The sequence below is a fragment of the uncultured Piscinibacter sp. genome (assembly GCF_937952055.1).
In the GTDB taxonomy this organism is placed as follows: Bacteria; Pseudomonadota; Gammaproteobacteria; order Burkholderiales; family Burkholderiaceae_C; genus Piscinibacter.
Genome location: NZ_CALFYO010000008.1, coordinates 1 through 57671, shown reverse-complemented (window position 1 = coordinate 57671; position 57671 = coordinate 1). Strand labels below are relative to the sequence as shown.

45 protein-coding genes, 2 tRNA genes and 1 pseudogene (1 of these 48 running past the window's edge) are annotated in these 57671 nt (G+C 68.9%); 29 read left to right on the top strand and 19 right to left on the bottom strand.

Going from position 1 to position 57671, the window contains the following annotated elements; translation table 11 throughout:
- The 3 genes in view from glgB to malQ are tightly spaced (at most 15 nt apart) and all read left to right on the top strand, a layout consistent with a single transcriptional unit that may run on beyond the window.
- Positions 1–363 carry the 3' portion of a 1,4-alpha-glucan branching protein GlgB gene (glgB, locus tag Q0599_RS01995; protein ID WP_298824903.1) on the top strand. The gene continues 1821 nt to the left of window position 1, outside the view, so only the last 363 of its 2184 coding nucleotides appear in the window; its start codon lies off the left edge, out of view; the stop codon is at positions 361–363.
- A gap of 1 nt (position 364) precedes the next feature.
- On the top strand, positions 365–2431 hold the full coding sequence (glgX, locus tag Q0599_RS01990; RefSeq protein WP_298824900.1) for a glycogen debranching protein GlgX: 2067 nt from the start codon (positions 365–367) through the stop codon (positions 2429–2431).
- Between the two features lie 15 nt (positions 2432–2446).
- Positions 2447–3955, top strand: a complete 1509-nt coding sequence (gene malQ, locus Q0599_RS01985) for a 4-alpha-glucanotransferase (protein WP_298824898.1) — start codon at positions 2447–2449, stop codon at positions 3953–3955.
- A gap of 63 nt (positions 3956–4018) precedes the next feature.
- Here malQ and Q0599_RS01980 read toward each other — a convergent pair whose 3' ends face one another.
- The 4 genes from Q0599_RS01980 to Q0599_RS01965 form a co-directional block, all read right to left on the bottom strand.
- Entirely contained in the window at positions 4019–5158 is a 1140-nt protein-coding gene (locus Q0599_RS01980) for a branched-chain amino acid ABC transporter substrate-binding protein (RefSeq protein WP_298824895.1), read from the bottom strand.
- 152 nt (positions 5159–5310) lie between these two features.
- Positions 5311–5688, bottom strand: a complete 378-nt coding sequence (locus Q0599_RS01975) for a hypothetical protein (RefSeq protein ID WP_298824892.1) — start codon at positions 5686–5688, stop codon at positions 5311–5313.
- Entirely contained in the window at positions 5685–6116 is a 432-nt protein-coding gene (locus tag Q0599_RS01970) for a DNA polymerase III subunit chi (RefSeq protein WP_298824889.1), read from the bottom strand. The genes Q0599_RS01975 and Q0599_RS01970 overlap by 4 nt, the downstream gene beginning before the upstream one ends.
- Before the next feature lie 22 nt (positions 6117–6138).
- Complete coding sequence (locus Q0599_RS01965) at positions 6139–7599, bottom strand: leucyl aminopeptidase (protein WP_298824887.1); 1461 nt, start codon at positions 7597–7599, stop codon at positions 6139–6141.
- 28 nt (positions 7600–7627) lie between these two features.
- Here Q0599_RS01965 and lptF point away from each other — a divergent pair, with 28 nt between their 5' ends.
- From lptF to Q0599_RS01940, 5 genes are read left to right on the top strand one after another with little or no spacing between them, the layout of a single operon-like run.
- Complete coding sequence (lptF, locus tag Q0599_RS01960; RefSeq protein ID WP_298824884.1) at positions 7628–8713, top strand: LPS export ABC transporter permease LptF; 1086 nt, start codon at positions 7628–7630, stop codon at positions 8711–8713.
- The gene (gene lptG / locus Q0599_RS01955) at positions 8710–9819 is read left to right on the top strand and encodes an LPS export ABC transporter permease LptG (protein WP_298824880.1); all 1110 of its coding nucleotides are present in this window, start codon (positions 8710–8712) and stop codon (positions 9817–9819) included. Before lptF ends, lptG begins: the two co-directional genes overlap by 4 nt.
- A complete protein-coding gene (locus Q0599_RS01950; protein ID WP_298824878.1) occupies positions 9816–10190 on the top strand; it encodes a CbiX/SirB N-terminal domain-containing protein in 375 nt (124 codons plus the stop codon). The genes lptG and Q0599_RS01950 overlap by 4 nt, the downstream gene beginning before the upstream one ends.
- A gap of 48 nt (positions 10191–10238) precedes the next feature.
- Positions 10239–11192 (top strand): CysB family HTH-type transcriptional regulator, encoded by a 954-nt coding sequence (locus tag Q0599_RS01945; RefSeq protein ID WP_298824876.1) that lies wholly within the window; start codon positions 10239–10241, stop codon positions 11190–11192.
- Between the two features lie 9 nt (positions 11193–11201).
- A complete protein-coding gene (locus Q0599_RS01940) occupies positions 11202–12368 on the top strand; it encodes a pyridoxal phosphate-dependent aminotransferase (RefSeq protein WP_298824874.1) in 1167 nt (388 codons plus the stop codon).
- A gap of 8 nt (positions 12369–12376) precedes the next feature.
- Here the strand turns inward: Q0599_RS01940 and Q0599_RS01935 are convergent, their stop codons facing one another.
- Entirely contained in the window at positions 12377–14326 is a 1950-nt protein-coding gene (locus Q0599_RS01935; RefSeq protein ID WP_298824872.1) for a hypothetical protein, read from the bottom strand.
- 125 nt (positions 14327–14451) lie between these two features.
- Here Q0599_RS01935 and Q0599_RS01930 point away from each other — a divergent pair, with 125 nt between their 5' ends.
- Complete coding sequence (locus tag Q0599_RS01930) at positions 14452–15231, top strand: oxepin-CoA hydrolase, alternative type (RefSeq protein ID WP_298824870.1); 780 nt, start codon at positions 14452–14454, stop codon at positions 15229–15231.
- A 7-nt stretch (positions 15232–15238) separates the two neighbouring features.
- On the opposite strand, the gene Q0599_RS01925 is transcribed toward Q0599_RS01930, so the two are convergent.
- A complete protein-coding gene (locus Q0599_RS01925; protein WP_298824868.1) occupies positions 15239–16015 on the bottom strand; it encodes a class II aldolase/adducin family protein in 777 nt (258 codons plus the stop codon).
- A gap of 80 nt (positions 16016–16095) precedes the next feature.
- On the opposite strand from Q0599_RS01925, the gene Q0599_RS01920 reads away from it, so the two are divergent.
- Genes Q0599_RS01920 through Q0599_RS01910 form a run of 3 tightly spaced genes read left to right on the top strand, consistent with a single transcriptional unit; the run spans position 16096 to position 19202 of the window.
- Entirely contained in the window at positions 16096–16800 is a 705-nt protein-coding gene (locus Q0599_RS01920) for a Crp/Fnr family transcriptional regulator (RefSeq protein WP_298824866.1), read from the top strand.
- 60 nt (positions 16801–16860) lie between these two features.
- A complete protein-coding gene (locus tag Q0599_RS01915; protein ID WP_298824864.1) occupies positions 16861–17937 on the top strand; it encodes a phosphotransferase family protein in 1077 nt (358 codons plus the stop codon).
- Positions 17938–17960: 23 nt separating this feature from the next.
- Positions 17961–19202 (top strand): acyl-CoA dehydrogenase family protein, encoded by a 1242-nt coding sequence (locus Q0599_RS01910; protein WP_298824862.1) that lies wholly within the window; start codon positions 17961–17963, stop codon positions 19200–19202.
- Between the two features lie 40 nt (positions 19203–19242).
- On the opposite strand, the gene Q0599_RS01905 is transcribed toward Q0599_RS01910, so the two are convergent.
- Entirely contained in the window at positions 19243–19977 is a 735-nt protein-coding gene (locus Q0599_RS01905; RefSeq protein WP_298824860.1) for a hypothetical protein, read from the bottom strand.
- A 66-nt stretch (positions 19978–20043) separates the two neighbouring features.
- Here Q0599_RS01905 and Q0599_RS01900 point away from each other — a divergent pair, with 66 nt between their 5' ends.
- The 3 genes from Q0599_RS01900 to Q0599_RS01890 all read left to right on the top strand — a co-directional run bounded on the left by Q0599_RS01900 (position 20044) and on the right by Q0599_RS01890 (position 23460).
- Positions 20044–20736, top strand: a complete 693-nt coding sequence (locus tag Q0599_RS01900; RefSeq protein WP_298824858.1) for a glutathione S-transferase C-terminal domain-containing protein — start codon at positions 20044–20046, stop codon at positions 20734–20736.
- A gap of 124 nt (positions 20737–20860) precedes the next feature.
- A complete protein-coding gene (locus tag Q0599_RS01895; protein ID WP_298824856.1) occupies positions 20861–21838 on the top strand; it encodes a DUF2157 domain-containing protein in 978 nt (325 codons plus the stop codon).
- On the top strand, positions 21835–23460 hold the full coding sequence (locus Q0599_RS01890) for a GDYXXLXY domain-containing protein (RefSeq protein WP_298824854.1): 1626 nt from the start codon (positions 21835–21837) through the stop codon (positions 23458–23460). Before Q0599_RS01895 ends, Q0599_RS01890 begins: the two co-directional genes overlap by 4 nt.
- 1097 nt (positions 23461–24557) lie before the next feature.
- Here the strand turns inward: Q0599_RS01890 and Q0599_RS01885 are convergent.
- Positions 24558–26018: a GntP family permease gene (locus tag Q0599_RS01885; RefSeq protein ID WP_298824852.1), complete on the bottom strand. Its 1461-nt coding sequence runs from the start codon at positions 26016–26018 to the stop codon at positions 24558–24560.
- Positions 26019–26058: 40 nt separating this feature from the next.
- Positions 26059–27105 carry a patatin-like phospholipase family protein gene (locus Q0599_RS01880; RefSeq protein ID WP_298824850.1) on the bottom strand — a complete coding sequence of 349 codons (1047 nt, stop codon included), beginning with the start codon at positions 27103–27105 and terminating at the stop codon, positions 26059–26061.
- 363 nt (positions 27106–27468) lie between these two features.
- Here Q0599_RS01880 and Q0599_RS01875 point away from each other — a divergent pair, with 363 nt between their 5' ends.
- Entirely contained in the window at positions 27469–28083 is a 615-nt protein-coding gene (locus tag Q0599_RS01875; RefSeq protein WP_298824848.1) for a hemolysin III family protein, read from the top strand.
- A 470-nt stretch (positions 28084–28553) separates the two neighbouring features.
- On the opposite strand, the gene Q0599_RS01870 is transcribed toward Q0599_RS01875, so the two are convergent.
- Both Q0599_RS01870 and Q0599_RS01865 read right to left on the bottom strand, forming a co-directional pair.
- A complete protein-coding gene (locus Q0599_RS01870; protein ID WP_298824846.1) occupies positions 28554–28913 on the bottom strand; it encodes a group 1 truncated hemoglobin in 360 nt (119 codons plus the stop codon).
- A gap of 15 nt (positions 28914–28928) precedes the next feature.
- Entirely contained in the window at positions 28929–29135 is a 207-nt protein-coding gene (locus tag Q0599_RS01865) for a hypothetical protein (protein ID WP_298824844.1), read from the bottom strand.
- Positions 29136–29249: 114 nt separating this feature from the next.
- Here Q0599_RS01865 and Q0599_RS01860 point away from each other — a divergent pair, with 114 nt between their 5' ends.
- Positions 29250–32480, top strand: a complete 3231-nt coding sequence (locus tag Q0599_RS01860) for an AAA family ATPase (RefSeq protein ID WP_298824841.1) — start codon at positions 29250–29252, stop codon at positions 32478–32480.
- Between the two features lie 414 nt (positions 32481–32894).
- Here the strand turns inward: Q0599_RS01860 and Q0599_RS01855 are convergent, their stop codons facing one another.
- Together Q0599_RS01855 and Q0599_RS01850 are read right to left on the bottom strand one after the other, a co-directional pair.
- Positions 32895–33665, bottom strand: a complete 771-nt coding sequence (locus Q0599_RS01855; RefSeq protein ID WP_298824838.1) for a tetratricopeptide repeat protein — start codon at positions 33663–33665, stop codon at positions 32895–32897.
- Between the two features lie 60 nt (positions 33666–33725).
- Complete coding sequence (locus Q0599_RS01850; protein ID WP_298824836.1) at positions 33726–34652, bottom strand: winged helix-turn-helix domain-containing protein; 927 nt, start codon at positions 34650–34652, stop codon at positions 33726–33728.
- 156 nt (positions 34653–34808) lie between these two features.
- Here Q0599_RS01850 and Q0599_RS01845 point away from each other — a divergent pair, with 156 nt between their 5' ends.
- Together Q0599_RS01845 and Q0599_RS01840 are read left to right on the top strand one after the other, a co-directional pair.
- The gene (locus Q0599_RS01845) at positions 34809–35861 is read left to right on the top strand and encodes an alpha/beta fold hydrolase (protein ID WP_298824834.1); all 1053 of its coding nucleotides are present in this window, start codon (positions 34809–34811) and stop codon (positions 35859–35861) included.
- 355 nt (positions 35862–36216) lie between these two features.
- Positions 36217–36569, top strand: a pseudogene (locus tag Q0599_RS01840) (MerR family transcriptional regulator).
- Here Q0599_RS01840 and Q0599_RS01835 read toward each other — a convergent pair.
- A complete protein-coding gene (locus tag Q0599_RS01835; RefSeq protein ID WP_298824832.1) occupies positions 36545–38110 on the bottom strand; it encodes a sigma 54-interacting transcriptional regulator in 1566 nt (521 codons plus the stop codon). The pseudogene Q0599_RS01840 and the gene Q0599_RS01835 sit on opposite strands and share 25 nt — an antisense overlap.
- Before the next feature lie 195 nt (positions 38111–38305).
- On the opposite strand from Q0599_RS01835, the gene Q0599_RS01830 reads away from it, so the two are divergent.
- The 3 genes from Q0599_RS01830 to alr all read left to right on the top strand — a co-directional run bounded on the left by Q0599_RS01830 (position 38306) and on the right by alr (position 42246).
- Positions 38306–39613, top strand: coding sequence for a D-amino acid dehydrogenase (locus Q0599_RS01830; RefSeq protein ID WP_298824830.1), 1308 nt, complete (start codon positions 38306–38308; stop codon positions 39611–39613).
- A 126-nt stretch (positions 39614–39739) separates the two neighbouring features.
- Positions 39740–41140 (top strand): alanine/glycine:cation symporter family protein, encoded by a 1401-nt coding sequence (locus Q0599_RS01825; protein WP_367180886.1) that lies wholly within the window; start codon positions 39740–39742, stop codon positions 41138–41140.
- A complete protein-coding gene (gene alr / locus Q0599_RS01820; protein ID WP_298824828.1) occupies positions 41137–42246 on the top strand; it encodes an alanine racemase in 1110 nt (369 codons plus the stop codon). The genes Q0599_RS01825 and alr overlap by 4 nt, the downstream gene beginning before the upstream one ends.
- Positions 42247–42458: 212 nt before the next feature.
- On the opposite strand, the gene Q0599_RS01815 is transcribed toward alr, so the two are convergent.
- From Q0599_RS01815 to Q0599_RS01795, 5 genes are all read right to left on the bottom strand, one after another.
- Positions 42459–42535 (bottom strand) — tRNA-Arg (locus tag Q0599_RS01815).
- 12 nt (positions 42536–42547) lie between these two features.
- Positions 42548–42624, bottom strand: a tRNA-Pro gene (locus Q0599_RS01810).
- A gap of 25 nt (positions 42625–42649) precedes the next feature.
- The gene (locus tag Q0599_RS01805) at positions 42650–43162 is read right to left on the bottom strand and encodes a hypothetical protein (protein WP_298824825.1); all 513 of its coding nucleotides are present in this window, start codon (positions 43160–43162) and stop codon (positions 42650–42652) included.
- Positions 43163–43183: 21 nt separating this feature from the next.
- Positions 43184–46999 carry an ATP-dependent RNA helicase HrpA gene (gene hrpA, locus Q0599_RS01800; protein WP_298824822.1) on the bottom strand — a complete coding sequence of 1272 codons (3816 nt, stop codon included), beginning with the start codon at positions 46997–46999 and terminating at the stop codon, positions 43184–43186.
- Positions 47000–47036: 37 nt separating this feature from the next.
- Entirely contained in the window at positions 47037–47426 is a 390-nt protein-coding gene (locus tag Q0599_RS01795) for a VOC family protein (protein WP_298824819.1), read from the bottom strand.
- A gap of 127 nt (positions 47427–47553) precedes the next feature.
- Here Q0599_RS01795 and argA point away from each other — a divergent pair, with 127 nt between their 5' ends.
- The 7 genes from argA to Q0599_RS01760 form a co-directional block, all read left to right on the top strand.
- Complete coding sequence (argA, locus tag Q0599_RS01790) at positions 47554–48891, top strand: amino-acid N-acetyltransferase (RefSeq protein WP_298824816.1); 1338 nt, start codon at positions 47554–47556, stop codon at positions 48889–48891.
- 14 nt (positions 48892–48905) lie between these two features.
- Positions 48906–49178, top strand: a complete 273-nt coding sequence (locus Q0599_RS01785) for an oxidative damage protection protein (protein WP_298824813.1) — start codon at positions 48906–48908, stop codon at positions 49176–49178.
- A gap of 102 nt (positions 49179–49280) precedes the next feature.
- Positions 49281–50324 (top strand): extracellular solute-binding protein, encoded by a 1044-nt coding sequence (locus tag Q0599_RS01780; RefSeq protein ID WP_298824811.1) that lies wholly within the window; start codon positions 49281–49283, stop codon positions 50322–50324.
- 95 nt (positions 50325–50419) lie between these two features.
- Positions 50420–50725: an H-NS histone family protein gene (locus Q0599_RS01775; RefSeq protein ID WP_298824809.1), complete on the top strand. Its 306-nt coding sequence runs from the start codon at positions 50420–50422 to the stop codon at positions 50723–50725.
- A 27-nt stretch (positions 50726–50752) separates the two neighbouring features.
- Positions 50753–53743 (top strand): GGDEF domain-containing phosphodiesterase, encoded by a 2991-nt coding sequence (locus Q0599_RS01770; RefSeq protein WP_298824806.1) that lies wholly within the window; start codon positions 50753–50755, stop codon positions 53741–53743.
- A gap of 10 nt (positions 53744–53753) precedes the next feature.
- A complete protein-coding gene (gene dnaG / locus Q0599_RS01765) occupies positions 53754–55643 on the top strand; it encodes a DNA primase (protein WP_298824803.1) in 1890 nt (629 codons plus the stop codon).
- 307 nt (positions 55644–55950) lie between these two features.
- On the top strand, positions 55951–57671 hold a 1721-nt coding region (locus Q0599_RS01760), incomplete at its 3' end, for a sigma-70 family RNA polymerase sigma factor (RefSeq protein ID WP_298824801.1).

Here is a 57671-nt window from a genome sequence, read left to right as displayed (position 1 = left end):
TACCGCGCCACGCCGGCCTTGTACGACTGCGACTTCGATGGCGCCGGCTTCGAGTGGATCACCCACGACGATGCGCAGCGCTCGGTGCTCGGCTTCGTGCGCCGCAGCCGCGACGGCCGCTCCGAGGTGGTCGTGGTGTGCAACTTCACGCCGACGGTGCAGCGGGGCTATCGCCTCGGCGTGCCGGCCGCCGGCACCTGGCGCGAGCGCTTGAACACCGACTCGGAGCATTACGGTGGCAGCAACGTCGGCAGTCCGTACGGCGCCGCCGATGCGGAGGCCGTGCCCTGCCACGGGCGCGCGCAATCGCTCATGCTCGACCTGCCACCCCTGGCCACCGTCTTCCTCGCGCGCGACGCCTGAGATGGAAAACGGTCACCCCTGGCCGCTCGGCGCCCATTGGGACGGCCACGGCGTCAACGTCGCCGTCTTCTCGGCGCATGCGCAGCGCGTCGACCTGTGCGTCTTCGACGACGGCGGGCGGCAGGAGCTCAAGCGTCTGCCCCTGCCCGCGCGTACCCAGGACGTCTGGCACGGCTACCTGCGCGGCGCCGGCCCCGGCCTGGTCTACGGGCTGCGCGCCCACGGCCCGTGGCGCCCGGAGCGCGGCCACCGATTCAATCCGCACAAGCTGCTGCTCGATCCCTACGCGCGCGAGATCGTGGGCCGCTTCGAATGGCGTGCCGAGCATTACGGCGCCGACGCGCGGCATGGCACGCACATGGACATGCGCGACAACGCCACGTGCGCGCTGAAGGCACGCGTCGTCGACCCCCGCCACGACTGGCGCGGCGATCGCCACCCGCACACGCCGTTGGAGCGCACCGTGCTCTACGAACTGCACGTCAAGGGCTTCACCCAGCGCCACCCGGGCGTGCCCGAGGCGCTGCGCGGCAGCTACGCCGGTCTGGCATCGGATGCGGCGATCGCGCACTTCAAGCGCCTCGGCGTCACCGCGCTGTGCCTGCTGCCGGTGCATCAGCGCATCGACGAGCGCCGCCTCGTCGGACTCGGCCTGTCCAATTACTGGGGCTACAACAGCATCGGCTTCTTCTGCCCCGACGCGCGGCTGGCCAGCGGGGCGGACGGCTTGTCGGTGCGCGACGAATTCCGTGCCATGGTCGCGAAGCTGCACGCCCATGGACTCGAGGTCATTCTCGACGTGGTCTACAACCACACTGCCGAGGCCGACGAGCACGGCCCGACGATCAGCTTCCGCGGCCTCGACAACGCGAGCTACTATCGGCTGCCGCACGACCAGAGGGAGCGGTACGAGAACCACAGCGGCTGCGGCAACACGCTGGACCTCCGCCAGCCGCGCGTGCTGCAGATGGTGCTCGACAGCCTGCGCTTCTGGGCCGGCGAGATGCACGTCGACGGCTTCCGCTTTGACCTGGCGCCGGTGCTCGGCCGCGGCGATCACGGCTTCGACCGCCATGCACCGTTCTTCACCGCGCTGGCGCAGGACCCGCTGCTGTCGCGCCTGAAGATGATCGCCGAGCCCTGGGACATCGGCCCCGGCGGCTACCAGCTCGGCGGCTTTCCCGGCGGCTGGCTGGAGTGGAACGATCGCTTCCGCGACACCATGCGTGCCTTCTGGATCGAGGGCAGCCACACGCGAGGCGACTTCGCGCAGCGGCTCGCCGCCTCGTCGGACATCTTCCAGCCTCGTCACCGGGCACCGGCCGAGTCGGTCAACTACGTCGTCTCGCACGACGGCTTCACGCTGGCCGACCTGGTCAGCTTTGCGCACAAGCACAACGAGGCCAACGGCGAGCACAACCGCGACGGCCACGGCCACAACCACAGCGCCCACTTCGGGGTCGAGGGTCCGACCGACGATGCCGCCATCCGGTCCGTGCGTGGCCGCGTGGCGCGGGCGCTGCTGGCCAGCACGCTGCTGTCGCAGGGCACGCCCATGCTGTGCGCCGGCGACGAATTCGGCCGCAGCCAGGGCGGCAACAACAACGCCTATTGCCAGGACAACGTGACCTCCTGGCTGGACTGGTCGCGCGCCGACGAGGACCTGATCGCCTTCACCGCCCGGCTGCTGTCGCTGCGCCGGCAGGCCCTGCCCTTCGCCAACCGTTGGTACGACGGCCTCCCCGACCGCCTCGGCCTGCAGGACGTGACTTGGCTTCGCGTCGATGGCAGCGAGTTGCACGGCGAGGAGTGGCGGCGCCCCGACGGCCGCGTGTTCGGCTGCCTGATCGGCCGCCCCGGCCTTGGCCGCACGCCGCTGCTGTTGCTCGTCAACGGCGATGCCGGCGACATCGACTTCATGCTGCCGGGCGGTGCCTGGCAGGCGGTGTTCGACAGCGCGCAGGCACGCGGCGAGACACACTGGCAGGGCCCGGGCGAGGTGCTCTACCCGCTTGCCGGCCGAGCCATGGTGGTGTTCGCGGGCCTGGGGCACGAACTCGATCTGTAGTCAGAGGATCTTCCGATGCGATTCCCCCGCGCCAGCGGCGTGCTGCTGCACCCCACCTCCCTGCCCGGGCCGCACGGCTCGGGCGACTTTGGCGCCGCCGCCCATCACTTCGTGGATTGGCTGGGCACGGCGGGACAGAAGCTGTGGCAGATCCTGCCGCTGGGCGGCATCGGTCCGGGCAACTCGCCCTACATGAGCACCTCGGCCTTCGCCGGCAACGTGCTGCTGATCGACCTTGCCGAACTGCACCGCCGCGGTTGGCTCAGCGCGGGCGAGGTGGAGCCGCCGGCAGGCATGCAGGAACATCGGCTGGACTTCTCCGCCGTGGTGCCCTTCCGCATGGACCGGCTCGAGCGGGCCTCGCGGCGCTTCGCCGCGATCGCGTCGGCCGAGGAGCACGCCGATCTGCAGGCCTTTTGCGAGCGCCACGCCGACTGGCTGCCCGACTACGCGCTGTTCATGACGCTGGCCGAGCTTCATGGCTGGCGAGACTGGAGCGACTGGGATGCGCCGCTGGCGGCGCGCGAGCCGGCCGCGCTGGCCGCCGCGCGCCAGACGCATGCCGAGCGCGTCGCGTTCTGGACCTTCTGCCAGTGGTGCTTCTTCCGGCAATGGCTGGCGCTGAAGGCCTACGCCAACGGCAAGGGTATCGAGATCATCGGCGACGCACCGATCTTCATCGCCTACCAGAGCGCCGAGGTGTGGGCGCGGCGCGAGCTGTTCGAGCTCGACGCCCGGGGCAAGCCCACGGCCGTGGCCGGCGTGCCCCCCGACGCCTTCAGCGAGACTGGCCAGCGCTGGGGCAACCCGCTGTACCGCTGGAAGGCGCATGCCAAGGAAGGCTACGCCTGGTGGGTGCAGCGCATCCGACGCAGCTTCGAGCTGGTCGACATCGTGCGCATCGACCACTTCCGCGGCTTTGCCGGCTACTGGGAGATCCCCGCCCACGAGGCCACCGCGATTCACGGCCGCTGGCAGCCCGGTCCGGGCGAGGCGCTGTTCAAGGCCATCGCGCGGGAATTGGGGCCGCTGCCCATCGTTGCCGAGGACCTCGGCGTGATCACGCCGGACGTGGTGGCGCTGCGCAAGAAATTCGCCTTCCCCGGCATGCGCATCCTGCAGTTCGCCTTCGACGGCGGCAGCGGCAACGCCTATCTGCCGCACAACCACGACGTCGACTCGGTGGTCTACGTCGGCACGCACGACAACGACACCGCGCTCGGCTGGTGGGCCTGCTTGACGGAGCCGCAGCGCCGACACGTGCTCGACTACCTGGGCAGCAGCGGTGTCGAGATCCACTGGGACCTGATCCGCGCCGCCTGCGCCAGCGTGGCCGACACCGTCGTGCACCCGATGCAGGACGTGCTGGGCCTGCCTGGCGAGCACCGCATGAACCTGCCCGGCCGCGGCGAAGGCTACTGGCAGTGGCGCTTCACGTGGGAGCAGGTGCGCCCCGAACATGCGCAGCGGCTCGCGCACCTCGTGCGGCTGTTCCGCCGCGACGGCACGCCCTTGCAGGGCTGAGGCGGGCCGCCATGAAGAACGGGGCGCGAAAGCGCCCCGTTGCGATCGGACCGAGGTCGCGTATCAGCGCACCACGGCGATCTGCTCGCGCTTGCCGCCCTTGTAGGTGAACAGGGTCAGCGCGCCATTCTTGATGTCGCCCTTCTCGTCGAAGGCGATCGTGCCGGTCACGCCCTTGTAGTTGGCCTTGGCCAGCACCGGCAGGTACTTGGCCGGCTCGGCCGAACCGGCCTTGACCATCGAGTCGGCCATCACCATCACCGCGTCATAGACGTACGGCGCATAGATCTGCACGTCGGCGTTGAACTTCTTCTTGAAGTCGGCCTTGAACTTCTCCATGCCGGCCTTCTGCTCACCCTCGACGCCGCCGGCCTCCGCGCAGATCACCTGGCTGTCGGCCATCGAGCCGGCGGCCAGCTTGGGCAGCTCGCCCGAGCAGATGCCGTCGCCACCCATGAACTTGGCGTTGATGCCGAGCTGCTTCATCTGGCGGATCATCGGGCCGGCCACAGCGTCCATGCCGCCGTAGAAGACCACATCGGGATTCTTCGCCTTGATGGCGGTCAGGATGGCGGTGAAGTCGGTCGCCTTGTCGGTGGTGAACTGCTGCTCGGCGATGGCACCGCCCGACGCCTTCACGGCCTTGGCGAACTCCTCGGCCACGCCCTGGCCGTAGGCGGTGCGGTCGTCGATCACGGCGATCGACTTGCCCTTCAGCGTGTTCACCGCATAGCGGCCCAGCGTGCCACCGAGGTGCACGTCATCGGCCACGAGGCGAAACGCTGTCTTGTAGCCGTTGCGGGTGTACTTGGGGTTGGTCGCCGACGGCGAGATCTGCACGATGCCGGCGTCGTAGTAGATCTTGGAGGCCGGGATGGTCGTGCCCGAGTTCAGGTGGCCGACGACACCGTTGACCTTGGAGTCGACCAGCTTCTGGGCGACGGCGGTGCCCTGCTTCGGGTCGGCTGCATCGTCTTCGGCGAGCAGCTCGAACTTGGCCTTCTTGCCGCCGATCGTCACGCCCTTGGCGTTCAGTTCGTCGATGGCCATGCGCGCGCCCATCTCGTTGTCCTTGCCAAGGTGGGCGATGCCACCGCTGGTGGGGCCGACGTGGCCGATCTTGACGACCAAGTCCTGAGCCGACGCAGCACCTGCGGTGAGCAGAGCAGCCGCAGCCACCACGGCATTGAATTTGACTTGCATGCAATAACCTCCGGTTGGAATGTTGAGAGCGTTCGGAAGAGAGGGTTTTTCTCAACGGCCGAGACGATACTCCAAAAAAAACGCCGTCTCTATACGGCAGCCTCAGGGGAAACCTGCGATCCGCCCCCGCGGCTGACTCCACAACGCGCGGGTCAGCGTCCGCGATGACGGGCCAGTTCCTGAGCGACGATGCGAGACACCACGTCACGCAAGGTCGATGCCAGCTCGTTGCGCGCCTCGCGCATCAGCGCATCGGTGGCGCGCGTGAGCGCCGGGGTGAGCACCTCGCGCAGTTTCACCTCGAGCATCAGGTCGATCTGCCGCTGCAGATCGGCCAGCACGCGCTCGGTCAGTTCCTCTTCGTCGGGGCTGCCCGCCGGCTTTCGGGGCAGGTTCTGCAGCGGCGCCGGCTCGGGGCGCGCGATGGCCGTCGATGACGCAGGCGTGCCCGCTGCCGCGCCCGTTTCGGGAATGCGCACCACCTCGGTCAAGGTGGGCACGCGTCCCGGCGGCGCGGGGCGCGTGCTCATTCGTCGACCTCGTGCTTCTCGATCTGATAACCCCTCGACGCGTAGTGCTTCCAGCGTGCACGGGCCGCCGCACGGTCGGCCTCGTCCACGGAGACGATCTCGACCAGCCGCTGGAAGCTCTCGAAGCCCGCCGGCGGCTCGGCGCCCAGATTGAGCAGCACGTCGTGGTGCGGCGCACCGCCAAGGGAAGGCAGCAGGCACACCGGCGTGTCGCGCAGCCGCTCGGGCAAGGTCTCCCCCTCGCGCAGCAGCACGTGCGGCACGAACTCGGTGGCCTCGAAGCTCCACAGCGTGCGATCGAGCTCGGCCAGCACGGCGGGAGCTGCGGCGACCGCCACGCGCGCGTTCTGTCGGGTCGCCTTGCGCAACAGCCGGCACGCATAGCCCATCCGGTGCGGCACGTTGAAGTGGAAGCTGACCCGGGTCATCGCTGGCCTCGCGTGCCGCGTCTCAGGCAGCCTGCGCGAGCACGAAGTGCGTCAGCAGCGGCACGGGACGGCCGGTGGCGCCCTTGGCAGCACCGGACTTCCAGGCCGTGCCGGCGATGTCCAGGTGCGCCCAGCGGAACTTGCCGGTGAACTTGCGCAGGAACATGGCCGCGGTGATCGCACCGCCGGCGCGACCACCGACGTTGCCCATGTCGGCGAAGTTGCTCTTCAGCGCCTCGTCGTACTCCTCGTCCAGCGGCATGCGCCAGCAAGGGTCCAGCGCAGCCCGGCTGGCGGCGAGCAACTGCTCGGCGAGGCTGTCGTCGGCGGTGAAGAGTCCCGAGTGGTGGTGGCCCAGCGCCACCACGCAGGCACCGGTCAGGGTCGCCACGTCGATCACGCAAGCGGGCTTGAAGCGCTCCGCGTAGGTCAGTGCGTCGCACAGGATCAGCCGGCCCTCGGCGTCGGTGTTGAGGATCTCGATCGTCTGGCCGGACATGCTGGTGACGACGTCGCCGGGCTTGATCGCCTGGTCGCCGGGCATGTTCTCGCAGGTCGGCACGACGACGACGAGGTTGAGCTTCGGCTTGAGTTCGGCCACGGCACGCAGCGTGCCGATCACGCTGGCGGCGCCGCCCATGTCGAACTTCATCTCGTCCATCTCGGCGGCCGGCTTGATCGAGATGCCGCCGGTGTCGAAGGTGATGCCCTTGCCCACGAGAACGACGGGGGCCTGCGCCTTCGGCGCGCCCTGGTACTGCGCGACGACGAAGCGCGGATGCTCGGCCGAACCCTGCGCCACGGCGAGGAAGGCGCCCATGCCGAGCTTCTCGATCGCCTTGCGGTCGAGCACGTCGACCTTCAGGCCGAACTCCTTGCCGAGCTTCTTCACCTGATCGCCGAGGAAGGTCGGCGTGCAGTGGTTGCCCGGTCGGTTGGCGAACTCTCGCGCCAGCGTCACGCCGGCGGCGATCGCCTGGCCGCGCGCCAGACCCTGTGCCACCGGCTTCGCCGAGGACTTCTCGCACAGCAGGGTGATACGCGCCAGCGCACTGGCCGCCGGGGCGCTGGGCTTGGTGTGACGGTACACGTAGGTGGCATCGCCTGCGGCGGCAACCAGCGCCTCGGCGTGTTCGGCACCCAGTTCTCCGGCGCCAGAGAGCGCCACCGCCAGGTGCTTGGCGCCGCCGCCCTTCAGCGCGGCAACGCCTGCGGCGAAGGCCGCCTTGATCGACTTGAGCGTGGCCGCGCCGCAGGCGGCGAACACGACGCGCGTCGCCTTCACGCCCGGCGGCCGATGCAGGTAGATCGTCTTGCCACGCTTGAGCTCGAAGTCGCCGTGGGCGACGGCGTCGTCGAGCGCGCGCTTGAGCGATCCGTCCAGGGACGCATCCGCCTTCTCTCCGGCCACGACCACCAGCAGCGCGTCGCAAGCCACCGAACCCACTGCGTCCAGAGACGCATTCTGCTGACGAAAGTCCATAATCCCCGCCTGATTCACGAAGCGCACGATGTTATTCGATTCCACCCTGCGAGCCGACCTGGCGCGCAGCTTCGGAGCCACGCTGGTCGTCATCCTGACCATCGTGTTGACGATGTTCCTCATCCGCACGCTCGGCCAGGCTGCGGTGGGCCGCGTCTCGCCGCAGGACGTGGTGCTGCTGCTGGGCTACACCGCGCTCGGCCACCTCTCGACCATGCTCGCGCTGTCGCTGTTCATCTCGGTGGTGGCCACGCTGGGTCGCATGTACCGCGACAGCGAGATGACCATCTGGTTCGCCAGCGGTGTCGGCCTGACGCGCTTCGTGCGGCCGGTGCTGCGCACGAGCTGGCCGGTGCTGCTGGTGATCGGCGCGCTCGCGCTGTTCGTCTGGCCCTGGGTGAACCAGCGCGCCACTGAGCTGAAGGATCGCTTCGAGCGCCGCTCCGACCTCTCTCGCGTGGCGCCGGGGCAGTTCCAGACCTCGAGCGACGGCCAGCGGGTGTTCTTCATCGACCGCGACTCGGAAGACGGGCGCACCGGCCGCAACGTCTTCATCCTTTCCAATGCCCCTCGCGCGGAGTCGGTCACCTCTGCCAAGACCGGGCGGATCGAACTCGACGGCGACGATCGATTCCTCGTCCTCGACCGGGGTCAGCGCAACGAGGAGGATCGTGCCTCGGGCGAGAAGACGCTGTCGCGCTTCGAGTCCTACCGCATCCTGGTCGGCGAGCGCGTGCTGTCGCGCGTCGACGAGATGCCGCCGCGGGCGATCCGCAGCGTCGACCTGTTGCGCGAACCGACGCCGCGCAACCAGGGCGAGTTGACCTGGCGGCTCGGACTGCTGTTCGGCGCCACCAATCTGCTGCTGCTGGCGATCCCGCTGTCGACCGCCAATCCGCGCCGGGCGAGCAACTGGAACCTGCTGTTCGCGCTTCTCACCTTCGTCGTCTACTACAACGTCATCAACCTGTCGCAGGCCTGGGTGGCGGGCGGCCGGATGGGCATGGGCGTCGCGCTGCTGCTGTTCCACGGCGGCGCTCTGGCACTGGCGCTGCTGCTGCTGTGGTGGCGCGAGCACGGCAACCGGCGCTTCTCGCTAAGGCGGGCCGCATGAGAACCGTGCGACGCCTGTTCAACCGCGACATCGTCACCTCGGTGACCTTCGTCGGGATGGCCTTCCTGTCGCTGTTCTTCTTCATCGACTTCGTCGAAGAACTCGGCGACGTCGGCAAGGGCTACACGCTGCTGCACGCGGTGGCCTATTCGCTGCTGCAGGTCCCGGGCCATCTCTACGAGCTGATGCCCATCGCCGTGCTCATCGGCACCATCTATGCGCTGGCGCGGCTGGCGCAATCCTCCGAGTACACCATCCTGCGCACCGGCGGCCTCGGGCCGGGCCGGGCCCTGTCGCTGCTGGCGGTTCTGGGGCTGATGTTCGCTCTGGTCACCTACGTGGTCGGCGACTGGGTCGCCCCCTTCAGCGAGCGGCATGCGACTGAGTTGCAGGCGCGCGCCACGGGCAAGCTGCGCATCGGCGGCGCCGGCGCTTGGCTGAAGGACCGCGCCGTCACCCCCGATGGCGAGCGCAGCTACTCGGTCAACGTCGGCTCGGCCGGTGCCGACTCGACGCTGCGCGACGTACGCATCTTCGAGTTCGACGCCGATGGGCGGCTGGTGCGTCGCATCGGTGCCGCCAGCGCCCACGTGGACGACGACGACACCTGGCAGCTCGGCGACGTGAAGGTCACGCGCTGGAGCGTCGCCGCGGGCGATGCGCAGGCCACGGTCAGCGAGGAGAAGCTGGCGTCGCTGGCCTGGCCGAGTTCTCTTTCGTCCGGGGTGGTCGCCGCCGCCGTGCTGCCGCTGTCGACCATGTCGACGATCGAGTTGTTCCGCTACATCGGCCACCTCGCCGACAACGAGCAGGCGGCGCAGCGCCACGAGATCCAGTTCTGGAAGAGAGCCCTCTACCCATTCGCCTGCCTGGTGATGATGGCGCTCGCCCTGCCCTTCGCCTACATGCACGCCCGCGCCGGCGGCGTGAGCTTCAAAGTGTTCGCCGGCATCATGCTCGGCATCAGTTTCGTGCTGCTCAACAACATGTCCAGCCATCTGGGGCTGCTGCGCGACTGGACGCCCTGGATCACCGCTGCAGCGCCGAGCGCGCTGTTCCTCCTGCTGTCTCTCGCCGCCTTCAGCTGGCTGGTGCGCTACCGATGAAACGAGGCTTGCTCCTGTTCGCCCATGGCGCGCGCGACCCGCGCTGGGCTGTGCCATTCGAGGACGTCGCACAGCGCATCCGCGTGGCCGACGCCTCGGTGCCGGTGGCATTGAGCTACCTGGAGTTCATGTCGCCCGGGCTCGTCGAGGCCGGCGCGCAACTGGCGGCGCAAGGTTGCGATCGCGTCGAGGTGGTGCCGCTGTTCCTCGGCGCCGGCGGCCATGTGCGCAAGGACCTGCCGGCGCTGCTCGAGCAGCTGCGGCAGTCGCACCCGCGGGTGGCCTGGCTGCTGAGGCCGGCCGTCGGCGAGGACGACGCGGTGATCGAGGCCATGGCCCGCACGGCCCTTCACCCCTGCGACGGCCGCTGACCGGAGCGGGATGGAATAATCCCGCCGATCCACAGATCGCGCGGAAATATGAACCTCCACCAGTTCCGCTTCGTTCAGGAGGCGGTGCGTCAGAACCTGAACCTGACCGAGACCGCCAAGGCGCTCTTCACCTCGCAGCCAGGCATCTCCAAGGCCATCCTGGAATTGGAGGACGAACTCGGCCTCGACATCTTCGCGCGCCACGGCAAGCGCCTGCGCCGCGTCACCGAACCTGGGCAGCAGGTGCTCAGATCGATCGAGGTGATCATGCGCGAGGTGGGCAACCTCAAGCGCATCGGCGAGGAGTTCTCCAAGCAGGACGCAGGCACCCTGTCGATCGCCACCACGCACAGCCAGGCGCGCTACTTCCTGCCCGAGCCGATCGCGCAGTTGCGCAGGCGCTTTCCCAAGGTGAACGTCAGCCTGCACCAGGGCTCGCCCGATCAGGTGGCGCGCATGGTCATCGAGGAGGTTGCCGACGTCGGCATCGCCACCGAGGCACTGGATGCGCACGAGGATCTGATCTCCCTGCCCTGCTACGAGTGGCAGCACGTGCTGGTCATGCCGCCCGGCCACCCGCTGGCGCAGAACGAGCGCATCGAACTGGAAGACCTGGCGATCCAGCCACTGGTGTCCTATCACCCCTCGTTCAGCGGCCGCACACGAGTCGACCAGGCCTTCGCCGCGCGCCGCCTCAAGCCGAATGTCGTGCTCGAGGCGATCGACGCCGACGTCATCAAGACCTACGTGAGGCTCGGCCTGGGCGTGGGAATCGTCGCCGAGATCGCCGTGCGCGACGATCCACCAGGCGGCGACCTGCTGTCACGCCCGCTCGGCCACCTGTTCGGCAGCAACGTCACGCGCGTCGCCTTCAAGCGCGGCGCCTACCTTCGCAGCTTCGTCTATGCGTTCACCGAGATGCTGTCCGAGCGTCTCGGTCGACAACTCGTCCTGCAGGCGCTGTCCGGCCGTCATCCCGGCTCGCCCGACTACCAGCTCTGAAACATCGCCATGACCATCCCGCCCGCCCGCATCCCCGAAATCAGCAGCCGCCTGCCGAGCGTCGGCACGACCATCTTCACCGTCATGTCGGCGCTTGCGCAGCAGCATGGTGCCGTCAACCTCGGCCAGGGCTTCCCGGACTTCGACTGCGATCCAGCGCTGCTCGAGGCGGTGACCAAGGCCATGCACGCCGGACTGAACCAGTACCCGCCGATGGCCGGCGTGCCGGCGCTGCGCGAGGCGGTGGCCGCGAAGATCGAGTCGATGTACGGCCGGCGCTACGACCCCGGCAGCGAGATCACCATCACCGCCGGCGCGACGCAGGCCATCATCACCGCCATCCTCGCCATCGTGCATCCCGGCGACGAGGTGATCGTGCTCGACCCGTGCTACGACAGCTACGAGCCCAGCATCGAACTGGCCGGCGGACGCGCGGTGCATGTGCCGCTGACGCCGGGCAGCTTCCGCCCGGACTTCGCGCGCATCTCCGCAGCGCTGTCGCCGCGCACGCGCGCCCTCATCGTCAACACGCCGCACAACCCGAGCGCGACCGTCTGGACGCGCGAGGACATGCAACGCCTGGCCGACTTGCTGCGGCCGACCGACGTGTTGGTGATCTCCGACGAGGTGTACGAGCACATGGTCTACGACGGCGCGCGCCATGAGAGCGCGGCGCGCCATCCCGAACTGGCACAGCGCGCCTTCATCGTGTCGAGCTTCGGCAAGACCTACCACGTGACCGGCTGGAAGGTCGGCTACGTGGCCGCGCCCGCGCCGCTGACGGCAGAATTCCGGAAGGTGCACCAGTTCAACGTGTTCACTGTCAACACACCGATGCAGCACGGACTGGCGGCCTTCATGGCCGACCCCACGCACCATCTCGGGCTGGCCGCCTTCTACCAGCGCAAGCGCGACCTCTTCCGTGCCGGCCTTGCGGGCAGCCGCTTCAAGCTGCTGCCCTGCGAAGGCACCTATTTCCAGTGCGTGGACTACTCGGCCATCGGCGACGAGCCGGAAGAGGCATTCTGCCGCCGCCTGACCACCGAAGTCGGCGTGGCGGCGATCCCGCTGTCCGCCTTCTACCAGGGAGGCTTCGAGCAGCGCATCGTGCGCTTCTGCTTCGCCAAGAAGGACGAGACCCTGGCCCTGGCCCTGGAGCGCCTGGCAGCGCTCTGACCCACCCCTCAGTAGCGGTCGGCTTCGCCGCGATTGAACTTCGGGTCGACGAGGCCCAGGAAATCGGACATCGTGGCGTCCTGCCCCGAACCCTTCGGCCCGCTCACGTCGAGATCGACCTGCACCGTCAGCTGTTTGGTCGGCGCGAACCCCATCAGGCGGCTGGCGGTGAGTTCCTCGATGGGCTTCTCCGCCGCCTCGCCGTCCATCGGCAGCAGCAGGTCCACGGATCGCGCATTGCTCGGATGCTCCGCCAGGTCGCGGGCGATCGAATAAAGGAACAGCAGCTCGCGGTAGGCGGGCAGATCGAAGGTCTCGGCGTCCGTGTCCTGCCGCATCAGCGCGGCGTCCAGCATGTGGGTCACGCGCAGCGGCTCGTCCCACAGGCGCTGCAGCTGGCGCAGGACTTGGGGGTAGTCGTCCAGCGTTCGGCCCTGCGCGAGGTCGCTGTCCCAGTCCGGGGCATAGGCGCTGAAACGCCGGTTGAACCGCTCGCGCACGCGCTCGTAGGCGTCGTGCTCACCGCGCCGGCGGTAGATCTCGAGCAGCTTCAGGTACGGCAGCGGGCTGGCGCCGCCGCTGCTGCGCACGTGTCCCATCAACAGGTCGATGGCTGCTTCTTCCTGGCCGAGCACGACGAAGAAGTCGGCCTGCTGCTCGAGGTCGATGAGCTCCTCGACCGACAGTTCGCGCCGCGGAGGCGCAGGCTCGAGCGGCGGCGGCAGCACCGACACCGGCGCGTCCATCTCCGCAGCGGTCTCCAGCCTGTGCTGACCTTCCGCGGAGTGCTGGATGCCTCGATCCGCCATCACCGCGGGTTGCGTCTCGTGGCGTGCCGAGCCGGTGTCCGTCGCTGCAGCGTGTGTAGGCACGGGCTTGAGCGGCGCCGGCTGGCCGGCCGCGCCGGTCGGCGCCAGCCACCACTGCGGCGAATGCCGGGACTGTGACTGCCGCCACCACAGCGCGGCCACGGCCAACGCCAGCAGCGCCGACAGCCAAGCCAAGCTGTAGACGAGCGGATTCGAGTATCGCGAGGAGCGCGCTTCCTCCAGGCTGGCCTGTATCGTGGCCAGCGCGCGCTGGGTCTTCTGAGAGTCCTCGCGCAGCACACGCAGTTGCTCTTCCAACTGCACGATGCGCCGCTGCGCGGCCGAAGCCGCCTCCGCCGCAGAGGCGGCGGCCATGGTCGAGGCCGCAACCTCCGACGCAGCCGCCGCGACGGCCAGCGCCGCGGCGGCCTGCGAACTCGCGGCGGCCGATGCGGCAGCGGCCACGGTTGCTGCCACCCCCGGCTCGAGCTGCAGGCGCGGGCCGCTCGGGCGCGCCTTGGCCACGGCAACCGCCGACGACTTGCGTTCGCGCGGCCGCGGCTTGTCGATCGCGGCCGGCCGCGGCTTCGGCACGGGCGCCGCCACGGCAGCAACCCGTGCGCGTGCAGGCTGCTCGACGCCGGGCGGCGGCGCCGAGGCCCCCTGAACGGCCTGTGCAACGGCGACCACCGGCGCCACCTCGGACTCGAGGCGTTGCGGGGGCAGGCTCACCTCGCCCGCAGTACTGCCCGCGAGATTCAACCCCGGTGGGTCGACCAGCGTCACGAAACTGCGCGTCAGACGCGGCTGACAGCCGGCCGTCACGGTGACGGTCACCACCGGCTCGTCGATCGGCACGACCGTGCTGACACGGACGAGGCGCTCATTGGCGTTCGGCGCCGCCTCGACGCTGATGCGCAGCGCAGCCGGTGCAACACGGAAGTCGCCGGAGAGCACCTCTGCGGAGACGCACTCGCGCACCAGCGTCTCGTCGCCCTCGAGGCGAACGGTGGCCGCGAAGTTCAGCGGCATGCCGAGGTAGGAGGCGTTGACCGAGCGTCCGAAGCCGAGCGCCTGTGCCGGTCCGGTGCTGCACAGCAGGGCACCGCCGACGACGGCGAGTGAGAGTGAGAACGAGGCTCGACGCATTCCGCAGGAGGTTCTTATGCGCGAAGACTCTAGCATGAAGGCTTTGCCCGCCGCCCCTGCGACAGGGGGTGGCGCGACAGTCCGCCGTGACACAATCGACTGAACCCACGGCGCCCCCAAGAGCCATGCCCTCCGAACTGCTGTCCGAGCGCCAAGGCGCCGTGCTGATTCTCACGATCAGCGATCCGGAAACACGCAATACCCTGTCCGAGGCCGTCATCACGGCAGGCATCGAAGCGTTGAGCACGGCCGAATCCGACGACGAGATCCGGTGCGTGGTACTGCGCGGCGCCGGCGCGCACTTCTGCGCCGGAGGGAACCTGCAGGGGCTGATGGCCCGCCGCCAATCCGGACCGCCCGCGCAGGCGCACATGCTGGAGATGCTGCACCAGTGGGTGGAAGCATTGCGCGCCTGCCCCAAGCCGGTCATCGCGGCCGTCGAAGGGGCGGCAGCCGGTGCCGGCTTCTCGCTGAGTCTGGCCTGCGACATGATCGTCGCGTCGGAGGAGGCGCGCTTTATCCTCTCGTACGCCAAGCTCGGTCTCTCGCCCGATGGCGGTGCGACGTGGCAGCTGACGCGCGCCCTGCCGCGCCACGCCGTGCAGCAACTGGTCTGGCTGGCCGAGCCCGTAACGGCCAGGCAACTGCAGGCATGGGGCATCGTGCAAGTGGTGTGCGAGCCCGGCCAGGCGACGGTCGAGGCGCTTCGCATCGGCGATCGGCTCTCCGCCATGGCGCCGAACGCACTGACCAGCGGCAAGGAACTGCTCAACGCGGCGGCCGGCAACTCGCTGAATGCACAACTGGCCGCGGAGCGCGACCACTTCATTCTCAACCTCTTCCACGCCAACGGCGGCGAAGGCATCCAGGCCTTCGTCGCCAAGCGCGCGCCGAAGTTCGAGTGACGGCCGCTCAGTCGCGGTAGCCCGGGTTCAGGCGGTCGAGCCGACGCAGCAGGCCCGGCCAGGTCAGCGCACCGCCGCCGACCCCGCGTGTCACCTGCTTGGCCTGCGCCTGCGCGCCGGCGATGATGCGCGGGTCGACATGCGTCAATTCGCGGCTGCCCGCCAGCGCGCGGACCTGGATCGTGCACACCGCTTCGAACAGGTACATGTTGAGGAAGGCGTCGGCGATCGTCGCACCCAGCGTCAACAGGCCGTGGTTGCGCAGCATGAGGAAGTTCTTCTCGCCGAGGTCCGCGACGAGCCGCGGCTTCTCTTCCTCGTTGAGCGCCACGCCCTCGTAGTCGTGGTACGCGAGGCTGGAAAGCACGAAGATCGACTGTTGAGACAGCGGCAACACCCCGCCCTTCTGCGCCGACACCGCGACGCCGTTTAGCGTATGGGTGTGCAGCACGCACTGCGCGTCGTGGCGCGCGGCATGGATCGCGCTGTGGATGGTGAAGCCGGCCGGGTTGACCGGGAACGACGAGTCATCGAGCTTGTTGCCTGCGGTGTCGATGCGCACCAGGCTCGACGCGGAGATCTCCTCGAACATCAGGCCGTAGGGGTTGATGAGGAACTCGTTGTCGCGACCGGGCACTCGCGCACTGATGTGCGTGAAGACGAGATCGTCCCACTTGAACAGCGCCACCAGCCGGTAGGCGGCGGCAAGGTCCACGCGGGTCTGCCACTCCTCGGCGCTGACCTCGCCCTGGCGGCTGGGAATCTGCAGTGCGCTGGTAGCCATGCGGGTCTCCTGATCGATGTTCTTGCTCGTGGACAATAGGTTCGCACGAACCCATCATGCTGTCACGTCAGCGACTGAACATGAACACCCCCGTTCTTACAATCGACGAACGTTCCAACATCGAGTCGGGCTCTTGGTTCTCGAAGCTCTCACCGGCGCTGCGCCAGGCCATCCTCGCCCGCGCGACGGTTCGGCGGCTGTCCGACGGCGCCACGCTCTCGGCACGCGGCACGCCTGCGCAGGAGTGGTGCGGCGTGGCCAAGGGCGCGGTGCGCGTGAGTTCCGTCTCGCTGTCGGGCAAGCAGGTCACGCTGACCTACGTCGAGCCCGGCACCTGGTTCGGCGACATCGCCCTTTTCGACGGCCTGCCGCGCACACACGACGCGAGCGCGCATGGCGAAACCACGCTGCTGGTGGTGCGCAAGGCCGACTTCAAGGAACTGCTCGCGCAGCATGTCGAGCTCTACGACGCGCTGTTGCGCCTGAACTGCCGGCGACTGCGGCTCATGTTCGACACCATCGAGGACCTCAACACCCGACCGCTCGCCGCACGGCTGGCCAAACAGGTGCTGCTGCTCGCGCGCAGCTACGGCGTCGAGCAGGGCGAGGAGACCCGCATCGGTCTGCAGCTCGCGCAGGAGGATCTGGCGCAGCTGCTCGGCGCCTCGCGCCAGCGTGTCAACCAGGAGCTCAAGGGCTTCGAGCGCGAGGGTGCCGTGCGCATCGAGCCGACGCGACTGGTGGTGCTCTCGAAGGAAAAGTTGCTCGCCATCGCCGAGCGATAGACGCCTGCCGCGCCGGTCGCGCCGGCGGCCGGCTTGTCCTCCACTCCGACTGACAAGCCCATGGACGCCTATTCCGGAACCAAGCCCGTCGCCGCACAGCACGCCTTCGACATCGGCGCGCTGCAGGCCCATCTCGAACAGCACCTCGACGGCTTCCGAGGCCCACTGTCCGTCGAGCAGTTCAAGGGCGGCCAGTCCAATCCGACCTTCAAGCTGGTCACGCCGGCCACCACCTACGTGATGCGCTGCAAGCCGGGCCCGGTGGCCCGGTTGCTGCCCTCGGCGCACGCGATCGAGCGCGAGTTCACCGTGATGCGCGCCCTGCGCGGCTCCGACGTGCCGGTGCCGACGATGCACCTGCTGTGCGAGGACGAGGCCGTCATCGGTCGCGCCTTCTACGTGATGGAATTCGTGCAGGGCCGCGTGCTGTGGGACCAGACCCTGCCCGACATCAGCCGCGCCGAGCGCACCGCGATCTACGACGAAATGAACCGCGTCATCGCCGCGCTGCACACCACCGATGTGAATGCCGTCGGACTGGCGAGCTACGGCAAGCCCGGCAACTACTTCGAGCGGCAGATCGGGCGCTGGAGCAAGCAGTACCAGGCCTCGATCACCGAGCCGATCGAGGCGATGGACCGCCTGATGGAATGGCTGCCGGCGCACATGCCGGCCAGCGCGCGCGACGAGAGCCAGGTGTCGGTGGTGCACGGCGACTACCGGCTGGACAACCTCGTCTTCCATCCCACCGCGCCCCGCATCCTCGCCGTGCTCGACTGGGAACTGTCCACGCTCGGCCATCCGCTGGCGGACTTCAGCTACCACTGCATGTCCTGGCACATCGCGCCGGGCCAGTTCCGCGGCATCGGCGGCGTGGACCTGGCGGCGCTGGGCATCCCCGACGAGAGGAGCTACGTGCGCCGCTATTGCGAGCGCACCGGCCGCGCCGACCCTGACGCAGTGATGGCCGACTGGAACTTCTACCTCGCCTACAACCTGTTCCGCATGGCCGGCATCCTGCAAGGCATCGCCAAGCGCGTCGTCGACGGCACCGCGTCGAGCGCGCAGGCGGTGGCCGCAGGCGCCGGTGCCCGGCCCCTGGCCGAGATGGGCTGGCGCATCGCCAGCCGGACCTGATCACACCCCGAAAGAGAGACACCATGGACTTCAGCTATTCGCCCCGGACCCAGGAACTGCAGGCTCAGCTGCTGCGCTTCATGGACGAGCACATCTACCCGGCGGAAGCCGCCTGGTGGGCCGAGATCGAGGCCAACACCGCCGCCGGCAAGCGCTGGACGCCGCTGGAAGTGATCGAGAAGCTCAAGCCCAAGGCTCGCGCGCAGGGCTTGTGGAACCTCTTCCTGCCGCCCAGCGCCGACGGCCACAAGAACACCTCCGGCCAGTACGGCATCGGTCTGTCGAATCAGGAATACGCGCCGCTGGCCGAGATCATGGGCCGCGTGCCCTGGAGCAGCGAGGTGTTCAACTGCTCGGCGCCGGACACCGGCAACATGGAGACCATCGTCCGTTACGGCAGCGAGGAGCACAAGAAGCGTTGGCTCGAGCCGTTGCTCGACGGCCGCATGCGCAGCGCCTTCGCGATGACCGAACCCGCCGTCGCCTCGTCCGACGCGACCAACATCGAGGCGCGCATCGAGCGGCAGGGTGACGAGTACCTCATCAACGGCCGCAAGTGGTGGACCAGCGGCGCCGGCGATCCGCGCTGCCAGATCTATATCTTCATGGGCAAGACCGATCCGACCGCACCCAAGCACTCGCAGCAATCGATGGTGCTGGTGCCGGCCGACACGCCGGGGGTGAAGGTGCTGCGGCCGCTGAACGTGTTCGGCTTCGACGATGCACCACATGGTCACATGGAGGTGCTGTTCGAGAACGTGCGCGTGCCGGTGAGCAACATCCTCCTTGGCGAAGGCCGCGGCTTCGAGATCGCGCAGGGCCGCCTCGGCCCGGGACGCATCCACCACTGCATGCGACTGATCGGCCTGGCCGAGCGCTCGCTGGAACTGATGTGCCAGCGGGCCAGCAAGCGCGTCGCCTTCGGCCGCAGCATTGCCGAGCAAGGGGTGACGCGGGAGCGCATCGCCGAGGCGCGCTGCATGATCGACCAGGCCCGGCTGCTGACGCTGAAGGCGGCCTGGATGATGGACATCGCGGGCAACAAGAGCGCCAAGGCCGAGATCGCGATGATCAAGGTGGTCGCGCCGACGATGGCCTGCAAGGTGATCGACTGGGCGATGCAGGTGCATGGCGGCGCCGGCATGAGCCAGGACTTCCCACTGGCCTACTTCTACACGCTGGCGCGCACGCTGCGCTATGCCGACGGCCCGGACGAAGTGCACCGCAACGCGATCGCCAAACTCGAACTCGGCAAGCACCAGTAAGCCGCAATCCGGTGAGGCAGCGGGCCGCAAGCGCCCGGCCTCAGCGTGGCTTGGTGTCGTCGAAGTTCTGCCAGGCGGTCGAACTGCTGCTCGGCCACTCCGGGGCGGCTTCGCCGCGCTGTGCGGCAACGCGTCGTGCCTGCGTCACTGCGGTCTCGAAGATCTCGACCGCGGCCGACAGCGTCATCGGGTCGGGGTCGAGCAACTGCAGCCGGAGATAGGCGCGACCGCGCAGCGTCATCAGCACCAGCGGCGGTTCGTGCTGCAGCAGCGTGCCCAGGCCGCGCGCGAGTTGCAGGCCGAGCGGACCCTCCAGCCACGACATCACGTTTGCCGGCGTCGCAGCCACCCCGCCGAAGCGCCCGCGCAGCCCGCGAAACATGTTCAGGTTGGCCTTGGGATACATCACCAGCCAGCGCATCTCCTCGGGCGTGCCGGTGTCGATCTGCGTCTGCATGCCCTCGGTGAATCTCTCGTAGGTCTGGCGCTCGAGCCGATCCATCAGCGGCTTGGACAGCACGAGCATCTGCAGTTCGCCTGGCAGGCGCAGTTCCATGCGGATGCGCAGTTCGCGGCCGGCAATGTAGGCACGCTGCGGCGGGCCCCACTCCAGGCGCCAGGGCTTGTCCTCGAGCGAGCCCTCGACGACGAAGCCCTCGCCCTCGCGCACACGGCGGAAGTTCAGTGCGCGGTGGTTCGCCCAGTCGGCCACATCGGTCCAGGGCAACGTAACCACCGGCTTGCCGGCCAACAGACGCTTGAAGGTCTCCAGCATGGTCGCGGTCAATCCACTAGAGTGTGGGCACGACTGCTTCGCTGCACCGACCCGGAGAGGAACCTCATGATTGAAGTGTATTCGTGGGCGACGCCGAACGGCCACAAGGTTCACATCATGCTCGAGGAGTGCGGACTGCCGTACCGCGTGACCCCCGTGGACATCGGCGCGGGCGACCAGTTCAAGCCGGAGTTCCTGGCCATCAGCCCGAACAACAAGATCCCCGCGATCGTCGACCCCGACGGCCCCGACGGCCAGCCGATCTCCCTGTTCGAGTCGGGCGCCATCCTGCTCTACCTGGCCGGCAAGACGGGCCGATTGTTGCCCGCCGATACGCGCGGCAAGTACGAGGTGCTGCAGTGGCTGATGTTCCAGATGGGCGGCGTCGGGCCGATGCTGGGCCAAGCGCATCACTTCCGCATCTACGCGCCGGAGAAGATCGAGTACGCGATCAACCGCTACACCAACGAGGCGAAGCGCCTGTACGGCGTGATGGATCGCCGGCTGGCGAAGAGCAGGTACATCGGCGGCGCGGAATACTCGATCGCCGACATCGCCGTCTTTCCCTGGCTGCGTTCGTGGAAGAACCAGGGGATCGACTGGAACGACTATCCGCACCTGAAGGGCTGGTTCGACGAGATCGGCCACCGCCCGGCGGTGATGCGCGGCGTCGAGGTGCTGGCGCACCAGCGCAAGCCGCTGGTCGACGACAAGGCGCGCGAAACGCTGTTCGGCGCGACCCAGTACCGCAGGCGCTGAGACGCGCCAGGTATCGCCTCGCGCGACCGGCGGTGTCGCGCGCCGGGCGTCTGCGCATCATGGCCCTTGCGAGCCTGGTCCGCGGCTAGCATGCCGCCCCATCGAGGCACCCGGAGGAGGATCGATGGACCTGCGACTGGCGCTGCATGAACTTGCCGCCGAGCACCGGCTCGACGCGCAGGCATCGCGGCGACTTGAAGAACTGGCCGCGCTGGACGCCGAGCCGCCTGCACTGACGCGCTGGATGCCGCTTGGGCTGGCCATGCTGGCCGCGGCGCTGCTGGGGCTCGGGTTGGTCTTCTGGATCGCCGCCAGCTGGGACTCGCTGGGCCGCTTCGGCCGCTTCGCCGTGCTGCAAGGCGTGGTCGGCGCGACGGCGCTGGCCGCGCTGTGGCGCCCCGTCCTTCAGGCGCCGCTGTCGCTGGTGCTGCTGCTGGCCACGGGCGCGCTGTTCGCCCACTTCGGCCAGACCTACCAGACCGGCGCGGACCCCTGGCAACTCTTCGCCCTGTGGGCGGCGCTGACCCTGCCGCTCGCTCTCGGCGCGCGCTCCGACCTGATCTGGGCGCCCTGGGCGCTCGTGGTCTTCGTCGCGATCGCGTTGTGGATCCACGCCCACACCGGCCACCGCTGGCGCGTCGAGCCGGACGATCTCGCCGTTCATGTCGTCGGCTGGGCGGCGGCGCTCGCCGTCGTCGCCGCGCTGAGCGACTTCGGCCGCAGGCTCACCGGTGCCGGCCCCTGGGCGCTGCGCACTGCCGTCACGCTGGCCGTGGTGGTGCTCACCAGCACCGCGCTGGCCGGCCTCTTCGGCCGCTCTGTCGGCACGCATTACGTGTTGGGGCTGGTCGTCCTGGCCGCCATGGCGGCCGCTTTCGCGCCGGCACGCGGCTTCGACGTCTATGCGCTCAGCGCCGCCGCGCTCGGCGTCAACACGCTGCTGGTCGCCGGTCTCGGCCGAGCGCTCCTGGAGGACGCGCACGGCGATCCGATCGGCCGACTGTTCCTGCTGGGCCTGGCTGCGGCCGGCCTGCTCGCTGCCAGCGTCAGCGGCGTGCTGCGCCTGGCGCGCGCACGCACCAGGCAAGGGAGCGACGCATGAGCCGGACCACACTCGACGCCGTCATGCAGGCGGCCCGCGCGCAGGGGCTTCTGCCCCCCGATGCCGGCCCGCCCCGCGGCGAGACCCGGCCCTGGCCGGTGGTGCTGCTCACGGCGCTCGGCGCCTGGCTGGCCGCGATTCCGCTGCTGGGCGTGGTGGGCATGCTGCTGGGAGACCTGATCAGCCGCAGCATCGGGCCTTACGTCGTCGGTGGACTGCTGATCGCCGGCGCCGTGGTGGTACTGCGCTCGCGCGACGTGCCGCTGTTCGTCGAACAGCTCGCCGTGCCGGCCCTGCTGGTCGGCGGCGGCTCGCTCGGTTTCGGCCTGTTCCGCGATGCCGGGACGGCCGCCGGCGCAGCGCTGCTCGGCCTGCTCGCACTGGCCGTGGCAACCGGCATTCGCTCCGCCTGGCTGCGCGTGCTGCTCGGCGCAGCGGCGGCAGTGATGCTTGCCATCGCGCTCACACCGCAGCGCTGGCACATCGGCCGCGGCGACTCGCCCCAGCAATGGTGGCTGGCCTGGCACCTGCTGCTGGCAGTCTGGGTCGGCGCGCTGTGGGCACAGCGGCGCCTGCTGCATGGCCACTCGGCCGCCGCCGTCGAGTCCATCGGTGCCGGCTGGAGCCTGGCGCTGCTTGCCGCATTCGCCTGGTGGTCGGGCATGACATTCCTCGTCGGCGGCACGCTGGGCGGTGGCTTCGCGGCTGAGATCGTCCGGGAGCTTGGCCGGCGTGACGACACCGGCGCCAGCTGGCTCACCCTGCAGGCCGCGTCGGCACTGCTGGCGTTGGCGGGCGCGGTCATCGCGGCGCGGCGCTGGCCTGCACTGCGCCGCCCGGCGCTCGCCGGTGCCGCCGTCGTGCTGGTGGCGCTGGCCGCGCTCATGCCTTCGCTCGGCGCGACCTGGCTGACGCTTGCGCTGCTCGCCACCAGCGGCCGCCACCGCCTTGCCGCGGCGGCGGGCGTGGCCGCGACGTGGATCGTCGGCGCGTTCTACTACCAGCTCGCCTGGCCGCTGGCCACGAAGGCGGCCGTGCTGGCGGCCGCCGGTGCGCTGCTCGCTGCACTGGCGTGGTGGGCCGGCGCCGGCCGGCGTCTGGACGCAGCCACGCTGTCGCCCCGCCCCTCGACGCCTCGTCTCGCCCGTGGGGGCATCGGTCTCGCCCTCGTGGCCATCCTGGCCGTGGCCAACCTCGGCATCCGCGAGAAGGAGACCTTGATCCGCGATGGCCAGGCCGTCTTCGTCGAACTGGCGCCGGTCGACCCGCGCTCGTTGATGCAGGGCGACTTCATGCGGCTGAACTTCAACCTGCCCGGCGAACCGGTCGAACGCCGCGCCGGCATGCTGCGCATGCAGCGTCCGCATGTCGTCGCGCGCCGCGATGAACGCGGCGTGGCCACGCTGTCTCGCATCGACGACGGCACACCGCTCGCCGCAGGCGAAATGCGCATCGAGCTGACGCCCAAAGAGGGCCGCTGGATCCTGGTCAGCGACGCGTGGTTCTTCCGCGAGGGGGAAGCGAAGCGCTGGGAGCGCGCGAAGTACGGCGAGTTCCGCGTCACCAGCGACGGGCGGGCCCTGCTGGTCGGTCTGCGCGGACCCGGCCTGGAACTGCTCTAGGCCGCCACGCAGCCACACCACGGTCGGTTTGCCGACGAACGGGGGCAGACAGGCTCCTCCGCCGACGGCACAGCAGCGGGACGCAATCGTGTCCGCGGCGCCGGGCATCGCCGGCACTTGCCGACAGGGCCGCACGGGCCGCTTCCGACCCTCGACTGGCCGCCCGGAGGGACTCAATCGGACGCCAGGAACCCTCGCCAGCGCTTGGCTCGGGGGAGGCCGGCCGAATCTATTCCCCCGACCTGTTCCCCGGTCTGACAATCTTTCCAGCCGACCCGAACCGTGCCATCTCGGCGCATTTGCCTTTGGCATTTACTGTCTAGGTCTCTCCTCGCAGCCTTTGCATTTCTCAGCGGGAAGCGACTCTGTAAGCGAACGGGCACTGCACTCCATCCGATGTGCGCGTGTCAGGTTGACCCCTTGGCGTCCTGCTGTCGCCCAATAGAGTAGACGAGTGGACAGGATGGCAGGACGAGACTGGACTGAGTCACTCGCGACCGACGGCATGAACGACCGCAGTCCGTTACCGGACACCCGAAAGCCGGCCACCGGTGCGGCCGTTTCAACCTCAAGGCCGGACGCTCAGCGATCGGTGACGGCGTCAGGTCTGCGAAGGACCGCTTGGGCGCGTGCTGGACTGGCACTCCCGACCCAAACCGGCCCGTCGGACTTCTCCGAAGCTGCCCGTCGTTCCGCGCCGGCACTTCGCGCTTCGCATCCACAAAGCAGCCAGTCGTGGCTACCGGCAGCCGGCCATCAGCTGCCGGTGGCGACCGGCAGTTTCCTGGCATTCAATCGGCACCCTTCTGTCGGCAATCGCGAGTTGGTCGCCAGCAGGTGGGTCGCGCGCCACAAGGGCACTGACAGGCAGGCGGCACTCAGGGCGTTTGCGACGCGGCGTGCGGCTTGAGAAGCTGCGAGGTCACCACTTCGGTAGCCTCGCGGGCAAGCGATCGGCCGGCGGCCTTGGCAAGAGCCCGCTGGCGCCTCCGCCTCCTTCGAGCGCCTGTCCGTCAGGCGGCGCCCTCCGGATGTCGCAAACGGGACGCATCGGGCCGTCGCAAAGGCAGTCATGCCGTCAAGCAGCTTCGCAGCGGTCAGAACGAGCCGAACACCGTGCCCAGCGCGACAACCGCGGTCAATGCGACCAGTGGTACCAGCACCGCCACCACGAAGACATCGAGATAGGACTGCCGATGCGTGAGTTTGCAGATGGCCAGCAGCGTGATGACGGCGCCGTTGTGCGGCAGCGCGTCGAGGCCGCCGGTGGCAATCGACGTCACACGGTGCAGCAAGTCGGGCGAGATGCCTGCGCTGCGCCCCATCTCGAGGTAGGTGCTGCCCAGCGTCTGCAAGGCGATGCTCATGCCGCCCGAGGCCGAGCCGGTGATTCCGGCCAGCAGGTTGACCGCGATCGACAGCGACACCAGCGGATTGCCAGGCGCGATCCCGAGCACGGCATCGCGGATCAGCGCGAAGCCGGCCAGCGAGGCGATCACGGCGCCGTAGCCGACCTGTGACGCCGTGTTGAAGATCGGCAGCACGGACGCGCTGGCGCCGGCGTCCAGCGTCGCTTTGAGGGTGGGCAGGCTGCGCCAGGCCAGGGCGATCAGCAGCAGGTTGGCGATCACCAGCGCCGTCATGATGGACCAGGTCCCGAGCACGGCGTCCAGGCGCGTGGCGCCGTACAAGGCCGTGGCCAGGTAGCTGCTGTCCAACGCGGGCAGGATGCGCGCGCTGAAGGCCCAGTTCAGCGCCACCACGGCCACGATGGGTGCGATGGCCACGCCGAAGCTCGGCAGCGGCGCGACGGACCGGGCTCCTGTGGGCGGGCCAAGTTCGGCCACGTCGTAGCCCTCGCCCTGGGCGTGCGGGCGCACGCTGCGGTCCAAAGAGGCGGCGCCGTCGGAGTCGTTGCCATAGCCCTCTCCGGTGGCCGCCGCCAGGCGCGCCCGCCGCAGCAGCCACAGCGCACCGAGCACCCCCATGACCGCGCCGCCGATGAGCCCGAGCCCGGGCGCAGCAAAGGGCGTGGTGCCGAAGTACGGCATCGGAATCGCGTTCTGGATCGCCGGGGTGCCGGGCAGCGCCGTCATCGTGAAGGTGAACGCGCCAAGTGCGATCGTGGCCGGGATCAGCCGCTTGGGCAGGTCGGCGGCGCGGAACAGCTCGACCGCGATCGGGTACACCGCGAAGGCGACGACGAACAGCGACACACCGCCATACGTGAGCACCGCGCAGGCGAGCACAATGGCCAGCAGCGCGCGGCCCGCGCCCAGCCAATCGACGATGCGCGAGGCGATCACGCGCGCTGCGCCCGAGTCCTCCATCAACTTGCCGAACACTGCGCCCAGCAAGAACAGCGGAAAGAACAGCGCGATGAAGCCGCCGAGCGCCTTCATGAAGATCTGCGTGTAGCTCGCCAGAAGCGGGGCGTCGGGGCTGAGGCCCACCGCGAGCAAGGCCATCAGCGGCGCCAGGATCAGCACGCTGATGCCGCGATAGGCCAGCCACATCAGCATGGCCAGCGACAGCAGGATGCCGGCAATGCTCAGCATGGCGATGCACGCGCGGGTGCGGTGTGACAGGCGAAGCGTGTCATTTCAGGAAGGGGTCCAGCGCCAGTGTCGACCGGCGCCCCAAGTGGGTGAAGTTGGTTTCGAGCCAGGTCTGCGCGGCGCCATGGCCGATGCGGTGCAATCGCATCAGGAAGGACCAGCCCGTGTTGAGCTTGCTGGCAGCGCCGAGTTCGGCCAGTTCCGCCTCCGCCTCGATGCGGTGCATGCGCAGTGCGGCCACCTGCGTGAACAGGGACGCCCGATCTGCGCCGGGCGGCCCGCCTTCCAGGCGCAGCAGTTGCTGCAGCAGGGCCAGCGAGCGCAGTTCCTTGACCAGGCTGCTGTTGAAGGTGATCTCGTTGAGCCGGTCCAGGATGTCAGAGGCCGTGGTCGGCAGCGCCTCGCGCCGCGATGGGTTGATCTGCACCAGCACCAGGTCGTGCGCCGGGCTCTCGGCAATCAGCGGCAGCAGTGACGGGTTGCCGAGATAGCCACCGTCCCAGTAGGCCTCACCGTCGATCTCGACGGCGCGAAACATCAGCGGCAGGCAGGCCGAGGCCATCACGGCGCTGGCCGACAACTCGGATTGCCTGAACTCCTTCAGCCGGCCCGTGCGCACGTTGGTGGCGGAAACGAACAGGCGCACCTTGCTGCAGCCGCGCACGCGCTCGAAGTCGACCTCGGCCGCCAGGATGTCACGCAGCGGATTGATGTCGAGCGGGTTGAACTGGTGCGGCGACATCGAGCGGCCGACCCAGTCCAGATACATCCCCAGCGGCGAGCCCTCGACCGACCAGTTGCCGAGGAACGCAGCCAGGGCCTGCGGCACCATCGGGCCGCGTCCGGACGCAGCGCTGACCCGGCTCCAGAAGCGTCGCAGCGCCTCGCGCGCACCCTGGCGCCCGCCGGCCATCAACCCGTCGGCCAGCACCACGGCGTTCATCGCCCCGGCGCTGGTGCCGCTGATCGCATCGATCTCGATGCGCTCGTCCTCGAGCAGCCGGTCCAGAACGCCCCAGGTGAACGCGCCATGCGCGCCGCCGCCCTGCAAGGCGAGGTCGATGCGTCTGATGCGGCGCGATGGCATGGGGCAAGGCTACCGCAGGCGACGACCAGTGCTGGGCCGCGTGCCGACAACGCCTGGCAATCGACGGCCTCTCGGTTGCTGGCCGGCAGTAGTCCACTCGCGGACTTTCCGGGTGCGGCCTGCGAACCAATGAAACAACCTGTGGGATTGAGGCGAGCACCGCGTGTCAGCCATCGGTGTGCAGTTCCCCACTGGGCATCGGATGCAGGGCTTGACCCATTTCGCGCCGTGGCGGCGCGTCGGGATGCAACCCCGACGCTATGCTGGCGTATAGCGGCGCACCCGACGCTGTTGCCGGGTGGTGAAGACAAGGGCCGTCATGATGGCGTGCCCGCGCAGTCGCTAGGAAAGCGGCCAATTGGCATGTACCACGGCGAGAAGTTCAATGCGATCACCCACCTCGTGGCCGCCGTGCTGGCGCTCGTCGGCGCGGCGGTGTTGGTCGTGCTGGCTGCGCTGGGCGGGGACCCGTGGAAGGTGATCAGCGTCTCGATCTTCGGCCTGACGCTGGTGCTGCTCTACACCTTCTCGGTGCTGTACCACAGCCTGCGCGGGCGCGCCAAGGGCATTCTGCAAAAGCTCGATCATCAGGGCATCTACCTGCTCATCGCCGGCAGCTACACGCCGTTCTGCCTGGTCACGTTGCGCGGTGCCTGGGGATGGTCGCTGTTCGGCGTGGTCTGGGGGCTCGCTGTGATGGGCAGCCTGCAGGAGTTCTGGGCCGACAAGGCGCGCATCCTGTCGGTGGTGATCTACGTCGTGATGGGTTGGGCGGCTGTGGTCGCTCTGGTGCCCCTGCACGAGGCCTTGGGGTCGGCCGGTTTCGCCTGGCTCGTGGCGGGCGGGCTTTTCTACACGCTGGGCATCGTCTTCTATGCGCTCGACGCCCGCGTCAAGCACTTCCACGGCGTCTGGCATCTGTTCGTGATGGCCGGCAGCGCCGCCCACTACGTTACTGTCCTGCGCTATGTGATCTGAAACTCGCCCGCTCGGACCCAGCCTGCTGGTTGATCGCGGTCTGCCGCTGCGGCCACAACCACCGCCGAGCTGGCTGACGTTGCGCTGGCGCTGATCAGGAGGAGCAACCACTCAGTGTCACAGGGGCGCCTGGCTGCACTGATGCCGCGGCGGCGCCTGATAATCGAGGCGTCGATCACTCGGCGCACCGCGCGAGCGACTGCTCTTCGGAGACCAGTTTGGGGCAGTGTATGTCAGCAGAGGGTCGGGATGACTCGTCCGAAAGCGGCAGCTTCCGAGCATCGAACTTCTGACGTCAGCTTTCCGGCGGTGAGCCCGACGGGTCGGTCGTCACAGCCCGACCCGGAGCGGACGTGGCACACCAGGGTTAGCGGACTCTCAGATTGGCAGGCACGAGACACTCCGGTGGGCCTTTCGCCATCGGCACGCCCAACGCCGACACGCGGCGCGAGCACGCTGCCAGTTGCCGATCAAAGTCTCAGTACCTCGCCCTTCAGCGAATACAGGATCGCCACGACTTCATTGATCTCGGTGGCGCCCACGTCGTGGCCTTTCATCGCTGCGACGAAGTCGTCCATCGCAGCGACCAGTTCCTGCTCACTGATATTCATGCCCGCATGCGCGGTCCGCATGTCATGGCCCTCGTACTTCTGCGGTCCGCCGGCACCCATGCAGAAGAACTGCGTGGCCATCTGCTTCGACCTCGTCAAGTCCTTGCCGCTGAAGCGAGGCGCCAGAACCGGGTTGACGGCGTGACGATCGAGCACGTCATCGACGATGGCAGCGATGCCCTCGACATTGCCGAGTCTTTGGTAGAGCGATTGAGTCATGGTTTGCTCCTGGATTCAGTGTTGATCGACGAGCCACGAGTCGTACTCGATGGCACCCGGATCGCCGCGCGCTTCGGTGCTGCTTTCACTGCTCGGCTCGCGCAGCGCGTTGCCGACTGCCGAGTCGAGGCGCGCGAACGCGTCGGGCGTCAGAAGCTTCGGCAGCGTGAGCGTCGCAGTGCCGTAAGGGGGAAGCTGGATGGTGATTTGTTGCGTCGTCATAGATGCTCCTGTCGCGTTGCGCGGGGTCTTCGTCGAAACCCCGCTGAATGCCAGCATCCTCTTGCGGTGTTCCTGAAACGTTCCCTGTCACTGCAAGGGTTGTGCTGAAGGGCCATGAGCCGCACACTGGGTCGCATGCCCAGTCCCCACGCGCTCGATGAACTGGACCCGGTCGGTCACCTCGACGTCCAGATGTTGGGTGGCTTCGCGGTGTCGATCGACGGCGCCGAGTTGGTAGCCGGGCGCTGGCCCAGTCTGCGTGCGGTTCAATTGGTGCAGTTGCTGAGCCTGGCGCCGCGGCGGCGGCTGACACGCGAGCGTGTGATCGACACGCTCTGGCCCCAGCTCGGGCCCGACGCCGGCGCCGCAAATCTGCGCAAGGCCGCGCATCACGCGCGGCAGGCGCTCGGTCGACACGACAGTGTGCTGCTGCAAGGCGGCGAGGTGGCGCTTTGGGCCCGCGGCCGCATTGACGTCGATGCCGATGAGTTCGAACAGCGCGCAAGCGATGCGCTGAACGCGCCGCCCGGCCGCAAGCGCGAGGCCTGCGTGCACGCGCTCAGCGCTTACGGCGGCGATCTGCTGCCTGGTTCGGGCTACGAAGCCTGGGCTGAACCGGCGCGCGATCGTCTGCGCGCCCACTTTGTCGAGCTGTTGCGGGCCACCGAGCAGTGGGAACGACTGGCTCAGGCCGAACCCACGGATGAACCAGCTCACCGTGAACTGATGGCACTCGAGCTGGCAGCTGGCAACCGCGCGGCGGCGATTCGCTGGTACGCGCATCTGCGAGAGGCGTTGCAGCAGGATCTCGCCATCACCCCGGGCCGCGACACCGAGGCCTTGTACGAAGCATGCGTCGCTGGCTTGCAGCCCGCGGGCCCGGCGTTCGTCGGGCGGGCCATGGCGCGCGCCCAGGTTGCGGCCTGGCTGGGCATGGCTCCCACCGGACGACCCGGCGGCATCGTGCTGCGCGGGCCCACCGGCATCGGCAAGACGGCTTTCTGCCGCGAACTTGGCTCTCTCGCCCGGGAGCGCGACTGGACCGTTGTGCGTGTGGATGCGGTGCAGCCGGGACGCGCCTACGCCGTGATCGCGTCGCTGGCTGAAATGGTGCTCATTTCCGACCGCGGCGCACTGGACCGGATCGGTGCACCGGCGCGATCGGTGCTGGCGCAGCTCAGCCCCCTCGCGGCGCCGGCAGCCGAGTTGCCCGGGCCACTGGGGCGGCATCAGGTGATCGGCGCGCTGCGCCGTCTGCTGTTGGCAGCATCGGGCGGCGGTGACATGTTGGTGCTGGTCGATGATGCGCACCTGCTCGACGATGCCGACGTCGACGTGTTGATGCACTTGATCTCGAGCGGCCCACCGGTATGCGCGGTCCTGGCGATGCGCCCGCCGACTCTGGGGTCTGCGCTGGGCCGGGGTGTGTCACGGCTGGTGGCGGGCGGCGTGATGCAGGCGCTCGACCTCGAACCGCTGGCCAACGATGAGGTCCGCCGGCTCGTGCTCCAGGCCGCACCGAATCCACTGCCCGACGAGGTCATCACTCGCCTCGTGGGGCTCGCTGAGGGCAACCCGTTCGCGGCCATCGAGCTTGCACGCTGTGCCGAGGCCTCCGGCAAGCAAACGCTGCCCCACAACGTTGCCGAAGCGATCCTCGCCCGGCTGTGCGATGTGAGCGACGTGGCGTTGGCAGCGCTGAAGTGGATGGCATTGGCCGGCGACGTGTTCGATGCCAACACGGCAGCGGCCATGGCACCGGACGCCGAAGCCCCTGCGTTCGCGGTCCTCGACATGGCGCTGGCCGCGGGCGTGCTCAGATTGGACGGCGCACAGTACCGGTTTCGGCATGACCTGGTGCGCCAGGCGTTGATCGAGCAGATACCGCCGCATCAGCGCTTGAAGCTGCATCGCCAAGCTGCGCATCGCCTGGCTGAGCTGGATGCCGCCCCGGCCCATGTCGCGCGTCACTGGCTCGACGGCGGCAGCCTGCGCGAGGCGATGCCGTGGCTCCTTGCCGCGGCCCGCGACGCAGTGCGCCTCGCCGCGTTCAGCGACGCGCTGCGCCATCTGGATCAGGTGCTTGCCTTCGATGACAGTCATGTCGAAGCGTTGCAGCTTCGGGCGCGAGCCCTGGATTCGATGGGCGACCCTGCGGCCGTGGCCGCCTACCGAGCGGCTGCCGACGCCGCTGACGAGCCGATGTCGCACAACCTGCGCGCCCAGGGCGCACTGGCGCAGATCAAGCAAGGTGACCCGAAGGGTGCACTGCAGGCGCTGGTCGGCGTGCAGCCGAACAGCGTGGAAGGCCGGCTCTGCGAGGCGCTCGCCTACAGCGGCGCCGCAGCCCTGGGCGCGGCCGACCCGGCGATGGGCACGCAAATGGCGGCCGAGGCCCGTCGACTGGCCTTGCAGACTGGCGACACCTTGGCGCTGGTGGCCGCGTCGTGGGCGCAGGCCGCGGCGGCGCACGCGCGTGGCGAACTCGACCGAAGCGTCTGGGCCGACCTGCGCGACACCAGCCAGTTGCCGCACCTGGCCGTGCGCGTGTTCGATGGCCAACTGTGCATATTGCAGCGTTTCCTCTATGGTGCGCGGCCCTACCCGGAGGTCATCGCCTTTGCCGCGGGGCTGGCGGCCGAAGCACTTCGGCTCGGCGCCGCACGGGGCCACGCCTTCGGCGTCACGATACGCGGAGAGGCCGAGTTGCTGGCCGGCGATCTGTCGGCGGCGGAGGAACACCTTACTCAAGGGGTGCGTCTGCACCACGCCCTTGGCGCTCCCACGGGCGAGGCATTCGCGACGCAGCGACTGGCCGAAGTGGCCATGCATTGCGGTCGGTATGACGACGCCCGCGCGCTGATCGGCCAGGCGCTGGACCTGGCGAGGCAGACCGACATCGGTTTCCACCTGCTGGATCGCATCTACGGCACGCGCATCCGGCTCGCACGCAGCCCGACCGCCGCGCTTTATGCCGTGGAGGATGCGCGCGAGGCCGTACATGGCCCGCTCGAGACCTGCCCCGGCTGCCGCATCACCTTTACCGTGCCGGCGGCCATCGCGGCCGCCCGTGTCGGGCGACTGGATCTGGCGCAGGAGTACGCGGACCAGACGGCCTACCTTGCGAACGTGGTGATGCGCTTGCCAGCGTGGCACGCGGCGCACGATGAGGTGCTCGGCCATTTGGCGGTGGCTCGTCGCGAAGGCGTTGACGTGGCGCTCTCGCGATTTGCGCACGCGGCCGAGCGCTTCCGTGGCGCTGGCCATCCGCTCGATGCCGTGCGTTGCGAGCGGCTCGTCGCGGGTACGGCTTCTGGCGTTGCCGACTTGTTCGACGGGAACTGAGCAAGGTCACCCGCGTGCGGCACTGTTCGGCCCGTTGCCCAACGATCGGTCTTCCGTGGCGCTCTCGATCGTCCGCTTGCGGGACAGGTCCGGAGCGACGGGTATTGGCCGACTCCTGGAGGCTGAGAGCGTCCGCTTCCTGGAAGCGAAGTGCGAAGCGACGGGACTTGGCGATCCGGCAGCTTCCGGGAAGCTCGAAGGACGGCTGAGGGTCGGCTTGAGCCGGCCAGCCCAACGGACTCATCGCCGGATAGCCGACGTTAGAGGTTCGCCGCTCGGAAGCCGCCGCTCGCTGGCGACTCAGTTCGACCCATCGGCGTCACCCACAACTTTGAGTTCGTCGCTTGGAAGCCGTCTCTCGCAGTCCCGTCCCAGTCAGTTGCCTCGAGAAAAACTGCGAAGCACCAAATCAACCTACTCGGGCAATCCGGCCTTTGCCAGCCCAGCGTAGTAGCGTTCGCGCTGGCGGCGGCAGAGCTCGTTGGCGCACAGCCGCTCGTCGCGGAACGACCCAATCGTGTAGGAGGGCAGCCGCCGCCTGAACTCGGCCAGCGCGGCGCGCGCGGTTTCCGTCTCGCCCAGGTTCGCCGCAGCCGCGGCAACCCACGAGTGCGCCACCGCGTGCAGCGGCCGCTCGATGACCGAGCGCCGCGCCCATTCGAGCGCCTCACGGTCGTGGCCCAGGTACAGATGCGACGCCGCGGTGACGAGAAAGATGCCGTTGAGATTCGGATCTCGCGGGCTGAGCCGGCGTGCCTGCTCGAGGGCAGCGATCGCTTCATCCTGTCGGCCGAGCGTGCAGCGGGCATAACCGAGCCAGAACCAGGCACTGGCATCGTTGCGATTGAGCCCGATCTGGCGCTCGAGCAATTCCACCGCCTGGTCAGAGCGACCGGCCAGCGCCAGCGTTGTGGCGCGCACGCCGACGACCCGTGAATCGGCAGGATCCAGCTGGAAGGCCCGCTCCGACAATCGGTCGGCGTGTTGCAGCCACTGCTCACGTGTCGCGCCGCGCAGGATCAGCCAGCGCTGAGCCACGTCGACGTTGTAGGTCTGCGCGAGCAGCGCGAAGGCGGGTGCCGACGCCGGGTCGCGTATGCGCGCCCGCTCGAGCAGCTGACGCGCCTCCAGCACGGAGTCGGGCGTTGCCCGGGGGAACTGGAGCAGCCAGCGCGCCTGCAGCAATAGGTCCTGCAGGTCGGCAGCGGGCCGCGTCCGCGCCCGGGCGGTTTCCACCTCCTGCAGCTACAGGTCCAGCGACCGCGCCACCGTTCCAGTGACGCGGCGGTACAGCGCGGGCAGGTCGGGCACCTCGCCGTCGATGCGCTCGGCCCAGAGGGCACGCCCGCTCTCGCTGTCGACGAGCTGCAGTGTCAGCCGCAACGCGTCGCCAAGGCGCACCATGCCGCCATCGAGCACGTAGCGCACGCCGAGCTCACGGCCAACCTGACGCGGGTCGACGCTGCGACCTCGGTAGCTGTCCGCAGTGGCGCGGGCGATCACGAAGGTCTCCGGAATTCGTGACATGTCGACCGTGATTTCGTCCGTGAGCGCAGCGGCCAGGCGGTCCTGCGCCGAGTCGCCGCCATCACTGGCCAACGGCAACACCACGATCGAGAGGCCCGGCCGGACGGCTGCGACTTCCGACTGCCGCCGCATTGACCAGCTCGCCCAGGCCAAGGCAACAGACAACAAGGCTGCCCCGACTCCGAGGGCCCACCGCCGGGCCGAGAGACCTCGCTCGGGCGCCGAGCCCGGGTCGGTTGCCTCCGGTCCCGCCGGCACCGCCTCGGTCCGGGCTCCGGCCAGCCCGGCGGGCTCGGATGCTGCCAGTCGCGGCTCCTCCAACTCCACCGGCACTGCAAGCGTGTAACCGCGCCGCGGTACGGTCTTGATGATCTTCTGCTCGACATCGCCGAGTGCGCGCCGGATGTCGCTGATGCAGCGTGCGATCGAGTCGTCGGTCACCACCAGCCCCGGCCAGACGGCGGTAATCAGTTCGTCCTTGGTCACGACCTGACCGGCGTGACGAACCAAGCAGGAGAGCGCATCGAAGGCAAGCGGCCGCAACTCGACGTCGGCACCCGAGCGCCGCAACGTGCGCCGCTGCGCATCCAGCTCGAAGGCGTCGAATCGGAACGTCGTAGCGTTGAAGTGCTCAGTTCGGCCCATCGATGTGAGATTGGCTCTTACGGCGTAGTTTGCCCCCGGGCGCGCGACTGAGTACACCAGTACTCAGACTTATTCAGCCAGCGCGCGGCTATTTTCAGGACACGCCGTCGGTGGTGAGCGCAGATTGGCTCGTCCAAAGAACTGCAGGAGCCGATCGTGTTCGACAATTGGTTCAGGCGGATCGTCGCCGCCACCCTCCTCCCAGTGCTGGTTGGGTGTGCCACCGCACCGTCCGCCCCCCAGACGCCGGCCATTGCGGCCGATGAGTTCCAGATCCCCTCCAAGACGGCGGGGGTCGATCTCTTTGTTCGCAACAAGCGGCCGGCGGGGATGCAGATTTTCGCCTCGGGTCGAATCGTGCTCTTCGTCCACGGTGCGACCTTCCCCTCGGAGTCGACCTTCGATATCGCCCTGGACGGCCTGTCGTGGATGGACTTCATCGCGCGGTCCGGCTACGACGTCTACTTGGTGGACGTGCGGGGCTATGGCGGATCGACACGCCCGGCGGCCGGTTCCGAGTCAGGCGGTCGGGATACCCCGATCGCCACCCTGGCGGAAGCCGTGGAGGACGTCGACGCTGCGGTCGACTTCATTCGCCGCCGTCGCAACGTCGAACGCATCAACCTGATCGGCTGGTCCTGGGGCACCCAGATCATGGGGCGCTACGCCGCTTCGCACGCCGAGAAGGTCGACCACCTCGTGCTGTACGCTCCTCTGTGGCAACGCAGGTCGGAGCCGGCTGGGGCGCGCGGGTTCGATGTGAGGGTGCCCTACCGGCACGTCAACGTTGCGGGGGCGAAGTCGCGCTGGTTGGCCGGCGTGGCAGAGGACAAGCAGGAGCACATCCTTCCCCCCGGTCGTTTCGAGACCTGGGTGGCGGCCAACTTAGCGACCGACCCCTGGGGATCGAAGCAGACGCCGCCCGTGATGCGAGCCCCTAACGGGGTGTTCGCCGACCTGCAGACACCAGGCGAGTGGGTGCCGCCCTACAACCCGGCTGCCATCAAGGCGCCCACGCTGTTGATCAAGGCGGAATGGGATGCCGACACGCCGGGCTACATGGCGCAGACGTTGTTCCCGCTGCTCGTCAGCGCTCCGCGGAAGCAATACGTGGAGATCGGCGAGGGCACGCACACCATCATGCTCGAGCGAAATCGCATGCAGTTATTCCATACCGTTCAGATGTTCCTTGATGGTCCAAGAAGGTGAATCGATGGGCGCCGGCAAGCGGTCGCTCACGAGTGCCCGTTCCTGGCCGAGATCAGACTTCTGGCGCACGCGCCCAAAGCTGCCCCTGCAAGCAGGCGCCGGATTCTTCGGTGACCGCGGTCGGTCACAAGATCGGTGGACTCATGCCGGCCACTTGCAGGTGGTGACCAGGGTCTGCTTCCTGGCGGGCCGCCTACCGCCAGTTCGCAGAGCAGACTGCGCATGGTTGCATCGAGCCTGTGCGAAGCCACACTTGGAGCGCACCGGGGAATTCGATCGCGCATGGCCTTGCCATCGCGTCAGGGTCGACACTTCCGGCCTGGACGTTTCGCATCTCCCTGCCATGCACGACGGGATGAACATCGGCGAAGCCGCCACCGCAGCCGGCGTGTCGGCGAAGATGATCCGCCACTATGAGCGCACCGGGCTGCTCCGGCCGGCCGCACCCAGCGACGCCGGCTACCGCCGCTGCGGCGAGCGTGATGTCGCGGCGCTGCGCTTCATCCGGCAGGCGCGGCGGCTCGGCTTCCGGATCCGATCGTCGAGATGAAGACCGCGCTCGAGCGCCTGGTCGCCGCCTGCCACGGCGACGACCGTGCGCATTGCGCGATCCTCGACAGGCTCGCCGCGACGGTCGGGCCCGCGACAGCGTCACACGCGCCGCGGCGCCGTGGCCCCGCGCCTCAACCGCCGCGCCCGATGCCGTAGCGGCGCAGCCGCTGCGCGATCGCCGAGTGCGACGCGCCGAGCCGCTGCGCGAGTCTGCGCGTCGATGGGAACTGCGGCCAGAGCTGCGCGAGCAGGTTCTTCTCGAACGCGGCGACCGCGGCATCGAGCGTGGCCACATCGTCGGCCGTCGCCGATGCCGATCCCGCCGCCGGCCCGGCGCGTCCGGCGCCGGCGGCGGCATCGGCGAGCTCGAGGTCGCCGACGTCGATCAGGGCCGCCTCGCTCATCGTCGCGGCGCGGAAGATCACGTTCTGCAGCTGGCGCACGTTGCCGGGCCAGGGGTTGGCCAGCAGGGCGGCGCGCGCGGCCTGCGTGAGCTTCGTCTTCTCGCGCCCGGTCTGCGCGCAGGCGCGGGCCAGGAAGAACTCCGCCAGCGGCACGATGTCGGCGCTGCGCTCGCGCAGCGGCGGCAGCTGCAGCTGCAGCACGTCGAGGCGGAACAGCAGGTCCTGGCGGAACGTGCCCGCGGCGGCCATCTGTTCGAGCGCGCGGTGTGTCGCGCTGACGATGCGCACGTCGGCGCGCAACTCGCGGTCGCCGCCGACGCGGCGGAAGCTGCCGTCGTTCAGGAACCGCAGCAGCTTGGCCTGCAGGTACGGCGACAGCTCGCCGACCTCGTCGAGGAACACCGTGCCGCGGTCGGCCAGTTCCAGCAGCCCGGGCTTGCCGCCGCGGAGCGCGCCGCTGAACGCGCCGGGGGCGTAGCCGAACAGTTCGCTCTCGGCCAGGCTCTCGGGCAAGGCGGCGCAGTTGAGGGCGAAGAAGGGCTGCGCGGCGCGGCGGCTGCCAGCATGGCAGGCGTGGGCGACAAGCTCTTTGCCGGTGCCCGTCTCGCCGCGGATCAAGAGCGGCGCATCCACCTGCGCCATGCGCGCGGCGCGCTGCTTGAGCTGGCGGATCGCGGGCGAGTCGCCGAGGATGGCCTCGAAGCCGCCGGCGTCGTAGTTCTGCAGCGCCGACAGGCGCTCGCCGATGCGGTGCGGCGCATGCAGCGTCAGCATCGCGCCGGCGACGCCCGCACCGGGCTCGTGCAGCGCGACGCTCTCGCACAGGAAAGGCTCACCGCCCACCTGCACCTCGCGCACCGGCAGCCGGTAGTCGTGCGCGATCAGCGCGTCGACCAGCGCAGGATCGGCGACCAGCGCCTTCAACGGGGTGCCGAAGAGCTGGTTCTCCGGCCGGCCGCTCGCCGCCACCGCGGCCGCGTTCGCGACGACGACGACGCCGGCGGCATCGACCGCGAGCACCGGATCCTCCTGCGACGCGAGCAGCGCGTCGAGGTAAAGCCGCCGGCGCATGCCGGGCAGCATCGCCACCTCGTCGACCGCCAGCACGCCGGCCACCTCGAGCAGGTCGCTGCGCAGCAGGCCCAGCCCGGCGGCATCGAGCGCCGGCGCCTCGATGTAGACCTGCGGCGGCTCGACCTCGACCGCCGAGACGTTCAAGGCGCGCCACGCCAGCTTGGCGAGGATCTCCTGCGCGATGCCGACGCGGTCGGCGAAGCGGACGACGATGCGCACCACGGCTCCGTATATGAATCGAGACAATGTATTAATTCTACGACGAGAACCGTATTGCATTCAATACAACAGGTCCCCACTAGCTCGAGGATAAACACTTAACCCATTGTCGACATTGATTTTTTTTCTTCTGGCACGGGGCCTGCTATGAATCCGTCATCGCGTGCCACCGGCGCGCCAACGGATGGAATCGATATGCGTGTACTCGTTCTCGGCAGCGGTGTGATCGGAACCTCGGTGGCGTACTACCTCGCCCGCAGCGGCCACGAGGTGACGGTGGCCGACCGCCAGCCGGCGCCGGCGATGGAGACCAGCTACGCGAATGCCGGCGAAGTGTCGCCCGGCTATTCGGCGCCGTGGGCCGGCCCCGGCGTGCCGATGAAGGCGATCAAGTGGCTGCTGATGCAGCACCGCCCGCTCGTCATCAAGCCCACGCTCGACGTCGAGCTGCTGCGCTTCTGCTGGCGCATGCTGCTCAACTGCAACGAGCGCGCCTACGCGGTCAACAAGGGCCGCATGGTGCGGCTGGCCGAATACAGCCGCGACTGTCTGCGCGCGCTGCGCGCCGACACCGGCATCGGCTACGACGAGCGCACCCAGGGCACGCTGCAACTCTTCCGCACCCAGAAGCAGATGGACGGCATTGGCAAGGATGTCGAAGTGCTGCGCCAGTCCGGCGTGCCGTTCGAGGTGCTCGACCGTGAAGGCTTCGTGAAGGTCGAGCCCGGCCTCGCGGACACAAAGGAGAAGTTCGTCGGCGCCTTGCGCCTGCCCGGCGACGAAACCGGCGACTGCTTCAAGTTCACCCAGCGCCTGGCGGAGCTCGCGCAAGGCCTGGGCGTCAGGTTCCGCTTCGGCGTGCGCATCGAGGCGCTCGAGCGCAGCGGCGGCCGCATCACCGGCGTGCGCACCGACGCCGGACTCATGAGCGCCGACCATGTGGTGCTGGCGCTCGGCAGCTACTCGACGCAGATGCTCGCGCCGCTCGGCATAGCCATTCCGGTCTACCCGGTCAAGGGCTACTCGATCACGGTGCCGATCACCGACGCCTCGCGCGCGCCCGAGTCGACCATCATGGACGAGACGCACAAGGTCGCGGTCACGCGCCTGGGCGACCGCATCCGCGTCGGCGGCACCGCCCAGCTGTCCGGCTTCGACCTGAACCTGGTCGACGCGCGCCGGCGCACGCTCGAGCATGTCGTCACCGACCTGTTCCCTCGCGGCGGCGACGTCTCGCGCGCCGAGTTCTGGACCGGCCTGCGCCCGATGACGCCGGACGGCACACCGATCGTCGGCGCGACGCCGATCGGCAACCTGACGCTGGCCACCGGCCACGGCACGCTGGGCTGGACGATGGCCGCCGGCACCGGCCGCGTTGTCGCCGACCTCGTCAGCGGCCGCGAGCCGGAGATCAGCCTCGAAGGCCTGGGCGTCGAACGCTATGGCCGCGCGGCGACGCGCCGCGTCGCGGTCGGCGAGTCGCTGAATCCGGCGCGCGCTTGACCTGACCGCCCGGCACGCGCCGGGCGTCCCTCGCTTCCCCCACCGGCCCGAGCCACCGGCGCGGGCCTTCCCGCATCCGCGCCACCCGCGCGGGCCGCCTACGTCCACCTCCCGGAGACAACAACCTTGGAAACCATCACCTCGATCGTCACCGCGATCAACGACTTCGTCTGGGGCCCGCCGATGCTGGTGCTGATCCTCGGCACCGGCCTGCTGCTGCAGATCCGCCTCAAGCTGATGCCGCTGCGCCGCATCGCGACCGGCTTCGCGATGATCTGGCGCGGCCGCCGCCCCGCCGCCGGCGCTGCCGGCGACATCAGCCCCTACGCAGCCCTGATGACCGCGCTCGCGGCGACGGTGGGCATCGGCAACATCGCCGGCGTCGCCACCGCGATCGCGATCGGCGGCCCCGGCGCCTTGTTCTGGATGTGGATGACCGCGCTCGTCGGCATGGCGACCAAGTACGCCGAGGTGCTGCTCGCGGTGCACTTCCGCGAGACCGACGACCACGGCGAGCAGATCGGCGGCCCGATGTACGCGATCAAGAACGGCCTGGGACACCGCTGGCACTGGCTCGGCGCCGCGTTCGCGGTCTTCGGCGGCATCGCCGGCTTCGGCATCGGCAACATGGTGCAGTCCAACAGCATCGCCGACGTGCTGAACGCAAACTTCGGCGTCTCGCCGTGGGTCTCGGGCATTGTGATGATGGTCGCCACCGGCTTCGTGCTGCTCGGCGGCGTCAAGCGCATTGGCGCGGTGGCCGAGAAGCTGGTGCCGTTCATGTGTGTCGGCTACGTCGCGGTGTCGCTGCTGGTGCTGGGCCTGAACGCCGACCAGATCCCGGCCGCGTTCGCGCTGATCTTCGACCACGCGTTCAACCCGACCGCGGCCACCGGCGGCTTCGTCGGCGCCGGTGTGCTGATGGCGATGCGCTACGGCGTCGCGCGCGGCATCTTCTCCAACGAGGCAGGCCTTGGCACCGCGGGCATCGCGCAGGCCGCGGGCCGCACGCGACACGCCGCCGAGTCGGGCCTGATCGGCATGATGGGCACCTTCATTGACACCATCGTCGTCTGCACCATGACCGGTCTGGTGCTGATCGTCACCGGCGCGTGGACCAGCGGCGCGAAGGGCGCGGTGCTGAGCGCGAAGGCGTTCGAGGCGGCGCTGCCGGGCTTCGGCTCCAACTTCCTCGCGCTCGCGATCGTGATCTTCGCCTACACAACTATCCTCGGCTGGGCCTATTACGGCGAGAAGTGCTGGGAGTACCTGGTCGGTACCAAATCCGAGAAGCCGTACCGCCTGCTGTGGACCGCGTTCGTGCTGGTCGGCGCGGTGACGCACCTGGACTTCGTCTGGCTCGTCTCCGACACCCTGAACGCATTCATGGCGTTCCCCAACCTCGTTTCGCTGGTGCTGCTCGCGCCGGTGGTCGTGAAGGTGACGAACGAGTACTTCGACCGCAATGCGGGCGTTCCGCAGGGCTTCGTCGCCGGCTCTGTCGGCACGACTGGCACCGCGCGATGAGTGTCACGCCGGGCCTCGCGGCCGGCGCCGTGCTGACGATCGACCTCGGCGCGATCGTCGCCAACTGGCGGCAGCTGTCGGCACAGGTCGGTGGCGCCGACTGCGCCGCGGTCGTCAAGGCCGATGCCTACGGGCTCGGCGCGGCACAGGTCGCGCCGGCGCTCGCGGCTGCCGGCTGCCGGCAGTTCTTCGTCGCGCACCTCGACGAGGCGATCGCGCTGAAGCCGCACCTGCCGGCGGGCGCGACGCTCGCGGTCCTGCACGGGCCGATGCCGGGCACCGAGCCCGCGTTCGTCGCCCACGGCATCCGCCCGGTGCTGAACAGCCCGGCGCAGATCGACGGCTGGCGGCGGCTCGCCTCGTCGCTTGGCCGCGAGCTCGACGCCGCGGTGCAGGTGGACACCGGCATGGCGCGCGTCGGCCTGGCGCCGGACGAACTGCGCGCGATCGCGGCCGACCGTGAGCTGCTTTCCGGCGTACGGGTGGCTCTCGTGATGAGTCACCTGGCCTGCGCCGACGAGCCCGGACATCCGGCCAACGCGCTGCAGCGCGCGCGCTTCGTCGCCGCGCGGCGGCTGCTGCCGCCCGCACCCGCGAGCATCGCGAATTCGTCGGGCATCTTCCTCGGCCCCGACTACCACTTCGACCTCGCGCGGCCGGGCGCGGCGCTGTACGGCGTCGCGCCGGTGCCGGGGCGAGCGAACACGATGCGCCCGGTGGTGCGGCTCGAGGGCCGCGTCGTGCAAACGCGCGTCATCGAGGCCGACACACCCGTCGGCTACGCCGAAGGCTGGCGCAGCACGCGGCCGACGCGCATCGCCACCGTCGCGGTCGGCTATGCCGACGGCTGGCTGCGCGCGCTCGGCAACCGCGTGTCGGCCTGGGTCGGCGAGGTCGAGCTGCCGCTCGTCGGCCGGGTGTCGATGGACACGATCACGCTCGACGCGACCGCGCTGCCGGAAGGCGCCCTGGTGCCCGGCAGCATGGTCGAGCTGCTCGGCGAACGCCAGAGCGTCGACGCGCTCGCCGCGGCCGCCGGTACCATCGGCTACGAGATCCTCACCAGCCTCGGTTCGCGCTACGCGCGGCGCTACATCGGCGCCTGACTTGACACCGCGGTCGACCGCCGGACGCTCATTAGGCCGCAGCCGGCACCAGCCCGACGGCCACCGGCGTCGCGGCCGCGCCGCGTGGCGCGAGCACTTCGGCTACCGCCTCCGCGGTCGCCGCCGAGAGCGTCCACCTCAGGTGCCCATGCCCGACGTTTTGGAACACCGGGCTCTAGCGGGATCTTGCGGGACCATCCGGGACGATCGGGTGGCCTGCCCGGAGGGACTCGAACCCCCGACCTGCTGCTTAGAAGGCAGCTGCTCTATCCAGTTGAGCTACGGGCAGCGCGGAGGACGATGGTCGGGGTGAGATGATTCGAACATCCGACCCACTGCTCCCAAAGCAGTTGCGCTACCAGGCTGCGCTACACCCCGAACGCACGGATTGTAGTGGCCGGCGTCAGTCCGCGCCGGGCGCCGGCAGCGCCAGCAGGCGCGACACCTCCATGCACTGGCGGATGTGCTGCTCGCAGACGTACTTCAGCGCCGAGAAGGTCAGCAGGGCCGACACCGCCTGGCCGGCCACCGGCACGAACTTGGCCGCCTGTTGCGTGGTCAGGCGCACGCCGACCACCCGAAGCATGGTCATGAGCACCTCGCGCGTGACCACCCGCCCGATGACCAGGCTGCCGCCGGCGGTGATGGCCTTGTATACGACCACGCGGCGATCGGGCGACAGGCGCTCGACCTGCTCCGGCGTCAAACCGAAGGCGTGGTTGATCTCCGGGATCAGCTTGAGCAGCAGCGCCACGTCGGTGAGCCAGTCCACGCCCGGCACCGGCACCATCGCCACGCCGGCGCCGAACAGCGCGCGCTTGGTCACCAGGCGGCGACAGCGATCGGCCACGGCGTCGATGCGCTGCGGCGTGTCGGGCACCACTTCCCAGTGCGTTTCCTGCGGGCGACGGGTCATCAGATCCTCCGGGTTGACGGCTCAGCGCTGCATCTGCTCCCACGCCTTCTCGAGGCGCTTGACGCTGACCGGCTGCGGCGTGCGAAGTTCCTGGGCGAACAGGCCGATGCGCAACTCCTCCAGCAGCCAGCGGAACTCCTCGAGGCGCGCATCCGGCTGCCCCTTGCGCTCGGCGAGCGCGCGCAGGAAGCGCTGCTCCAGCGGCCGCAGTTCGGCCAGGCGTTGAGTATCGCGCGCCGGGTCGGCGCGCCACTTGTCCAGGCGCATCTGCACGCCCTTCAGGTAGCGCGGCAGGTGCGCGAGCGCCGCCCAGGGCGTGGCGACCACGAAACGCTTGGTCACCAGGCGCGTGAGTTGCGCCGCCACGTCATCGGCAGTCTCCCTGGCCGGCTTGCTGTCCTTGAGCTTGCGCTGCGCGGCTGTCCACTCGACAAGCACGACGCCGGCGGCGCGGGCGATCTCGTTGGCGATCAGCGTCAGCCGGCCACGGCCCTCCTCGATGCGCCGTGCGAAGCCGGCAGCGTCGGTGGGCAGCGGCTCGGCGAGAAAGGCCCTCTCCAGCGCCAGTTCGACGATCTGCTCGCGAAGTTCCTCCGCGCTGCCCAGTGGCATGTAGGCCACCGACATCTTCTGCAGGTCGGGGATGTTCTTCTCGAGGTACTTCAGCGCATCGCGGATCTGCAGCGCGACGAGGCGGCGCAGGCCGCCGCGATGCTTCGCCGCGGCCACCTCGGGTTCGTCGAACACCTCGATCTCGACATGGTCGCGGTGGTCGATCAGCGCCGGGAAGCCGACCAGCGACTGTCCGCCCTTGCGCAGTTCGAGCAGTTCGGGCAATTCGCCGAAGGTCCAGGCGGTGTACTTCTCGGCCGGTCGCGCGGCGATGGCCGGTTCGGCCGCGGCGCTTCTCGCTGCGGGCCTGGCCGCCGCCGCCGGCGTGGATGCAGCCACCGGTGCCGTGGACACCTTCAGGGCCGCCAGCGCCTGGAAGGCCGAGCGAGCCTGGCCACCCAGCTCGGCCTTCAGCGCCGCCAGGTTGCGGCCGGTGCCGAGCTGGCGGCCATGCTCGTCGACGATGCGGAAGTTCATCGACAGGTGCGGGCTGAGCTGCTCGCGCTTGAAGTCGTTGCGCTGCACCGCGAGTTGCGTGCGCTCGCGCACATGGCGCAGCAGCACCTCGAGCAGGTCACCCTGCGCAAAGTCGGTCTCGGCGACGAACTCTTCGGCGTAGCTGGGCAAGGGAACGAGACGCGAGCGCGGCCGCTGGTGCAGCGTCTTCACCAGCGCCAGCACCTTCTCCTTGAGCATGCCCGGCACCAGCCAGTCGCAGCGCTCCTCGCTGACCTGGTTGAGCACGTAGATCGGCACGGTGACGGTGATGCCGTCCTTCGCATCGCCGGGTTCGTGCAGGTAGCTCGCCGCGCAGTCGATGCCGCCCAGCCGGATCGTCTTCGGGAAGGCCGCGGTGGTGATGCCGGCCGCCTCGTGGCGCATGAGCTCGTCGCGGCTGAGCATGAGCAGGCGCGGCTGGCGCCGGGACTCCTCGCGGTACCAGCGCTCCAGCGTCGCGCCGCTGACCACGTCGGCCGGGATCTGCGCGTCGTAGAAGGCGTGGATCAGCTCGTCGTCGACCAGCACGTCCTGGCGCCGCGACTTGTGCTCCAGTTCCTGCACCTGCGCGATCAGCTTGCGATTGGCGGCCAGGAACGGCAGCCGCGTGTCCCACTCGCCATTGACCAGCGCCTCGCGGATGAAGATCTCGCGCGCCGGCTTCGGGTCGACCAGGCCGAAGTTCACCCGCCTGTTGTTGTAGACGACGATGCCGTAGAGCGTCGCGCGCTCCAGCGCGACGACTTCCGCCGCCTTCTTCTCCCAGTGCGGCTCGAGCAACTGCTTCTTGATGACGTGTGCAGCGATGCCGGGCAGCCAGGCCGGGTCGATGGCGGCGATGCCTCGGCCGAACAGGCGCGTCGTCTCGATCAATTCGGCAGCGACGATCCAGCGCCCCGGCTTCTTCGACAGGTGCGTGCCCGGATGGCGGTGGAAGCGGATGCCGCGCGCGCCGAGGTACCAGTCCTCGTCGTCGCTCTTGCAGCCGATGTTGCCGAGCAACCCGGCGAGCAGCGACAAGTGGATCTGCTCGTAGGTGGCCGGCGAGGTGTTGAGCCGCCAGCCATGCTCGGCGACCACGGCGTGCAACTGCGAATGAAGGTCGCGCCACTCGCGCACGCGGCGCGGCGAGATGAAGTGTTCGCGCAGCAGCTGTTCCTGCTTGCGCAGGCTGAGCTTGTGCTCGCCATGGCCGCCCTTGCCTTCCTCCAGCCACTTCCACAGCTTCAGGTCGCCCATGAACTCGGAACGCTCGTCGTCGAATTTCTTGTGCGCGTTGTCGGCGGCCTGCTGCTGCTCCAGTGGCCGGTCGCGGACGTCCTGCAGGCTGAATGCCGCGGCGATCACCAGCACTTCGGTCAGCGCATGGCGTTCGCGCGCCTCGAGGATCATTCGGCCGACACGCGGGTCCAGTGGCAGCTTCGCGAGTTCGCGGCCGATCGCCGTCAGCGCGTTGAGCTCGTCCACCGCGCCGAGCTCGGACAGCAGCTGGTAGCCGTCGGCGATCGCGCGGCGCGGCGGCGGTTCGAGGAAGGGAAAGTCTTCGACGTTGCCGAGACCCAGCGACTTCATGCGCAGGATCACCCCGGCCAGCGACGAGCGCAGGATCTCCGGGTCGGTGAAGCGGGGCCTGCCGGCGAAGTCCTTCTCGTCGTACAGACGGATGCAGATGCCGTTGCTGACGCGCCCGCAGCGGCCGGCGCGCTGGTTCGCCGCGGCTTGGCTGACCGGCTCGATCTGCAGCTGCTCGACCTTGTTGCGGTAGCTGTAGCGTTTGACGCGCGCCGTGCCGGCGTCGATCACGTATCGGATGCCCGGCACGGTCAGCGAGGTCTCGGCGACGTTGGTGGCCAGCACGATGCGCGGCGCGCCGTGCGGCTCGAAGACGCGGTCCTGCTCCTGCTGCGACAGGCGCGCGAAGAGCGGCAGGATCTCCACGCCGGGCGGGTGGTGCTTGCGCAGATGCTCGGCGGCCTCGCGGATCTCGCGCTCGCCGGGCAGGAAGACGAGCACGTCGCCCGAGCCCTCGCGCCACAGTTCGTCGACCGCTTCTCCGAGCGCATCGTTCAGATCGAATTCGCGGCTCTCCTCGAAGGGCCGCCAGCGCTGCTCCACCGGAAACAGACGGCCGGAGACCTGGATCACCGGCGCCGGCCCGTGGCGCGATGCGAAGTGCTGTGCAAAGCGGTCGGCATCGATCGTCGCCGAGGTCACGATGATCTTCAGGTCGGGCCGACGCGGCAGGACCTGCCGCAAATAGCCGAGCAGGAAGTCGATGTTCAGGCTGCGCTCGTGCGCCTCGTCGATGATCAGCGTGTCGTACGCGCGCAGCAAGGGGTCGCTCTGCGTCTCGGCGAGCAGGATGCCGTCCGTCATCAGCTTGACCGAGGCGCCGCGCTGCAGGCGGTCCTGGAAGCGCACCTTGTAGCCGACCACCTCGCCGAGCGGCGAGTTCAGTTCCTGGGCAATGCGCTTGGCCACGCTGGACGCGGCGATGCGGCGCGGCTGCGTGTGGCCGATCAGCCCCTTGCCTCCGGCGCCCCAGCCGCGGCCCAGGGCAAGCGCGATCTTCGGCAGCTGCGTGGTCTTGCCCGAGCCGGTCTCGCCGCAGACGATGACCACCTGGTGCTGCTCGACGGCGCGCGCGATCTCCTCGCGCCGGGACGAGACCGGCAGCGATTCGGGAAAGGTGATGGCCGGGACGGGGCTGGCGACGGGAGAGGACACGGGGCGCGGATTATCCGCGCCCGGCGCCCCCGACCGCTCAGGCAGCCCGCGGCATGTAGGCGATGACGTTCAGCGCCGCGCCCTGGCGGTCCAGAATCACCGCGAAGCGGCCGACGCCGGGAATGTCCTGAGGCCCGACCAGCACCTTGCCGCCGAGCTCGGCGCAACGCTTCGCGGTGGCGTCGGCATCGGCCACCGTCACGTAGCAGCCCCACATCGGCGGCATGCCTCCCGCCGTGGGCGGCGTGGTCATGATGCCGCCCACCGCGGTGTCGCCCACCTTGATCACGCGGTAGACGCTGCCGGGCATCTGCATCGCTTCGAAGCTCCAACCGAACAGGGCGCCGTAGAACTCGGCGGCCGATGCCGGATCGGCGGTCGTCAGCTCCGACCAGCTGAACGCGCCAGGCGTGGTGAAGACATCCATGGGATCCTCGCGGGGAATGATCGAGTGGCGATGCTGCGCCCGCCGCCCGCCCCGCGTCAACGCGGCCCGAGGGCGGTGCGGCACAATCGCGCTCGCGCCCCCCCCCCCGTGCCTCGCCCCTGCGCCCATGAGCCTCGTCTTTCCCCACACCTTCGTGCCCTGGTTCCGCCATGTCGCGCCGCACATCCATGCCTACCGGGGCAAGACCTTCGTGGTGGCGATCGCCGGTGAGCTGATCGCAGCCGGGAAGCTCGACCGCTTCGCGCAGGACCTCGCGATCCTGCACGCCATGGGCATCAAGCTGGTGCTGGTGCACGGCTTCCGGCCGCAGGTCAACGAGCAGCTGCGCGTGAAGGGCCAGCAGTCGCGCTTCAGCCATGGCCTGCGCATCACCGACGCGATTGCGCTGGACTGCGCACAGGAGGCCGCCGGACAGCTGCGCTTCGAGATCGAGGCGGCGTTCTCGCAGGGCCTGCCGAACACGCCGATGGCCAACGCGATCGTGCGCGTGGTGTCCGGCAACTTCCTCACCGCGCGGCCCGTGGGCATCGTCGACGGCGTGGACTTCATGCACAGCGGGGTGGTGCGCAAGGTCGACGCCGCGGCGATGCGCAAGTCGATCGACACCGGCGCGCTGGTGCTGCTCTCGCCCTTCGGCTTCTCGCCCACCGGCGAGGCTTTCAACCTGACCATGGAAGACGTGGCCACCAGCGCGGCGATCGCGCTGCAGGCCGACAAGCTGCTGTTCATGACCGAGGTGCCAGGCATCCGCGAGAAGCAGGACGACGCGGAGAGCCCGATCGACACCGAGCTCGCGCTGGCCGACGCCGAGCGGCTGCTCGCCGCCCTGCCCTCGCCCACGCAGCCGACCGACACGGCGTTCTATCTGCGCCATTGCGTGAAAGCCTGCCGCGGCGGCGTGGAGCGCTCGCACATCCTGCCTTTCGCCGTGGACGGTGCGCTGCTGCTGGAGGTGTTCACGCACGACGGCATCGGCACCATGGTCGTCGACGAGAAGCTCGAGAGCCTTCGCGAGGCAACCGCCGACGACATCGGCGGCATCCTGCAGCTGATCGAGCCCTTCGAGCGCGATGGCACGCTGGTGAAGCGGGACCGCACCGAGATCGAGCGCGACGTCGGCCACTACACCGTGATCGAGCACGACGGCGTGATCTTCGGCTGCGCGGCGCTGTACGCCTATCCGGAGGCGCGCACCGCCGAGTTGGCCGCGCTGACCGTGTCGCCGAACGTGCAGGGGCAAGGCGACGGCGAGCGCATCCTCAAGCGCGTCGAGCAGCGCGCCAAGGCGATGGGGCTGGAGAGCATCTTCGTGCTCACCACGCGCACCATGCACTGGTTCATCAAGCGCGGCTTCGCGCAGGTGGATCCCGATTGGTTGCCCGAGGCGCGCAAGCGCAAGTACAACTGGGACCGGCGCTCGCAGGTCCTCGTCAAGAAGCTTTGAAAAGGAGTTCCACCATGGCCCGTACCGTGCACTGCACCTATCTGAAGAAGGAAGGCGAAGGCCTGGATTTCGCGCCCTACCCTGGCGAGTTGGGCAAGCGCATCTACAACGAGGTGAGCAAGGAGGCCTGGCAGCTGTGGCTGAAGCACCAGACCATGCTGGTCAACGAGAACCGGTTGAACCTCGCCGATCAGCGCGCCCGCCAGTACCTGGTGCGCCAGATGGAGAATTTCTTCTTCGGCCAGGGCGCCGAGCAGCCGGCAGGCTACGTGCCGCCATCGGCCTGAGGTCCGCCGCCGCCCGGTTTGACACCGGTCAAACAAAGCGAATACTATTGAGAACGATTCGCGTTTAATGATAGGATCGGGCCCCTGACTCCTGGAGCCCGCATGTTCGTCCGACGCGCACTCGCCAATTCGCTTGCCGCCGTTCTCGCCACCCTGCCGCTGGCCGCCGCCGCGCAGGAAAAGGTGCTGAACCTGTACTCCGCCCGTCACTACCAGACCGACGAGGCGCTGTACACCAACTTCACCCAGGCCACCGGCATCAAGATCAACCGAGTCGACGCCGACGATGCCGGCATCCTCGCCCGCCTGAAGAGCGAAGGTGCTGCCAGCCCGGCCGACGTCATCCTGCTGGTTGACGCGTCGCGGCTGTGGCGCGCCGAGAGCGATGGCCTGTTCCAGCCGCTCAAGTCGGCCGTGCTCGAACAGCGCATTCCGGCCACGCTGCGTGGCGCCGACGCCGGCCAGGGCTCGCAATGGTTCGGCCTGTCCACGCGCGGCCGCGTGATCGTCTACAACAAGGCCAGCATCAGCAAGGACGACGTCGACACCTACGAGGAACTCGGCGACCCGAAGAACAAGGGCAAGGTCTGCACGCGCTCGGGTTCGCACCCGTACAACCTGTCGCTGTTCGGCGCCGTGATGCAGCACCTCGGCGAGCCCGCGACGGAATCCTGGCTCAAGGGCATGGTGGCCAACATGGCGCGCGCCCCCAAGGGCGGGGACACCGATCAGATCAAGGCCGTCGCCAGCGGCGAATGCCAGATTGCCATCACCAATACCTATTACCTCGCGCGCATGATGCGATCCTCGAATCCTGCCGACCGTGCCGTGGTCGAAGAGGTAGGTGTGGTGTTCCCGAATCAATCCAGTTGGGGCACGCACGTGAATATCGCCGGCGCCGGCATGGCCAAGAATGCACCGCATCGCGAAGCCGCCCGGCAGTTCATCGAATACCTCGCCAGCGATCAGGCGCAGGCATATTTCGCCGACGGCAACAACGAATGGCCGGTGGTCGTTTCGGCGAAAACGACCAATCCCGCGCTCGACGCTTTGGGAAAGTTCAAGGCCGAAACCATTCCGGTGTCCGTCACGGGCATGAACCAGGTGAAGGTGCAGCAGATGCTGGACCGCGTCGGCTACAAGTGATCCACCGGGAATCTCCCGACACCGGCGGGCGGCGGGAGTATCGGAATCAACCCTAGAATCGGTACGACGGGTGGTTTGCATCCGGGGAGTCCGATATGGCCAGCCTGCAGGAACTGCTGACGCAGAAAGAGGCGCTCGAAAGAGAAATCGAGCTGACGAAAAGGCGCGAACGCGCCGAGGCCATTGCCAAGGTGCGCGCGCTGATGGCCGAGTACGGGCTGACGCTGGCCGATTTGGGCGGCAAAGTCACACCGCTGGCCAAGGGCAGCGCGCGGGGCAAGGTGCCACCGAAATACCGTAATCCCGCCACCGGTGACACCTGGAGCGGACGCGGCTTGCAGCCGAACTGGCTGAAGGCGGCGTTGGCCGCGGGTCGAGAACTCGACGACTTCAAGGTCTGACGCCTCGGCACACCGCATCACGACCCCATGTCCAGCGTCGGACTGCCCCATGCCAGCGAAGCGGCACCTCGACCGGACGCGTCGCTGCTCGTCTGGGGCATGGTGCTGGCGGCGGCCTACTACGCCACGGGGCTGGCCGGGCTGGCCTCGCCGCAGATCGGTAACCAGGTCAGCCTGATCTGGGCGCCTGCCGGACTTGCCTTTGCGGCGCTGGTGCGCCTCGGGCCGAGGCTCTGGCCTGCGGTGGTGCTGGGCGCATTGGCAGTGGCCTTGAGCACCGGATTGCCGCTGTGGACGGCCACCTTGCTCGCCCTGGGCAACGCCGCAGGGCCCGCCCTGGCCGCCGAGGGCCTGCTCCGTCACGGTCTGCACCCGCAACTCGACCGACGTCAGGACCTGTGGCTGTTTGCCGTCTCAGCGGCGGCCGCCACCCTGCTGTCAGCCACGAACGGCGCGTGCTGGCTCGTGATGAGCGGCACGCTGCCGTGGAAGGCGGCGCCACTGGCCTGGGCCTACTGGTGGCTGGGGGACCTGATGGGCGTCATCGTCGTCGGTGTGCCGCTGCTCACCGCGACTCGCGTCACGGTCCGACGCGCCCTGGCCGGTCGCCACTGGCTACCCGGCACCCTGCTCGCGGGTGGTGCCGTGCTCGGCGGCTGGCTCGCCTTTCGCGGCGCGGCAGGCTCCATCTCCCCATTGCTGTTCCTGCCCTACCTGCTGCTCGGCTGGCTGGCGATGCGCAGTGGCGTCTTCGCGGCATCGGCCACCGTGCTGCTGCTGGCGGTATTGTCCGTGGCGGCCACGCTGGCCGGACACGGCCCGTTCGGCGACGCCTCGCCGACCTCGGCACTGGCCATGCTGGCGGGCTACCTTGCCACGTTGTCGGCGATGCCGCTGCTGGTCACGGCACTGGCCGGTGAACTCGGCGCGACCGAGCAGCGCTGGCAACTCGCCCTGGCGGCATCTCATCTCGGCGTGGCCGATTGGGACCTGCGCCGCGGCGAGATCCAGTTCTCGCCGCGCTGGTGCGCCCTGCTCGGGCTTCCGCTGCAACAGGCACAGGTACCAGCCGATGCGTTCTGGTCGCGCCTCCACCCGCAGGATGCGGGCAAGCTGGAGGCTGCGCTGGCGACGCTGCGCTCGCCGGCGCAGGATCAGGCACGCCTCGACTGCCGCCTGCGCTGCGAAGAGTCGGACTGGCGATGGTTCGAACTCAACGCGCTGGTCGCCGATCGCGCAGCGAACGGCGAGCCCATGCGCATCGTCGCCACCGCGCGCGACGTCACGGCCGACCGTGAGGCCAGCGAGCGTCAGCAGGTCGCCGACAGCCTGTTCCGCCAACTGCACGAAGGTCTGCTCGTCACCGATGCGCAGCACCGCGTGATCGAAACCAACCCAACCTTCTGTGAGATCACCGGTCTCGAGCGCAACGAACTCCTGGGTCGGGTCCCGGCCCTGCTCGGTGGCGAGGCCGACGGCAACGCGGTCACGGCCACCGCGGTCGAGATGCGGCGCCGCCTCGCCGACGATGGCATGTGGCGCGGCGAGACGGTGCACCGGCGACCGGACGGCAGCTTCTCGACCCTGCAGCTGACGGTGTCCGCGGTGCGCAGCCACGACGGCGAGGTGCGCAGCCACGTGGTGGCCGTGTCCGACGTCACGCAGTCGCGTCAGCAGCAGGAGCGGCTGGCGCGGCAAGCCCATTTCGACGAACTCACCCGGCTGCCGAACCGCACCAGACTGGGTCAGCTGCTGCAGGATGCCCTCGACACCAGCCAGCGGGAAGGTTCGCTGCTGACGGTGTGCCACCTCGACATCGACCACTTCAAGGAGGTCAACGAGCGCCACGGCCACGAGGTCGGCGATCGGCTGCTCGCGCGCCTGGCCGAGCGGATCGAATCCTCGCTGCGTTCCTGGGCCGGCGGTGACGACGTGGCCGCACGCGTCGGCGGCGACGAGTTCGCGCTGCTGCTGCGCACCGCCACGCTGCGCGAGTGCCACCACGCGGTCGAACGGGTGTTGCAGCAGATTGCACAGCCGTGCGACCTCGGATTGCCGTCGGGACCGATCACGGTGACGGCCACCATCGGCGCCACCGTCTTCCCCCATGACCGCGCCGGCGGCGAGGCACTGCTGCGCCACGCCGACCAGGCGATGTACGGCGCCAAGCAGGCCGGGCGCAACGGCTATCTGTTCTTCGATGCCGAGCAGGACCGGCGCACGAAGGACCGCTTCGTGGCCCTGGGCCGCGTTCAGGAGGCGCTTGACGCCTCCGAATTCAGCCTGCACTACCAGCCCAAGGTCGACATGAAGACCGGCCGCGCGCTCGGCGCCGAGGCGCTGCTGCGCTGGAACCACCCCGAACATGGCCTGGTGCCACCGGGCCAGTTTCTGCCGCTGATCGAACACACCGGACTGGGCGTCGCGCTGGGACGCTGGGTGCTTGCCGAGGGCATTGCCCGTCTGGCCGCCTGGCTGGACGACGGGCTGGACATCACCGTCAGCATCAATGTCTCGGCACGGCACCTGCAGGAGCCCTCTTTCGTCGACGAGCTGGCCGGGTTGCTCGGCCGCCATGGCCCTGAGGCTCCACGCCACCTGGTGCTGGAAGTGCTGGAGACTGCCGCGCTGGCCGACATCGACTACACCTGCGAGCTGATGCAGCGCTGCCGTGCGCTCGGCATCCGCTTCGCGCTCGACGACTTCGGCACGGGCTACTCGACCTTCACCTACCTCAAGCGGCTGCCGCTGGACCTGCTGAAGATCGACCGCTCGTTCGTCCACCAGATGCTTGACAACCACCAGGACCTCGCCATCGTCGAAGGTGTGATCGCGCTGTCACGCACGTTCGGCTGCGACGTCGTCGCCGAGGGCGTAGAGACGCCGGCGCAAGCCGCACGATTGATCGCGCTGGGCTGCAACGTCGGCCAAGGCAATGGCATCGCCGCCGCCATGCCCGCCGAGCAGCTGCCGGGCTGGGTGGGCGCCTTCCGCGGGATGCCGACGGCCAGCGCGTAGACTTTGGCCGGTGATCCCGCCTGGCTTCATCCACGACCTGCTCGCCCGCGCCGACATCGTCGAGATCGTGGGCCGCCACGTGCAGCTCAAGAAGGCCGGCATCAACCACAAGGGCCTTTGCCCGTTCCATGGCGAGAAGTCGCCGAGCTTCATCGTCAGCCCCAGCCGCCAGACCTACCACTGCTTCGGTTGCGGCGCGCACGGCAACGCCGTCGGCTTCCTCATGGAACACGCCGGGATGAGCTTCCCGGATGCGGTGCGCGAACTGGCACAGACGGTTGGCATGACCGTGCCCGAGGATGACAGTTCGCCCGCCGAGCGCGAGCGGGCCGCGGCGCAGAAGCAGCGCCAGGCCACGCTGACCGATGTGCTGGCCAGGGCCTGCGACCACTATCGGCGCGAACTGCGCGGCAACCCGCGGGCGATCGACTACCTGAAGCGACGTGGCCTGTCCGGCGAGATTGCCGGGCGCTTCGGGCTGGGTTATGCGCCGGACGGCTGGCGCAGCCTGGCCAGCGTCTTCCCTCGCTACGACGACCCGCTGCTGGAGGAGTGCGGCCTGGTCATTGCGAAGCCTGCGGACGACGGCAGCGACGCCGACACGCGCCGCTACGACCGCTTCCGCGATCGCATCATGTTCCCGATCCGTTCGGTGCAGGGCGAGGTGATCGGGTTCGGCGGGCGGATCATCGACCAGGGCGAGCCCAAGTACCTGAATTCACCCGAGACGCCGGTGTTCAGCAAAGGCCGCGAACTGTACGGCCTCTACGAGGGGCGCGCCGCGATCCGCCAGCGCGGCTACGTGCTGGTGGTCGAGGGCTACATGGACGTGGTCGCGCTGGCCCAGTCGGGCTTCGGCAACGCCGTGGCCACGCTGGGCACGGCCTGCACCGCCGAGCACGTCCAGAAGCTGTTCCGCTTCACCGACTCGGTCGTCTTCAGCTTCGACGGCGACGCGGCGGGGCGGCGCGCTGCAGGCCGCGCCCTGGAGGCCAGCCTTCCGCATGCCACGGACACGCGCACGGTGCGCTTCCTCTTCCTGCCACCCGAGCACGATCCCGACTCCTACGTGCGCGAGCTGGGCGCTGAGGCCTTCGAGGCCTGCATCGCGCAGGCCGTGCCCTTGTCACGGCAACTGGTCGAAGCGGCCGGCGAGGGCTGCGACTTGGCCACCGCGGAGGGCCGCGCGCGGCTGATTGCACAAGCGCGGCCGATGGTCGAGCAGTTGCCGGATGGTGTGCTGCGCGCGCAGATCGTCGATGCGCTGGCCGATGCCGCGCAGATGGCACGCGGGGATCTGCGTCGTCAATGGTCGGCCGGGACGGCGCCGCCTGGCCACGGCGGCGCTGAAAAGTATTCGGGATCGGCCTGGCGCAGCAGCGAACGCCCGTCCGCGCGGTCCGGCCCGCCCATGCCGCGCGCCGGGGGCCGCCGCCCCCTGGCGCCCATGGCCAGCTCGCTGGACCGCGCCGTCTGGCTGCTGATCCAGCGCAGCGACCTGTGGGAGCAGCTCGACCACGAGGCTCACGACCTGCTCAGCAGCCAGGACGCGCCCTACGGCAGCTTCTTCGCCTGGCTGGACCGGCTGGTGCACGACCAGGGCGCTCTGTCGGCGCGGGCGCTGGCCGACGAGCTTGCGGCGCCTGAACAGAACGACGAGTTCCGCGCGCTGGCGCGCCGCGTCGCGCAATTTCATGAACTGCCCGTCGGCGACGAGGCACGCCACGAACTCGGCGTGATCGTCGACCGCCTGCGGCTGCAGGCCGTTCAGGTGGAACTGGAGCTGCTGGTCGGCACCGACGGCCTGTCGGACGCCGCACGCGCGCGCCATGCAGAGTTGCTCGAGCAGCAGCGCCAGATCAAGGCACGGCTCGCCCGGCCGCTGGCCGTGCCGCCGTAACTCCCCCTGCTTTGACGAAGCGCCCGCGGTGGATGATAATTGAGGGTTTCGTACGCGCGGCAAGAGTGACAGCAGCACCTCCGGGCCCCGGCCACCCTCTGATCCAGGGTCACACACAAGGCCACTCCCTACCCGCAAGGGCTGCACCTTTCGGAATGTTCACGCCAGCTTGCCCGCCCGATGCCGTCCTGCCGTTCGCGCCGCTTCCGAGCCGCGAGGCGGCCGGTCCGTATGTGCATTGGTACTGTGCCGGTGCCGCCCCCGCGGGCGCGCCGGCAGCATGGCCCCCTACCATCCGAGGAATCGCATGACCGCGAAGAAGAGCGCCGCTCCCGCCAAGGCCACGAAGGCCACCAAGCCTGCCAAGGCCGAAGCCGACGAGAAGAAGAAGAAGGCCGCGGTCGCGAAGGCGTCCGAGCCCGCCGCCAAGACGGCCAAGGCCACGCCCGCTGCGAAAGCGGCCAAGCCGGCCGCGAAGGCCGAGGTTCAGGCCAAGGGCAAGCCGGGCCGCAAGGGCAAGGACGACAAGGCGAAAAAGGCCGAGCCGGAAGAGGATTTCTCCGACCTGGAAGCGGAACTGGAGGGCGAACCGGAGGTCGAGGCCGCCGATGAGGGCGAGGCCAAGGCCAAGGCCAAGCCACTGCGCATGAAGGTGTCGCGCGCCAAGGAGCGTGCGCTGATGCGCGAATTCGGCCTGGACGAGACGGCACTGACCGAGGAAGAGGTCACCAAGCGCCGCCAGGAGCTGAAGACGCTCATCAAGATGGGCAAGACGCGTGGTTTCCTGACCCACCAGGAGATCAACGACCACCTGCCCGAGAAGCTGGTCGACAACGAGATCCTCGAGGCCATCGTCTCGATGCTCAACGACATGGGCATCGCGGTCTACGAGCAGGCTCCCGACGCCGCCACGCTGCTGATCGCCGGCGGCGGCACCACCACCGCCACGGAAGAGGAGGCCGAGGAAGCTGCCGAGGCCGCGCTGTCCACCGTCGACTCCGAGTTCGGCCGCACCACCGATCCGGTCCGCATGTACATGCGCGAGATGGGCACGGTCGAGCTCCTCACGCGCGAGGGTGAGATCGAGATCGCCAAGCGCATCGAAGGCGGGCTGCAGGCGATGATGCTGGCCATCTCGGCCTCGCCGACGACGATCGCCGAACTGCTCAGCTACGCCGACAAGATCCGTGCCGGCGAGATGCAGATCTCCGAGGTGGTCGACGGTTTTGTCTCCGAAGACGAAGCCGACGACTACGTGGCCGAGGAGGACGTCGACTTTTTCGACGACGAGGACGACGACGACGGCGCCGGCGGCAGCAAAGCACTGACGAAAAAGCTCGAGGAGCTGAAGAACGCGGCGATGGTCAAGTTCGACTCGCTGCGCGTCAACTTCGACAAGATGCGCAAGGCCTTCGAGAAGGAGGGCTACCAGTCGCCCGCGTACGACAAGGCTCAGCACGCCATCAGCAACGAGCTGATGACCATCCGCTTCACCGTCAAGACGATCGAGAAGCTGTGCGGCATCCTGCGCTCGCAGGTCGACGACGTCCGCCGCTACGAGCGCGAGCTGCGCAAGATCCTCGTCGACAAGTGCGGCATGCCGCAGGAGCATTTCATCAAGCACTTCCCGCCGAACGCGCTGAACCTGAAGTGGGCCGAGAAGGAGGCCGCGGCGGGCAAGGCCTACAGCGTGGTGCTGCAGCGCAACCTGCCGCCGGTGCAGGAACTGCAGCAGAAGCTGACCGACGTGCAGGCGCGCGCCGTCGTGCCGCTGGTGGATCTCAAGGAGATCAACCGCAAGATGAACGAGGGAGAGAAGGCCTCGCGCGACGCGAAGAAGGAGATGATCGAGGCCAACCTGCGCCTGGTGATCTCGATCGCGAAGAAGTACACCAACCGCGGCCTGCAGTTCCTCGACCTCATCCAGGAAGGCAACATCGGACTGATGAAGGCGGTCGACAAGTTCGAATACCGCCGCGGCTACAAGTTCTCGACCTATGCGACCTGGTGGATCCGCCAGGCCATCAC

What these genes read in the sequence shown, in the direction of transcription:
- glgX (WP_298824900.1), top strand. Translation starts at nt 365, where the DNA reads ATGGAAAACGGTCACCCCTGGCCGCTCGGCGCCCATTGGGACGGCCAC.
- malQ (WP_298824898.1), top strand. Translation starts at nt 2,447, where the DNA reads ATGCGATTCCCCCGCGCCAGCGGCGTGCTGCTGCACCCCACCTCCCTG.
- Q0599_RS01980 (WP_298824895.1), bottom strand. Translation starts at nt 5,158, where the DNA reads ATGCAAGTCAAATTCAATGCCGTGGTGGCTGCGGCTGCTCTGCTCACC.
- Q0599_RS01975 (WP_298824892.1), bottom strand. Translation starts at nt 5,688, where the DNA reads ATGAGCACGCGCCCCGCGCCGCCGGGACGCGTGCCCACCTTGACCGAG.
- Q0599_RS01970 (WP_298824889.1), bottom strand. Translation starts at nt 6,116, where the DNA reads ATGACCCGGGTCAGCTTCCACTTCAACGTGCCGCACCGGATGGGCTAT.
- Q0599_RS01965 (WP_298824887.1), bottom strand. Translation starts at nt 7,599, where the DNA reads ATGGACTTTCGTCAGCAGAATGCGTCTCTGGACGCAGTGGGTTCGGTG.
- lptF (WP_298824884.1), top strand. Translation starts at nt 7,628, where the DNA reads ATGTTATTCGATTCCACCCTGCGAGCCGACCTGGCGCGCAGCTTCGGA.
- lptG (WP_298824880.1), top strand. Translation starts at nt 8,710, where the DNA reads ATGAGAACCGTGCGACGCCTGTTCAACCGCGACATCGTCACCTCGGTG.
- Q0599_RS01950 (WP_298824878.1), top strand. Translation starts at nt 9,816, where the DNA reads ATGAAACGAGGCTTGCTCCTGTTCGCCCATGGCGCGCGCGACCCGCGC.
- Q0599_RS01945 (WP_298824876.1), top strand. Translation starts at nt 10,239, where the DNA reads ATGAACCTCCACCAGTTCCGCTTCGTTCAGGAGGCGGTGCGTCAGAAC.
- Q0599_RS01940 (WP_298824874.1), top strand. Translation starts at nt 11,202, where the DNA reads ATGACCATCCCGCCCGCCCGCATCCCCGAAATCAGCAGCCGCCTGCCG.
- Q0599_RS01935 (WP_298824872.1), bottom strand. Translation starts at nt 14,326, where the DNA reads ATGCGTCGAGCCTCGTTCTCACTCTCACTCGCCGTCGTCGGCGGTGCC.
- Q0599_RS01930 (WP_298824870.1), top strand. Translation starts at nt 14,452, where the DNA reads ATGCCCTCCGAACTGCTGTCCGAGCGCCAAGGCGCCGTGCTGATTCTC.
- Q0599_RS01925 (WP_298824868.1), bottom strand. Translation starts at nt 16,015, where the DNA reads ATGGCTACCAGCGCACTGCAGATTCCCAGCCGCCAGGGCGAGGTCAGC.
- Q0599_RS01920 (WP_298824866.1), top strand. Translation starts at nt 16,096, where the DNA reads ATGAACACCCCCGTTCTTACAATCGACGAACGTTCCAACATCGAGTCG.
- Q0599_RS01915 (WP_298824864.1), top strand. Translation starts at nt 16,861, where the DNA reads ATGGACGCCTATTCCGGAACCAAGCCCGTCGCCGCACAGCACGCCTTC.
- Q0599_RS01910 (WP_298824862.1), top strand. Translation starts at nt 17,961, where the DNA reads ATGGACTTCAGCTATTCGCCCCGGACCCAGGAACTGCAGGCTCAGCTG.
- Q0599_RS01905 (WP_298824860.1), bottom strand. Translation starts at nt 19,977, where the DNA reads ATGCTGGAGACCTTCAAGCGTCTGTTGGCCGGCAAGCCGGTGGTTACG.
- Q0599_RS01900 (WP_298824858.1), top strand. Translation starts at nt 20,044, where the DNA reads ATGATTGAAGTGTATTCGTGGGCGACGCCGAACGGCCACAAGGTTCAC.
- Q0599_RS01895 (WP_298824856.1), top strand. Translation starts at nt 20,861, where the DNA reads ATGGACCTGCGACTGGCGCTGCATGAACTTGCCGCCGAGCACCGGCTC.
- Q0599_RS01890 (WP_298824854.1), top strand. Translation starts at nt 21,835, where the DNA reads ATGAGCCGGACCACACTCGACGCCGTCATGCAGGCGGCCCGCGCGCAG.
- Q0599_RS01885 (WP_298824852.1), bottom strand. Translation starts at nt 26,018, where the DNA reads ATGCTGAGCATTGCCGGCATCCTGCTGTCGCTGGCCATGCTGATGTGG.
- Q0599_RS01880 (WP_298824850.1), bottom strand. Translation starts at nt 27,105, where the DNA reads ATGCCATCGCGCCGCATCAGACGCATCGACCTCGCCTTGCAGGGCGGC.
- Q0599_RS01875 (WP_298824848.1), top strand. Translation starts at nt 27,469, where the DNA reads ATGTACCACGGCGAGAAGTTCAATGCGATCACCCACCTCGTGGCCGCC.
- Q0599_RS01870 (WP_298824846.1), bottom strand. Translation starts at nt 28,913, where the DNA reads ATGACTCAATCGCTCTACCAAAGACTCGGCAATGTCGAGGGCATCGCT.
- Q0599_RS01865 (WP_298824844.1), bottom strand. Translation starts at nt 29,135, where the DNA reads ATGACGACGCAACAAATCACCATCCAGCTTCCCCCTTACGGCACTGCG.
- Q0599_RS01860 (WP_298824841.1), top strand. Translation starts at nt 29,250, where the DNA reads ATGAGCCGCACACTGGGTCGCATGCCCAGTCCCCACGCGCTCGATGAA.
- Q0599_RS01850 (WP_298824836.1), bottom strand. Translation starts at nt 34,652, where the DNA reads ATGGGCCGAACTGAGCACTTCAACGCTACGACGTTCCGATTCGACGCC.
- Q0599_RS01830 (WP_298824830.1), top strand. Translation starts at nt 38,306, where the DNA reads ATGCGTGTACTCGTTCTCGGCAGCGGTGTGATCGGAACCTCGGTGGCG.
- alr (WP_298824828.1), top strand. Translation starts at nt 41,137, where the DNA reads ATGAGTGTCACGCCGGGCCTCGCGGCCGGCGCCGTGCTGACGATCGAC.
- Q0599_RS01805 (WP_298824825.1), bottom strand. Translation starts at nt 43,162, where the DNA reads ATGACCCGTCGCCCGCAGGAAACGCACTGGGAAGTGGTGCCCGACACG.
- Q0599_RS01795 (WP_298824819.1), bottom strand. Translation starts at nt 47,426, where the DNA reads ATGGATGTCTTCACCACGCCTGGCGCGTTCAGCTGGTCGGAGCTGACG.
- argA (WP_298824816.1), top strand. Translation starts at nt 47,554, where the DNA reads ATGAGCCTCGTCTTTCCCCACACCTTCGTGCCCTGGTTCCGCCATGTC.
- Q0599_RS01785 (WP_298824813.1), top strand. Translation starts at nt 48,906, where the DNA reads ATGGCCCGTACCGTGCACTGCACCTATCTGAAGAAGGAAGGCGAAGGC.
- Q0599_RS01780 (WP_298824811.1), top strand. Translation starts at nt 49,281, where the DNA reads ATGTTCGTCCGACGCGCACTCGCCAATTCGCTTGCCGCCGTTCTCGCC.
- Q0599_RS01775 (WP_298824809.1), top strand. Translation starts at nt 50,420, where the DNA reads ATGGCCAGCCTGCAGGAACTGCTGACGCAGAAAGAGGCGCTCGAAAGA.
- Q0599_RS01770 (WP_298824806.1), top strand. Translation starts at nt 50,753, where the DNA reads ATGTCCAGCGTCGGACTGCCCCATGCCAGCGAAGCGGCACCTCGACCG.